General features: G+C 70.2%; 56 protein-coding genes (1 of these 56 running past the window's edge). 20 read left to right on the forward strand and 36 right to left on the reverse strand.

The features are described from left to right. Positions 1-381 precede the first annotated feature (381 nt). The 3 genes from ACZ7OH_RS00005 to ACZ7OH_RS00015 all read left to right on the forward strand — a co-directional run bounded on the left by ACZ7OH_RS00005 (position 382) and on the right by ACZ7OH_RS00015 (position 3,910). The gene (locus ACZ7OH_RS00005; protein WP_470278819.1) at positions 382-1,458 is read left to right on the forward strand and encodes a tyrosine-type recombinase/integrase; all 1,077 of its coding nucleotides are present in this window, start codon (positions 382-384) and stop codon (positions 1,456-1,458) included. 73 nt (positions 1,459-1,531) lie between these two features. Further along, positions 1,532-3,478 carry a hypothetical protein gene (locus ACZ7OH_RS00010; protein WP_470278820.1) on the forward strand — a complete coding sequence of 649 codons (1,947 nt, stop codon included), beginning with the start codon at positions 1,532-1,534 and terminating at the stop codon, positions 3,476-3,478. Between the two features lie 162 nt (positions 3,479-3,640). After that, complete coding sequence (locus ACZ7OH_RS00015) at positions 3,641-3,910, forward strand: LysR substrate-binding domain-containing protein (RefSeq protein WP_470278821.1); 270 nt, start codon at positions 3,641-3,643, stop codon at positions 3,908-3,910. 338 nt (positions 3,911-4,248) lie between these two features. Here the strand turns inward: ACZ7OH_RS00015 and ACZ7OH_RS00020 are convergent, their stop codons facing one another. The 5 genes from ACZ7OH_RS00020 to ACZ7OH_RS00040 all read right to left on the reverse strand — a co-directional run bounded on the left by ACZ7OH_RS00020 (position 4,249) and on the right by ACZ7OH_RS00040 (position 9,683). Then, positions 4,249-4,902 carry a hypothetical protein gene (locus ACZ7OH_RS00020; protein ID WP_470278822.1) on the reverse strand — a complete coding sequence of 218 codons (654 nt, stop codon included), beginning with the start codon at positions 4,900-4,902 and terminating at the stop codon, positions 4,249-4,251. 181 nt (positions 4,903-5,083) lie between these two features. Next, positions 5,084-5,548, reverse strand: a complete 465-nt coding sequence (locus ACZ7OH_RS00025) for a hypothetical protein (RefSeq protein WP_470278823.1) — start codon at positions 5,546-5,548, stop codon at positions 5,084-5,086. A 1,854-nt stretch (positions 5,549-7,402) separates the two neighbouring features. Further along, positions 7,403-8,272 carry a hypothetical protein gene (locus ACZ7OH_RS00030; protein ID WP_470278824.1) on the reverse strand — a complete coding sequence of 290 codons (870 nt, stop codon included), beginning with the start codon at positions 8,270-8,272 and terminating at the stop codon, positions 7,403-7,405. A gap of 305 nt (positions 8,273-8,577) precedes the next feature. Beyond that, positions 8,578-8,730: a hypothetical protein gene (locus ACZ7OH_RS00035; RefSeq protein WP_470278825.1), complete on the reverse strand. Its 153-nt coding sequence runs from the start codon at positions 8,728-8,730 to the stop codon at positions 8,578-8,580. An 83-nt stretch (positions 8,731-8,813) separates the two neighbouring features. Beyond that, positions 8,814-9,683, reverse strand: a complete 870-nt coding sequence (locus ACZ7OH_RS00040; RefSeq protein ID WP_470278826.1) for an alpha/beta fold hydrolase — start codon at positions 9,681-9,683, stop codon at positions 8,814-8,816. An 83-nt stretch (positions 9,684-9,766) separates the two neighbouring features. Between ACZ7OH_RS00040 and ACZ7OH_RS00045 the strand changes: the two genes are divergently transcribed. Then, positions 9,767-10,234 (forward strand): MarR family winged helix-turn-helix transcriptional regulator, encoded by a 468-nt coding sequence (locus ACZ7OH_RS00045; protein ID WP_470278827.1) that lies wholly within the window; start codon positions 9,767-9,769, stop codon positions 10,232-10,234. 87 nt (positions 10,235-10,321) lie between these two features. Here the strand turns inward: ACZ7OH_RS00045 and ACZ7OH_RS00050 are convergent, their stop codons facing one another. After that, positions 10,322-11,815 (reverse strand): FAD-dependent monooxygenase, encoded by a 1,494-nt coding sequence (locus ACZ7OH_RS00050; RefSeq protein ID WP_470278828.1) that lies wholly within the window; start codon positions 11,813-11,815, stop codon positions 10,322-10,324. A gap of 61 nt (positions 11,816-11,876) precedes the next feature. Here ACZ7OH_RS00050 and ACZ7OH_RS00055 point away from each other — a divergent pair, with 61 nt between their 5' ends. Beyond that, positions 11,877-12,503, forward strand: coding sequence for a TetR/AcrR family transcriptional regulator (locus ACZ7OH_RS00055; protein ID WP_470278829.1), 627 nt, complete (start codon positions 11,877-11,879; stop codon positions 12,501-12,503). 61 nt (positions 12,504-12,564) lie between these two features. Here ACZ7OH_RS00055 and ACZ7OH_RS00060 read toward each other — a convergent pair whose 3' ends face one another. Beyond that, positions 12,565-13,032: a cupin domain-containing protein gene (locus ACZ7OH_RS00060; protein WP_470278830.1), complete on the reverse strand. Its 468-nt coding sequence runs from the start codon at positions 13,030-13,032 to the stop codon at positions 12,565-12,567. Between the two features lie 26 nt (positions 13,033-13,058). Further along, positions 13,059-14,009: an alpha/beta hydrolase gene (locus ACZ7OH_RS00065; protein WP_470278831.1), complete on the reverse strand. Its 951-nt coding sequence runs from the start codon at positions 14,007-14,009 to the stop codon at positions 13,059-13,061. A 160-nt stretch (positions 14,010-14,169) separates the two neighbouring features. On the opposite strand from ACZ7OH_RS00065, the gene ACZ7OH_RS00070 reads away from it, so the two are divergent. Continuing rightward, the gene (locus tag ACZ7OH_RS00070; protein ID WP_470278832.1) at positions 14,170-14,760 is read left to right on the forward strand and encodes a TetR/AcrR family transcriptional regulator; all 591 of its coding nucleotides are present in this window, start codon (positions 14,170-14,172) and stop codon (positions 14,758-14,760) included. Between the two features lie 7 nt (positions 14,761-14,767). Here ACZ7OH_RS00070 and ACZ7OH_RS00075 read toward each other — a convergent pair whose 3' ends face one another. The 3 genes from ACZ7OH_RS00075 to ACZ7OH_RS00085 form a co-directional block, all read right to left on the reverse strand. Beyond that, positions 14,768-15,097 carry a winged helix-turn-helix domain-containing protein gene (locus tag ACZ7OH_RS00075; RefSeq protein ID WP_470278833.1) on the reverse strand — a complete coding sequence of 110 codons (330 nt, stop codon included), beginning with the start codon at positions 15,095-15,097 and terminating at the stop codon, positions 14,768-14,770. Next, positions 15,094-15,585 carry a hypothetical protein gene (locus tag ACZ7OH_RS00080; protein WP_470278834.1) on the reverse strand — a complete coding sequence of 164 codons (492 nt, stop codon included), beginning with the start codon at positions 15,583-15,585 and terminating at the stop codon, positions 15,094-15,096. The genes ACZ7OH_RS00075 and ACZ7OH_RS00080 overlap by 4 nt, the downstream gene beginning before the upstream one ends. Before the next feature lie 802 nt (positions 15,586-16,387). Continuing rightward, positions 16,388-16,618: a hypothetical protein gene (locus ACZ7OH_RS00085; RefSeq protein ID WP_470278835.1), complete on the reverse strand. Its 231-nt coding sequence runs from the start codon at positions 16,616-16,618 to the stop codon at positions 16,388-16,390. Positions 16,619-17,025: 407 nt separating this feature from the next. Between ACZ7OH_RS00085 and ACZ7OH_RS00090 the strand changes: the two genes are divergently transcribed. Beyond that, on the forward strand, positions 17,026-18,132 hold the full coding sequence (locus ACZ7OH_RS00090) for a hypothetical protein (protein ID WP_470279551.1): 1,107 nt from the start codon (positions 17,026-17,028) through the stop codon (positions 18,130-18,132). Positions 18,133-18,456: 324 nt separating this feature from the next. On the opposite strand, the gene ACZ7OH_RS00095 is transcribed toward ACZ7OH_RS00090, so the two are convergent. Both ACZ7OH_RS00095 and ACZ7OH_RS00100 read right to left on the reverse strand, forming a co-directional pair. Beyond that, entirely contained in the window at positions 18,457-19,818 is a 1,362-nt protein-coding gene (locus ACZ7OH_RS00095; protein ID WP_470278836.1) for a M14 family zinc carboxypeptidase, read from the reverse strand. Positions 19,819-19,944: 126 nt separating this feature from the next. Next, positions 19,945-21,165, reverse strand: coding sequence for an MFS transporter (locus ACZ7OH_RS00100; protein ID WP_470278837.1), 1,221 nt, complete (start codon positions 21,163-21,165; stop codon positions 19,945-19,947). 79 nt (positions 21,166-21,244) lie between these two features. On the opposite strand from ACZ7OH_RS00100, the gene ACZ7OH_RS00105 reads away from it, so the two are divergent. From ACZ7OH_RS00105 to ACZ7OH_RS00115, 3 genes are read left to right on the forward strand one after another with little or no spacing between them, the layout of a single operon-like run. Next, on the forward strand, positions 21,245-22,237 hold the full coding sequence (locus tag ACZ7OH_RS00105; RefSeq protein ID WP_470278838.1) for an ArsR/SmtB family transcription factor: 993 nt from the start codon (positions 21,245-21,247) through the stop codon (positions 22,235-22,237). Then, complete coding sequence (locus ACZ7OH_RS00110) at positions 22,234-22,443, forward strand: hypothetical protein (protein WP_470278839.1); 210 nt, start codon at positions 22,234-22,236, stop codon at positions 22,441-22,443. Before ACZ7OH_RS00105 ends, ACZ7OH_RS00110 begins: the two co-directional genes overlap by 4 nt. After that, a complete protein-coding gene (locus ACZ7OH_RS00115) occupies positions 22,440-23,237 on the forward strand; it encodes a hypothetical protein (RefSeq protein ID WP_470278840.1) in 798 nt (265 codons plus the stop codon). The genes ACZ7OH_RS00110 and ACZ7OH_RS00115 overlap by 4 nt, the downstream gene beginning before the upstream one ends. Before the next feature lie 191 nt (positions 23,238-23,428). Here the strand turns inward: ACZ7OH_RS00115 and ACZ7OH_RS00120 are convergent, their stop codons facing one another. The 8 genes from ACZ7OH_RS00120 to ACZ7OH_RS00155 all read right to left on the reverse strand — a co-directional run bounded on the left by ACZ7OH_RS00120 (position 23,429) and on the right by ACZ7OH_RS00155 (position 29,998). Next, positions 23,429-24,244 carry a 2-keto-4-pentenoate hydratase gene (locus tag ACZ7OH_RS00120; RefSeq protein WP_470278841.1) on the reverse strand — a complete coding sequence of 272 codons (816 nt, stop codon included), beginning with the start codon at positions 24,242-24,244 and terminating at the stop codon, positions 23,429-23,431. A 15-nt stretch (positions 24,245-24,259) separates the two neighbouring features. Beyond that, a complete protein-coding gene (locus ACZ7OH_RS00125) occupies positions 24,260-24,823 on the reverse strand; it encodes a flavin reductase family protein (protein ID WP_470278842.1) in 564 nt (187 codons plus the stop codon). Between the two features lie 25 nt (positions 24,824-24,848). Further along, positions 24,849-26,636, reverse strand: coding sequence for an electron transfer flavoprotein (locus tag ACZ7OH_RS00130; RefSeq protein ID WP_470278843.1), 1,788 nt, complete (start codon positions 26,634-26,636; stop codon positions 24,849-24,851). After that, the gene (locus tag ACZ7OH_RS00135; protein WP_470278844.1) at positions 26,633-26,890 is read right to left on the reverse strand and encodes a rubredoxin; all 258 of its coding nucleotides are present in this window, start codon (positions 26,888-26,890) and stop codon (positions 26,633-26,635) included. The genes ACZ7OH_RS00130 and ACZ7OH_RS00135 overlap by 4 nt, the downstream gene beginning before the upstream one ends. An 88-nt stretch (positions 26,891-26,978) precedes the next feature. Next, on the reverse strand, positions 26,979-27,794 hold the full coding sequence (gene hcaB, locus ACZ7OH_RS00140; protein WP_470278845.1) for a 3-(cis-5,6-dihydroxycyclohexa-1,3-dien-1-yl)propanoate dehydrogenase: 816 nt from the start codon (positions 27,792-27,794) through the stop codon (positions 26,979-26,981). Positions 27,795-27,799: 5 nt separating this feature from the next. Continuing rightward, on the reverse strand, positions 27,800-28,072 hold the full coding sequence (locus ACZ7OH_RS00145) for a dihydrodiol dehydrogenase (protein WP_290057904.1): 273 nt from the start codon (positions 28,070-28,072) through the stop codon (positions 27,800-27,802). 13 nt (positions 28,073-28,085) lie between these two features. Continuing rightward, the gene (locus tag ACZ7OH_RS00150) at positions 28,086-28,604 is read right to left on the reverse strand and encodes an aromatic-ring-hydroxylating dioxygenase subunit beta (protein ID WP_400908388.1); all 519 of its coding nucleotides are present in this window, start codon (positions 28,602-28,604) and stop codon (positions 28,086-28,088) included. Positions 28,605-28,609: 5 nt separating this feature from the next. After that, positions 28,610-29,998, reverse strand: a complete 1,389-nt coding sequence (locus tag ACZ7OH_RS00155) for a Rieske 2Fe-2S domain-containing protein (protein ID WP_470278846.1) — start codon at positions 29,996-29,998, stop codon at positions 28,610-28,612. Between the two features lie 167 nt (positions 29,999-30,165). On the opposite strand from ACZ7OH_RS00155, the gene ACZ7OH_RS00160 reads away from it, so the two are divergent. The 8 genes from ACZ7OH_RS00160 to ACZ7OH_RS00195 all read left to right on the forward strand — a co-directional run bounded on the left by ACZ7OH_RS00160 (position 30,166) and on the right by ACZ7OH_RS00195 (position 37,131). Next, positions 30,166-30,564 (forward strand): SCP2 sterol-binding domain-containing protein, encoded by a 399-nt coding sequence (locus tag ACZ7OH_RS00160; RefSeq protein WP_400908391.1) that lies wholly within the window; start codon positions 30,166-30,168, stop codon positions 30,562-30,564. A 239-nt stretch (positions 30,565-30,803) separates the two neighbouring features. After that, positions 30,804-31,433: a GntR family transcriptional regulator gene (locus tag ACZ7OH_RS00165; protein ID WP_470278847.1), complete on the forward strand. Its 630-nt coding sequence runs from the start codon at positions 30,804-30,806 to the stop codon at positions 31,431-31,433. A 150-nt stretch (positions 31,434-31,583) separates the two neighbouring features. After that, positions 31,584-32,441, forward strand: a complete 858-nt coding sequence (locus tag ACZ7OH_RS00170; RefSeq protein ID WP_470278848.1) for an alpha/beta fold hydrolase — start codon at positions 31,584-31,586, stop codon at positions 32,439-32,441. Beyond that, positions 32,441-33,919: a 4-hydroxyphenylacetate 3-hydroxylase family protein gene (locus ACZ7OH_RS00175; protein ID WP_470278849.1), complete on the forward strand. Its 1,479-nt coding sequence runs from the start codon at positions 32,441-32,443 to the stop codon at positions 33,917-33,919. The genes ACZ7OH_RS00170 and ACZ7OH_RS00175 overlap by 1 nt, the downstream gene beginning before the upstream one ends. Further along, positions 33,916-34,680 (forward strand): SDR family oxidoreductase, encoded by a 765-nt coding sequence (locus ACZ7OH_RS00180; protein ID WP_470278850.1) that lies wholly within the window; start codon positions 33,916-33,918, stop codon positions 34,678-34,680. The genes ACZ7OH_RS00175 and ACZ7OH_RS00180 overlap by 4 nt, the downstream gene beginning before the upstream one ends. A 10-nt stretch (positions 34,681-34,690) precedes the next feature. Continuing rightward, positions 34,691-35,167: a cupin domain-containing protein gene (locus ACZ7OH_RS00185; protein WP_470278851.1), complete on the forward strand. Its 477-nt coding sequence runs from the start codon at positions 34,691-34,693 to the stop codon at positions 35,165-35,167. Between the two features lie 6 nt (positions 35,168-35,173). Further along, a complete protein-coding gene (locus ACZ7OH_RS00190; RefSeq protein ID WP_470278852.1) occupies positions 35,174-36,049 on the forward strand; it encodes a VOC family protein in 876 nt (291 codons plus the stop codon). A gap of 92 nt (positions 36,050-36,141) precedes the next feature. Then, the gene (locus ACZ7OH_RS00195; RefSeq protein ID WP_470278853.1) at positions 36,142-37,131 is read left to right on the forward strand and encodes a dihydrodipicolinate synthase family protein; all 990 of its coding nucleotides are present in this window, start codon (positions 36,142-36,144) and stop codon (positions 37,129-37,131) included. Positions 37,132-37,234: 103 nt separating this feature from the next. Here ACZ7OH_RS00195 and ACZ7OH_RS00200 read toward each other — a convergent pair whose 3' ends face one another. After that, positions 37,235-38,374, reverse strand: a complete 1,140-nt coding sequence (locus ACZ7OH_RS00200; RefSeq protein ID WP_470278854.1) for a lytic transglycosylase domain-containing protein — start codon at positions 38,372-38,374, stop codon at positions 37,235-37,237. Between the two features lie 104 nt (positions 38,375-38,478). Here ACZ7OH_RS00200 and ACZ7OH_RS00205 point away from each other — a divergent pair, with 104 nt between their 5' ends. Both ACZ7OH_RS00205 and ACZ7OH_RS00210 read left to right on the forward strand, forming a co-directional pair. After that, on the forward strand, positions 38,479-39,423 hold the full coding sequence (locus ACZ7OH_RS00205) for a 3-carboxyethylcatechol 2,3-dioxygenase (protein ID WP_470278855.1): 945 nt from the start codon (positions 38,479-38,481) through the stop codon (positions 39,421-39,423). Positions 39,424-39,500: 77 nt separating this feature from the next. Further along, positions 39,501-40,661: a LuxR C-terminal-related transcriptional regulator gene (locus tag ACZ7OH_RS00210; RefSeq protein WP_470278856.1), complete on the forward strand. Its 1,161-nt coding sequence runs from the start codon at positions 39,501-39,503 to the stop codon at positions 40,659-40,661. 4 nt (positions 40,662-40,665) lie between these two features. Here the strand turns inward: ACZ7OH_RS00210 and ACZ7OH_RS00215 are convergent, their stop codons facing one another. The 14 genes from ACZ7OH_RS00215 to ACZ7OH_RS00280 form a co-directional block, all read right to left on the reverse strand. Further along, a complete protein-coding gene (locus ACZ7OH_RS00215; RefSeq protein ID WP_470278857.1) occupies positions 40,666-40,875 on the reverse strand; it encodes a hypothetical protein in 210 nt (69 codons plus the stop codon). Further along, positions 40,872-42,161 (reverse strand): peptidylprolyl isomerase, encoded by a 1,290-nt coding sequence (locus tag ACZ7OH_RS00220; protein ID WP_470278858.1) that lies wholly within the window; start codon positions 42,159-42,161, stop codon positions 40,872-40,874. The genes ACZ7OH_RS00215 and ACZ7OH_RS00220 overlap by 4 nt, the downstream gene beginning before the upstream one ends. Continuing rightward, the gene (locus tag ACZ7OH_RS00225) at positions 42,158-44,425 is read right to left on the reverse strand and encodes an MMPL family transporter (protein WP_470278859.1); all 2,268 of its coding nucleotides are present in this window, start codon (positions 44,423-44,425) and stop codon (positions 42,158-42,160) included. The genes ACZ7OH_RS00220 and ACZ7OH_RS00225 overlap by 4 nt, the downstream gene beginning before the upstream one ends. Then, positions 44,422-45,720: an MlaD family protein gene (locus ACZ7OH_RS00230; RefSeq protein WP_470278860.1), complete on the reverse strand. Its 1,299-nt coding sequence runs from the start codon at positions 45,718-45,720 to the stop codon at positions 44,422-44,424. Before ACZ7OH_RS00230 ends, ACZ7OH_RS00225 begins: the two co-directional genes overlap by 4 nt. Positions 45,721-45,732: 12 nt before the next feature. Beyond that, positions 45,733-46,995, reverse strand: a complete 1,263-nt coding sequence (locus ACZ7OH_RS00235; RefSeq protein ID WP_470278861.1) for an MlaD family protein — start codon at positions 46,993-46,995, stop codon at positions 45,733-45,735. Next, positions 46,992-48,323 (reverse strand): MlaD family protein, encoded by a 1,332-nt coding sequence (locus ACZ7OH_RS00240; RefSeq protein WP_470278862.1) that lies wholly within the window; start codon positions 48,321-48,323, stop codon positions 46,992-46,994. Before ACZ7OH_RS00240 ends, ACZ7OH_RS00235 begins: the two co-directional genes overlap by 4 nt. Beyond that, positions 48,323-49,609, reverse strand: a complete 1,287-nt coding sequence (locus ACZ7OH_RS00245) for an MlaD family protein (protein ID WP_470278863.1) — start codon at positions 49,607-49,609, stop codon at positions 48,323-48,325. Before ACZ7OH_RS00245 ends, ACZ7OH_RS00240 begins: the two co-directional genes overlap by 1 nt. Further along, entirely contained in the window at positions 49,609-50,973 is a 1,365-nt protein-coding gene (locus ACZ7OH_RS00250) for an MlaD family protein (RefSeq protein WP_470278864.1), read from the reverse strand. Before ACZ7OH_RS00250 ends, ACZ7OH_RS00245 begins: the two co-directional genes overlap by 1 nt. Further along, positions 50,970-52,199 (reverse strand): MlaD family protein, encoded by a 1,230-nt coding sequence (locus ACZ7OH_RS00255; RefSeq protein ID WP_470278865.1) that lies wholly within the window; start codon positions 52,197-52,199, stop codon positions 50,970-50,972. The genes ACZ7OH_RS00250 and ACZ7OH_RS00255 overlap by 4 nt, the downstream gene beginning before the upstream one ends. A 4-nt stretch (positions 52,200-52,203) precedes the next feature. After that, a complete protein-coding gene (locus ACZ7OH_RS00260) occupies positions 52,204-53,010 on the reverse strand; it encodes an ABC transporter ATP-binding protein (protein ID WP_470278866.1) in 807 nt (268 codons plus the stop codon). A gap of 16 nt (positions 53,011-53,026) precedes the next feature. Then, entirely contained in the window at positions 53,027-53,866 is an 840-nt protein-coding gene (locus ACZ7OH_RS00265) for an ABC transporter permease (RefSeq protein ID WP_230862874.1), read from the reverse strand. Positions 53,867-53,876: 10 nt separating this feature from the next. Further along, entirely contained in the window at positions 53,877-54,695 is an 819-nt protein-coding gene (locus ACZ7OH_RS00270) for an MlaE family ABC transporter permease (RefSeq protein WP_230862873.1), read from the reverse strand. Beyond that, positions 54,692-55,126 carry a hypothetical protein gene (locus ACZ7OH_RS00275; protein ID WP_470278867.1) on the reverse strand — a complete coding sequence of 145 codons (435 nt, stop codon included), beginning with the start codon at positions 55,124-55,126 and terminating at the stop codon, positions 54,692-54,694. The genes ACZ7OH_RS00270 and ACZ7OH_RS00275 overlap by 4 nt, the downstream gene beginning before the upstream one ends. 206 nt (positions 55,127-55,332) lie before the next feature. Next, positions 55,333-55,541: the end of a response regulator gene (locus ACZ7OH_RS00280; RefSeq protein WP_400908451.1), read on the reverse strand. The gene runs 463 nt beyond the window's last position; only the last 209 of its 672 coding nucleotides appear in the window; its start codon lies off the right edge, out of view; it ends in the stop codon at positions 55,333-55,335.

Genomic DNA, 55,541 nt, shown 5'->3' on the forward strand with positions numbered 1-55,541 from the left:
GCCCGCTCACGCAGCTCGTCGCTGTACTTCTTCGGTGCCGGCATGCTCTGCATCCTCCCTGAGATCAGAGCCTGCACAGAACCCGGGGCGCATCACTTCTTCGTGAATGAGGTGCATGGCCATGACGTCGGATGATGGATTGTTCAAACGATGCGGGTGTCGCGATCCCATGACGGGCCGCAGGTCGGGAAGCCACTGCCCGAAACTGGCCGTGCGCGGACATGGGAGCTGGTACTTCCGGCTGGAGCTGCCGCCGGGGAAGAACGGGAGGCGACGGCAGCTGCGCCGTGGCGGGTTCCCCTCACGGAAGGCAGCGGCCGCGGCGCGGGACTTCCTGTCCAATCCCACCACCCTGGACGGCGTTCCGGGTCGGCGGTCACGGTGGCGCAGTGGCTGCGGTTGTGGCTGGAAAGCCGGGAGAACCTCTCGCCGTCCACGATGCGCAGCTACGCCATGCACGTCCGACGCCACCTGATACCACACCTCGGGCGGGAACGAGTCACCGAGCTGACCCCGGCCCGGGTGCAAGCGATGTTCACCTCCCTGATCCGCACCCATACGGCCGCCGACCAGCCGTTGTCGACCGCAACGCTGCAGCGCATCCACGCCACCCTGCGCGCCGCACTCAACGCCGCAGTCCCCCGAGGCCTCCTGGCCTCGAACCCGGCCCGCTTCGTGGAACTGCCGTCCGGGGCGAAGCCGCATCCGGTGGTGTGGACCCCGACACGGATCGCGCTGTGGCAGGCGAGCGGGATCCGGCTCGCGGTCGCGATTTGGACCGCCACGCAGACCGCCGAGTTCCTCAACTGGCTCCGCCACCGCGAGCATCCGCTGTACGTGTTGTTCCATCTCGTTGCGTTGCTCGGGCTACGGCGAGGCGAAGTGGCCGGGTTGCAGTGGGCAGATGTCGACCTGCGGGCGAGAACGGTCACCGTGGCCCGTCAAGTCCGTCAGGTCGGCAAGCACCTGGAGCTCGCGGCGCCGAAAAGCGCCTCGAGTAACCGGGTGATCGCCCTGGACCACACGACAGTCGCCCGGCTGCAGGGTCTACGGATCGAATGGCTGGCCACTCATCCCGGCACCAGTGAACCGGTCGGGTACCTCTTCTCCGACCGGAACGGCGCCCCGTTGCAGCCGGACTTCCTGACCGTCACCTTCCGCCGGCTCAACACCGCGTCAGGGCTTCCGCCGGTACGGCTGCACGACCTCCGCCACGGCGCCGCCAGCCTCTCCCTGGCCGCGGGCAACGACCTGCGCACCGTCCAAGCCCTGCTCGGCCATTCCAGCATCACCCTGACCGCCGACACCTACGCCACCGTGCTGCCCGACCTCGCCCACCACGCGGCCGAAGCCACCGCACGCCTCCTCCACGACGCCACCGGCACCCAGTCCGGACGGCGGCGTCCCGGCCGGCGCAACCGCACCAGTCGCTCGACACGAATCCGGCACCACCGATAACGGGAGCCAGCGACCTACAGCTCGCCCTAAGCTGGCACCGGCCAAGGTAACCAGTGGGTGGAGGGGTGAGGGTGTGCCGTACGCCGTGTGGCTGGAAATGACCGCACCGGAACCGATCACCGACGCGGCCGCCGCAGCGCAACTGCCGGGGCTGATCGCCGACCTGCTGGAAGCGGGCTGGGAGGTACCTGCAGTCCCCTGGCTCGAGGACGAAGACGACCCTGCCGGTACCGACGATGACGAACCCGGTAGTCCCGGCCTGCTCGACATGCGCGTGCTGGGCTACCGCGACGGCGCCATGATCGGGCTCGCGGTCGACACCGACGTCCTCGAGGTCGCCACAACGATCGGTGCGAGCCTCGGCCGGCACCTTGCCGACGCCGCACCCGCGCTGCTGGGCTGGACCACCGAGTCGCTCCGCGCCGCCAAACTGACCGCCCCGGACCCCGATGGCGACTGGCTGCCGCCGCTGCGCGACGACGGCCCGCGGTTCCCGGTCGCGGAGCACCTGCGCCACGACCTGCTCGAGATGGCCGCCCAGTTCCTGATCGCCGGAGCCGTACGCGACCTGCACGACCCCACCGGCGAAAGCCGCCACACCCCCGAAGCAGTCGACGCGGCCGACCTCGTCGCCGGTGCCGTCGCCCAGCACCCCTGGGGCCGCGAAATCGGCGGTGAGCTCGGCACGCTCCTGATCGCCGCCGGCCGCCACGAGGCGATCTCCGGCACCCGCCGGCCGCTGACCGGCCACGGCGGCGGCGACACCGCCCTGGCCAAACAACTGCTGGAGACGGTGCGCGGCGAGATCGACCAGCCGGCCATCGACTACGACGACGACCGCATGCGCGGCCACGTCCTCGTCGAAGACTTCATGGAACTCCACGACCTGCAATGGAACCGCCGCAGCGACAACCTCGACGACGAGGCCGACGAACGACGCAGCCGCGAGCAACTCCGCGCCCTGCTGTGGGCCGGACTGCGCGCCCTGGCCACCCTGACTTATGACCTCACCGACCACGCCCCCTCGCCGTGGCTCTGGCTCGCCGACCTGGAAAGCGACGACCTCAGCCCCGCGGTGGGCGTCTTCGCCGAGCTCGACGACGAACGCCTCGCCGTGGCCGTTGAGGACGATGACGAGGAGCTCGCCGACGCGGCCGAGGCGCATGTGCTCGTCCGCGCAGCCCTGCTGCATCCCGATCTGCTCGACAGCCCCGCCTTCGACGAAGTCGGCTCGCCGTTGGCCGACACCGCGGTCACCGTCGGGCCGCTGCACCACGTCGCACACGACGCCCTGATCATCTTGGGCGCCGACGCCATCCAGACAGCGGCAGACACCGCACAGCTCACGAAGACCGCGGCCCTCGTCCTACCCCCGCTGCGCGCCATCGAAGCCCTCCGAGACGACGACGCCGATCCCGAAGCCGACCCGTACAACGATCTCCACGCTGCGCTCGAACAACTCCTCCCCACCTCCGGCAACACCAGCCGACGCATCCGGAAGGCCCGCAGCCTCCTGTCACTGATCACAGCCGCCGCGGCGACCGCCACCCCCGGCACACCAGCCCGGGTAGCCCGCGAGCTGTTCCTCGATCCCGCCACCACAGCCTGCGTCCTGCTCTCCACCGACGACGACCGCCGGACCATGCAACGCCTGCGCACCGACATCCTCATCGCCGCCGCCGCACTCGACCCCGCCATCGCCGGAAGCTTCGCCGCCGATCTGCCCGCACTGCGCAGTGACGACCCGCGCGACGACCCGGCCCTCCGCAACGAGATCAACACCTGGTGGCGTCGCACCCTCCAGGTGCTCCGCCACCGGCCCGAACTCCTCCGCCAACAACCACGATGCCCCGACCCCGGCGCAACATTGCTGAAGTCCGCGACAGCGGCCGAAGGCGAACCGTCCGGCACACTCGAGGACCTGCCTACCGCCCACGCTGCCGTCGCCGTTGCCCAGGCCACCTCGGCAATCAGCCTCGCACTCGGCGATTCGGAATTTCTGGCCGAGATCTTCCATTGACCGCGCCCCGGCACCCAGGCAGTCGTAAGCGCCGGACGTCGGCTTCATAGCACGGCGGCGGCTGGCGGTGCATCAGAGCGGCACCCGTCGGTGGCTGGCCAAACGCGCTTACCGGCCGCCGGCATGTAGCGAACGCGCCATGGGCAGCCGGATGTGCCGGTGGTGGAGATCGTCTTCGGCCATGCCGCGGGCCGGGCGGCCCTGCAGCATGACGGACGCGCGGACGTGGCACTGCTGCACACCCCGCACGAGAATCTCCAAGGCCTCGGCGCCGAAGCCTTGATGGCCGAGCCACGCGTAGCGGTGTTGCCCGAGTGGCATCGCCTGGCGCGGCGAGCGAGTCTGTGCTGGCCGATCTGCGGGGCGAAACACTGCCCCGCTGGCATGGCCGGACAACCGGTAATGCGACCGGACCCGAAGTCGCCGACATAACCCAACTGAAACGTTGATCGCTCTCGCGCCATCGCAGTCCTGGCGCGGTCCACGCTGGGACAGGTGGGCGGCGAACTGGTCTGCGTGCCGGTCCTGGACGCAGTCCCCAGCACCCTGGTCGTCGCATGGTCGCTGAACCGTTCCTCGCGACACGTCGCCGGGTTCGTCCAGGCCGCCACAACTGTGGCCGTCCGCCGTCACGGCGGCACAGACACGACTCGTGTCCCATGAGGAAGCACTCGATTGTGCCTGCGCGCCGTACCTCAATGACCCTGGACCTCAACGACCCTGCCTGTAAGACCACCGCCATCAAATGACTACTCTAAGTAACGCAGCCCCTACGCCGAGATACGGAGTTCGGCACGTACCAGCTTCACCAAGATGCGCGACCGCTCGGCGCCTACTCCCAGCGCCTTCCGGAGACTCTCGGCAGAGACCGGACGCTGATACAACTCACGATGCCGCCGATCCTCATGCCGTGCCCGCTCCAGCAACCCAGCGTCCACGCCTTCTGCTCGCTCTGCCGAAGTGCTACCTGAGTCGGCGATCTGGGCAACATCAGTCGGGCACCCGGTGGCGGATACGGCGGCCAGCGCCTGCAACAAGGTCGGTCCGACCTCCGCCCAGCCGATCAGTAACAACGGACCCACCGCATCGAACAACGCCTTCCCCACCTCACCAGCGATCAACGGCTCCGCGACGTTCAACGCCAATGTCACCACACTCGACGCCAGCAACAGCCGCCGCGCCGGCCGGATCACCTCAACGGGAGCGCCCCGCATCGACTGGGACCGAATGGCGATCAGTAGGCCGACCACCGACAGATCCACTGCAGGCGCCACGAGAGGCGCAACCCAGGCCGGTACCCCCAACCGGAGTGCCAACGTCAGCACGTTCCCGAAACCGAACAAGAAAGTCAGAGCCACGATGACCCCCACGATCAGCGTCACCGCCGACAGCACCGGATCACGGCCCTCGCCCGGGTTCAACACAGCAACCACCCTGCCCCGCCGTCCACACCACGAACCACGATCGACCTGCACGAACAGCTCGGCAGAATCCGGCACGGACGTGCCCGAGAAGTGCCCGAGAGGTCTCGCACACGTCGACAGAACGCGGTATAGTTCGACACAAGTGATTGCTGGTGACCAGCCGAAAAGGTCTTGTCCGACATCACTCGACACCACCCGACATCCCAAAACGCGTTCTCTTAACCAGCGGGTTCGGGGTTCGAGTCCCTGATGGCGCAACCCCATCACCCCAGGTCTGAGTCTCTTCGGCCTGGGGTTTTGTGGTATCTGGACGTGCTTCGTCCGCTTTTACTCTGTCCACTGTGGTCGTTCGGGAGACCGAGAGCGCAAGCCGGGTGCAGAGTCTTCCTCGGATCGCTCCGGCCAGCTTCCTCGCCGCATCAGCGGCGACTTCTTCGGCGACGTTGGTGTGGAGGTCCATCGTCACCTTGATCGACGAGTGCCGGAGCACCTTCATGTCCGCCCCGGCGCTCAGCGCCAGGGTCGCCGCACCGTGCCGGAGATCGTGCAGTGTGATCGGGGGCCGGCCGGCCAGCTTGATCAGCCGGGCAAACTCGTCCGCGAGGTTGGCCGGGCGCAGCGGGCTGCCGTCCAGCTCGGTGAACATCAGGGCCGACTCCACCCAGTCCGCCTTCACCTCGCCGGAGACCGGTGTAGGCGATGAGGTGATACAGCGCATAGAGCGGGTGGTGCACCTCCCCGGTCCGCCGCCACTTCGCGACCAGCTCCGGAGTCCACAGCTTCGGCTTCGGCCGAACCACGGGAGGCAACTCGACCAGCTTCGCGACGTTGCGGGTCAGCAGCCCCTCATCTACGAACGGACGCAGAACCGGGCGCTGCCACTTCACCGCCGCCATCTTCCGCGGATCGCCGCCGGCCCGGTACTCAGCGATCAGCTCGTTGCGCTCCACGATCGTCTCGAACAGGACGTCCAGGTGCTCGACCCGTAACCGATCACGACGAAGCGTCCCGAGGTGCGGACGCAGGTACAGCCGGGCATGCGACTCGTACGAGCGGTACATGTTCCGGCTCACCGTGCGCTTCTTCCGCGCCAGGAAACCCTCGAGTCTCGGGCAAGGGCTCCTTCCCTGAGATCACTCTCGCGAGCAGGTCCCCGATCTTGCCCAAAGTCTCGGTATCGCCCTCCTCGGCGATCCCGAGCAAGTCCCGGACACGCTGCAGCCCCTCCTCCGCTTCGGTCGCACTCTCGTACCCGCCCCGGCGCCGCGGCCGACGGTTCCCCGCGCGTCCCTCGGTAACTCGATGCGGAAGTACCACTGACCCGTGCCGCCTGTTCGTCAGCTTCGGGCACGCGTCGCCTAGCGACTTCCCGTTATCGTCCCGGCGGGAACGCCGCCGGTAGACCGACCCATCGGCCATTGAGGACTCCCCCGTCGTTCGTTAAGCACCCACCAGGGGCTTTCTCGCCGACCGATACTCGCGCTGCGACCACAACTCGGAGAAGCCCGAGCCCAGGAAAGATCACCGGGAGTCGGCACGCGATACGACGCACTGGCCCGGAAGACGGGGCAGGGAAAGGAGCCACCGCGGGCAAGGGCATGCGCCGTGGTGCGCCGGATTCCCAGAGCACGCGACGCCGTCATCAAGTTCTGCCCGAGCCGACCACGCGGACGAGCAGGCACCGGAACAACTGGAAACGTCGCTCGGCCGGCGACGGCGCAAAAGGGCTGCGGCTCTACGACTGGGCCGTGGCGTCCCTCTCCGCCGGTGAACACACCCCGCCCGGATGGACCCGCTGGTTACTCATCCGGCGGAGGCGGTTGCGGCTGGAAGCCCACGATGCCGCACACGCGCTGGCCGCCAAGGGGAACCAAGATATCGGGGGTAATTTCCTTGGGTGCAACTCGCCGCCCCAAAAGAATGATCGAATAGTTCCTCCGATCAGTTGTGAGGCGAGCTGAACCAAGGTGGTCCTCAGGCCGGCGATGACCGGCTGATCGCAGTGGACACAAACCGATGGAGGCAGCCATGGTTCAGGTAGGGCTATTGGTCCGGGTGGAGGCGTTCCCCGACGACGCCGGTCGGCAGACGCACTTGGCCGGCGGTGTGGGCGCCGCTCTCGGGCAGCGGGCCTCGGAGTTGTTCACCGAGTCGCCCGCGATCGAGAACGTCGACGTACCGGCATCGAAGCTTCCGACCTGACTCCGGTGTCGCTCGACGACGAACGGGTGATCGTCATCGGCGAGCGGCTGCGCGTTGGGTCCCAAAGAGTTGCCGGTTCAGTTCAGCTGGACGCTGGGCGAGCAGGCGACCACTGGCTCGTAAGCACCATCCGCTCGATCCTCGAGAACCCCCGGTAGCGCTGGCCGCGCTCGATGCCCAGGGGTGGCAATGTGCCGGACAATCGCGGGTGAGCGTTTCCGCGGACCGTTCTCCGGGCTGACAACTGAAAACCGGCAGCCGGGCGAATTCCCCGGCTGCCGGTTTCCATTTCACTGGATCAGGGGTGGTAGATCTCCTTGACCGTCGTGATCTGGTCGTCGTCGTTCACGGTGATCTGCGCGAGGATCGAATTGTTGTCCTTCAGGTGCTGGAGCAGCTCATTCTGGCCGCACGGCCCGTTGCCATAGCCCTGACCGTCGATGGTGACCGATTCGCCGGGGCACAGGGTGGCCGCGCTGAACACCTTGCCGCCCTTCTGCAGCGGGAGCCGATAGGTCTTGCCGTCGAGGGGCACCCAGTGGCTGTTGTCCGGACCGCCCTTCTGGCGGGTGACCAGCTGGAAGCGGACCATCTGCACGCTGGCGTCGTACCCGGTGAACTGCACCTCCTGGGTGGTGTTCGGGAACTTGCGGACAGTCGCGGCCGAAAGCCTGGTCTCCAGCTGCAGGGAACTGTTGGGCACCCCGCAGACGACGGCGCCCTGGCTGCCGGCGAACCCCGCCTGGCGGGCGCACGTCCACTTCCCCTGGACGTCGAGCACCCGCTCGCCCGGGCCTTCGGCCTGTGGCAGCTTTCCGTAGTACTCGGTGATCACGTTGAACGCCTCGGTGCAGCCCGGCGTGGTGCCGTCGGTGGCGGCGACCGCGATCAGGTCCATCTTCGTCCGCCCGGGGGCGCCGACCTGGCCGCCGTACTTGCTGCAGTCGACGTCGCCGGCACCGGCACCCCCAGCACCGGAACCTCCGGTGGCAGCCCCCTGGCCGCCGCCTTCCGGCACCTGCTCCACGGCCGCCGTCGCCGTCTCGTTTTTCGCCGGCGAACCATTGCCCGCGACACTGTTCCCGCTGCACGCGGAAAGCAGAACGGTGGCGGCGAATGCCCCGGCCACCATGGCAGTTTTGATTGTGTTCTTCGCAGTGAATTCCATCTCGGCGCCCCTCCTGCAGCCTTTTTTGAAGCTTTGTCTCCGAAGACGCCGGAAACGGAATCAGGTTGTTCATGGGCGCCGCCGGACCGCAGCCTTGCCCGAAAGTCCGGCCTGGTCTGTCCCCACGGGCACAACCCCGGCCAGCTTCGCAACCCCTCTCACCGATGCGGGAAACTCCGACCCGCGAGCGGACGCAGGCGAAGGTGGCGCGAGATCGCGACGCTGGCCGAGAAACTGGCCGAGCGCTCGGGATCCACCACCGGATTCGGCACCCGGAGTCCTCGAGTGCGCCGCGGGGCGCGGCTCTACGCCTTGGCGCTCGCGAAGAACTCGACCGGGCGCTCGCCGACCTCTCCGGGCTGTTCGAGAGTGGCCGAGTGGACCTCGCCCTCGACCGCGACGTAGGAGCCGCCGCTCACGTCGGCGATGGTGGCGCCCGGGATTGGCTGCGGCTTCACCGGATTAGTCATTGAGGCGCCAGATCCCAGTTCAGCAGGTGTGCCTCGCGATCGGCCGTTCGATTAGCGGCAGAACCTGACGTTCAATCGATGTCCGCGTAGAAGGAATGGAGGGTGGCCGAGAGCTGGTCGGGGGCTTCCATCGCCACGTAGTGGCCGATCCGTTCGATGTGGACGGCCGTCACGTCGGTGGCGACCTGCCGCAGCGTGTCGGGCGTGAAGTTCGCCGAGCGGCCTGCCACCGCGAGGACGGGCATGTCCAGTTTGCGGGCTGCGAGCGCGCGGAGTTCTTCGCCCTCGGAGAGAAATGACCGGTACAGGCCGGCTGCGCCGGCGAAGGCGTCGGGTCGGGCGTAGGAGCGGACGAGCTCGTCGATGTCGGCGTCGGTGAACGCGTCCGGGCTCGCGCTGAGGGAGGGGATCGCGTAGTCGGTGAGGAACTCGCGCTCGCGTCCGGTGAGGAGCATTTCCGGGATGCCGGGGGCGGCGAGAACGCCGATGTGCCAGGCGCCGCCGCGGGTGACATCGGCGAGCATCTCGGCGCCGAATCCCGGGAGCCCGGTCTCGATTCCGGTGTAGCTGCGGACGAGTTCGGGGTGGGTCGCGGCAACCCGGAACGTCGTGGGGCCGCTGATGTCCTGGCCGGTGAGGTGGACGCGGCGGACGTCCAGGTAGGCGATCAGGTCGCTGAGGTCTTTCGCCGCGGTCGCGCTGTAGTGCTCGCGCGCGGCGGTGGCGGAGTCGCCGAATCCGCGAAGGTCGACAGCAAACACTCTGTGGTGCTCGCTGAGCAGGGGGATCAGTTTGTGGAACACCCACCAGGTCTCGGGGAAGCCGTGCACCAGCAGCACGGGAGAGCCCGCGGTGCCGGCGGCGACGTAGTGCAGTTCGGTGCCGTTGAGGCTGACCCGGTGGTGGTCGATACCGGGGCGGGTGGCGGCGATGCGGTTCATGAGGTCCCTTCGAGCCGATAGACAAGTTACTTGTCGAACTCTAGAGGATGGACAAGTCACTTGTCTATATGGTCGGGCCTCGTATGATCGGCCGCATGGCGCAGTCCAGCGGTGCCGAGCTCGCGCTTCTGCTGCTCGGCGGGTTCCACTCCATGGTCGACGAGGTGAACGTGGAGCTCGCGAAGCGCGGCCACGAAGGTGTCCGCCCCGTGCACGAGTTCGCCTTGCGGGCCGTGGACGCGGGTGCGGACACCGCCTCCGAGCTCGGTCGCCGGCTGTCGGTCACCAAACAGGCGGCCGCGCAGACCATCGCCGTACTGGAGGGGTTCGGCTACGTCGACCGCGAGCCCGATCCGAGCGACGCGCGCCGCAAGCGCGTGCGGGTCACCCCACGAGGCCACGAGCTGATGGCCATCGGCGGCGCCCTGTTCGATGACGTGCGCAGCCGCTGGGCAGCCCGAATCGGACCCGAGCAGCTCGAGACCCTGGAAGCGCACCTGGCCCAGCTCACCGAGCGCCGTTCGTTCACTGCCGAAGACTTGCAGGACTGATCCCGAAACTGCGCACGATCAAGGAGAACGCTTGCCCTGCGCATGCCCATGGTGATCTGCGGTGGAGGTCTTGCCGGAGGGGACCGCTCAGCGCGGGTCGCCGAACCAGGTGGACAGGGCGTCGCGGAGGGACGTCGCGTTGGGAGTGTCGTCCGCGGCCCAGGCGACGTAGCCGTCCGGGCGGACCAGCAGCGCGGTCACGCCGGGTGTCTCGGCCAGCGGACGCACGTCGACCCGGTCGCTCCAGTCGCCCGCGACGGCGCGCAACTCGGGCGAGCCGGTCAGATCGGCCAGGACCGGCCGGGGCAGCCGCATGGCGTCGGCCAAGCCTGGGAGGTCGGGCAGGTGGCGCCCGGTCAGCGGGTGGGTCCGCGGGCCCACGTCGTAGCGGATGTCGAGACCTTGCAGCCGGGCTCCCAGCAGGTCGGTCAGAGTCGCGTCGGCGTCGAGCAGCTGGCCGAACAGCGCGCGCATCGCGCGGCTATGGGGATCCGGGCGCATGATCGCGATCTGCGCTCGGGTGTTCTCCAGCACTCGCTCGGCCACCGGGTGACGTTCGGCGGTGTAGCTGTCCAGCAGCCCGCCGGGTGCCCAGCCGCGTACGGTCGCGGCCAGTTTCCACCCCAGGTTGACGGCGTCCTGCAGACCGGTGTTCAGACCTTGGCCACCGAACGGTGGGTGCACGTGCGCGGCGTCACCGGCCAGCAGCACCCGGCCCATCCGGTACGTCGCCGCCTGGCGGGTGTTGTCGGTGAACCGGGCCGCCGACTCGACGTCGGTGACGAGCACGTCCGTGTCGCTGACGCGGCGCAGCGCGTCCTGCAGCTCGGCGGGGGTGACCGGCGCGTCGCGGTCGGCGGGCGGTCCGGCGAATTCCACGGTGAGGATCCGGCCGGGTTTCGGCCCGTGGGCGTACAGCCCGGCGTCGGTGGCGTGCCATCCGGTGGGCAGCGGCACGGCGGGGTCCAGGGTGAGCATCGCCTGGTAGCCGGTGGTCAACGGGTCGGTGCCGGGGAACGCGAACCCGGCCAGCTTGCGGACGGTGCTGCGGCCGCCGTCACAGCCGACGAGGTAGGCGCACCGCATGGTCGTCGCGCCGTCGCCGGTGCGCACGTGCACGGTCACGCCGTCCGCTTCCTGGATGAGGCCGGTGACCTCGTGGCCGGTCAGCACCGGCACGCCGAGCTCGGCCACCCACGCGCCGAGCAGCCGCTCCAGCGCCTGCTGCGGCAGGACCGTGCCGGGCGGGGCCTCGGCCGACGATTCGGCGTTCAGCAGCAAGCCCGCGAAGTGCCCGCCGAAGCGGGCTCGCGGCGGGCCGTCGGCACCCGGTGCGGGGCCCTGGCGGGCAAACGCGGCGAACCCCTCGCCGTGCTTCGCGCTCTCCTCGGCGAGCCGCGCGCCGAGGCCGCGCCGGACGAGCAGCTGCGTGCTGCGCCCGTCGATCCCGCCCGCTTTGAGTGCCTGGTTCTGCTCGACCAGGCGCTCCAGGACGACCACGGAGACACCGGCAAGTCTCAGCTCGGCCGCGAGCAGGAGTCCGACCGGACCACCACCGGCCACCACCACGTCAGTGTTCATGAAACTTAGCATCGTCCTAAATTTAGTACCGTGTCAAGTTTGGTACTGGTATAACCCTGTCATGCGCGAGGGACTGCGGGACCGCAAGAAGCGGGAAGCACGGCAGCACATCTCCGATACCGCGACACGCCTGTTCGCCCGGCGTGGGTTCGAGGCCGTCACCGTCGCGGAGATCGCCGAGGCGGCCGGCGTCGCCAAGGCCACGGTCACCAACTACTTCCCGCGCAAGGAAGACCTGCTCCTGGATCTGCAGCCGGAGGCCGAACACCTGCTCGTCGACGCCCTCCGGGGGCGTCCCCCCGGTCAGAGTGTGGTCGAGGCGGTCCGGGCGCTGATGCACCGGCTGCTGGCCCAGAAGCATCCACTGTCCGCCGTCGCGCCGGGCATGGCGCGGTTCGGACGCCTGATGGCGGAAAGCCCCGCGCTGCTCTCGCGAGCCCGGGAACAACGGGAGTCCCTGGAATCCGCCGTGGCCCGCCTGCTGGCCGAGGAAACCGGCGACCCGGTCCGCGCCGACTTGGTCGCCCGGCTGCTCCTGGCCACGGCGACCACCGTCGTGGTCACCGCCATCCGCCGCCTCATCGCCGGGGATCCGGCCGTCACCGTGGCCACGGATCAGGAACGGGTGGTAGACCAGGCATTCGACCTGCTGGCCGCAGGGATCCAGACCTTCGGCGGGAATTCCTGATCAGGCTCTTGGCCGCGGCCCGAACACGGCCTGGCGACAAAGTCGGTGGGGCTGAGCGGGGTCAGCGCGGCGGGCCGACGATGACGTTCCCGAACTTCTCCGCTGCCTCGGCCATCCGGGCCGGAGAGATCTCGAAACCGTCCGGCCGGGGCTCGGCCCGGTCGCGGCCGGCGTGGCGGAACATGCCCTCGATGCCCGCCGGGGTGTTGATCATCAGCAGGTCCGCCTTCGCGGACGTGATGCGGTAGGCGTGCGGGATGTTCTTGGGCAGGAAGACGATGCCGCCCTCCGCGAGCTCCATCTCCTCCTCGCCCGCCCAGACCAGCGCGGTGCCCTTGATGAGCATGAAGACTTCGTCTTCCTTGGTGTGCAGGTGAAACGGCGGCGCCTCACCCCTGGCGACGTCGAACCGGCCAACCATCAACTGGCCGTCGGTCGCGGCGCTGTCGAGCAGGATCGACAGCGTGCCGCCGTCGAGCCACTCCAGTTTCTGCTGCTGGTCGGGCTGGGCGAGATACGCCATGCTCATCGGGTGGCTCCGTTCGAAATGGACGGTCAGAGGGAACCGAGGACACGCAAGCGATCGGCGACCGCGCGGCGGGCGACGTCGGTGTCCCAGGCGAACGTTTCGAACTCGTGCGGCACCCCGGGGTGCAGGTGGAACTCCACGTCGACCCCGGCCGCGCCGAGCCGCCGGGCGTAGTCGAGGTCTTCGTCGCGGAAGATGTCCAGCTGGCCCACCTCGAGGTACGTCCGCGGCAAGTCCGACAGGTCGGTCGCCCGCGCCGCGGCGGCGTACGGCGAGACGTCGGGGCCGCCGGCCCGGTCACCGAGCAGCGCCGACCACCCGGTGACGTTGTCCTCGTAGGTCCAGGTCGCGAACGGGACCAGCTCCGGGTCCGGCGTCGTCGTGCGGTCGTCGAGCATCGGGAAGACCAGGATCTGGCGCGCCACCGCCGGGCCGCCGCGGTCGCGGGCCAGCAGCGTCACCCCGGCGGCCAGGCCGCCACCGGCGCTGTCCCCCATCACGGCGATCCGGTCCGGGTCGACGCCGAGTTCGGCGGCGTGGTCGTGGAGCCACTTCAGTCCGGTGTAGACGTCCTCGACCGGCGTGGGGTCGGGGTGTTCGGGCGCGAGCCGGTAATCGACGGCCAGCATCGGCACGCCGCTCGCGGACACGTACCGGGCGATCGGCGCGTCGTAGAGCGCGACGCTGCCCAGGATCATCCCGCCGCCGTGCAGGTACAACGCGGCCGAGCCCGGGGCGGCGCCGTCCTTGGCGTACCAGCGCAGCAGCACCTTCGCGCCGTCGCCGGCGACCGCGTGGAAGTCGGTGACCGTCACGTCGGCCGGGGTGGGCTGCAGCGCCGCCGTCTCGGCCATCATCGCTTCCAACGCGACGCGCCGGGTCGCGATGTCGCCCACGGCGGGGTGCGGCGCGGCAGCCATGGCTTCGGCCATCGGGGCCAGGATCGCGGCGACCTGAGGATCGACGGTGAACGTCACAACGGTCCTACTTTCCGGGGATTCGCACGGACCGGATCGACGGCGATCGGGGTCAGGACACGCGACTCGGCGACGCTCAGGCGCGATAAACGGACGATATCGTCCGGCTAATCGGCTGTCAACGAGTACGGCGAGGCACCGAACTGCGATGATCTGAGCCGTGAGCGAGGGCAAAGGCGGACCTGAGCGGCGGCGGGAGCTGCGCCGGGATGCGATCGACAACCGCGACCGGGTCCTGGCGGCCGCCGCCGTCGCGGTCCGCCGGGAAGGGACCGCGGTCCCGATGGCCACCATCGCGGCGGACGCCGGGGTCGGCGTCGGTACCGTCTATCGACACTATCCCTCGCGAGACGCGCTGCTCGGCGCGTTGACGCACCGGTCCTTCCAGCTGGTGCTGGAGACCGCCCGCCGGGCGGCGGCCCTCGACGGACCACCGATCGAGAAGATCCGCTTCTTCCTCGAACGCACCATCGAGCACGGATCGGACCTCGTGCTCCCGATGCACGGTGGCCCGGCGCCCAGCGACCAGGCCACCGTCGCGCTCCGGGACGAAGCCCACCGGACACTGGGCTCGATCCTCGAACAAGGACGAGACGACGGCTCGATCCGGGCCGACGTGACCAGAGCCGACATCGTCAGCTTCGGCGCGTTGCTGGCGCAGGGTCTCCCCCACGTCCCGGATTGGAAACCCACTGCCCGCCGCCAAGCCGACATCTACCTCACCGGCCTCCTGAACCGCACCGGCCGCTGAACCGCGACTACTTCGCCCCGGACTCGGACTGAGGACTGCGGGCGCGCTCCACGATCATCCGCAACTCTTCGACATGACCGAGGAACCGTTGCCGTCCCTCGCTGCTTGCTTGTACCGAAGTCTTGGGCACCCGCCCGACGTACGTCCGCCGCTGCTCGACGTAGCCGTCTTTCTTAAGCGTGGTCAGCTGTTTGGACAGCGCGGAGTCCGAAAGGGACACCGCGTCCCGCAAAAAGGCGAAATCGCACCACTGTGCCGCGCACAGCACCGACATGATCGCCAGCCGTGTGGGGTCCGACAGCAGGCGGTCCAGCCCGGACGGTGGCGGAGTCGTCATGCGTCCGTTCGCCGCTGGGCCACCGTGAGCAGCAGCTGCGACAGAGCGAACAGCCCGGTGAACGCGACGCCGTAGAGCACCCCGGCCACGGTGTTGGGGTACCCGGGCAGCCCGACAGCGTCGGCGAGGTCATGGGTGACATCGGTGCCGTAGCGGGAGAACAGCCACGCGCCCAGAGCCGCGACGAAAGCCACGACCCCGAAGACCCAGGGGACGAACGACTGACGGCGCTGCACCCCACGCACCCTACCCAGCGGCGCGGGCCCGTTGACGCGACTGGTCGCGAACACCACGGCCAGCACCACGAGGACCAGGACGGCGACGAGTTTCGAGCCGCTGAGACTGATGACGTCGTTGAGTGCCATTCCCCCGGCGGCCAGCACGAAGACCGCCACATAAACCCACCACGGCAGGTGCGCTGCCCGCCGGGTCCGGTCCTGGTGCGCCCGAACCGTGGCGAGAGCCTCGGCTGCTTCCTGTTCATCCATGACTACCTCCGTCGACTACTTGCCTACTTGGAAAGTACTCACTTCTTTCCGGATAGGCAAGTAGTCGACGGCGGACTGGCCCGAGTTCCCTGCGCCGCCACCAGCCCGGCTGACAGCTGAGTGGCCAGTTGACCAGTGCGTTCACAAACGAACGTCCCATGCTGGTGGTCCAGCGCCGTAGCCGGTCAAGCCGATGGGCGGACGCACCGCTGTATCGGAACGCGGGCTGGGCCACGGCAGCCATGCTCCGAAAGAGGCCGATGGGGAATCTTGACTCGCCAGCCAGGATCTCGCCGCGGCCAACATGGACCCCGGTGGCCCGGCGTTGGTCCGCGACGGCGACGGCTGTGATCGACGTCGTTCTCGCCGGCAGCCGAAGACTCGCTGCACGACTGGCTGCCCGGTGGGACCTCGCGCTCGGTGAACTGTTCGAGAGTGGCGCGTCTTCGGCCGTTCTGCGACGTCGATGGCCGGACGGTACGCCGGCGGTGCTCAAGCTCGCCACCGCCCGCTGCCTCGGAGAGCCGGGGTTCAGCAGCTACGCAGGGAGTGGCGCCGCGTCCTATATGGACATCGGTGCACGCAGGGGTCGACGACGATCTCGCCGGACAGAGCTGATACATCTGCGTGGTGTCCGTCGTCGGCTGGCTGGCGCTGGAGGAAAACACGCTCGGGTTCGGTGCGGGCGTCCCCGGGTTCGGCACCTTCCTCGATGTGCTCCTGCGCGGCCTGCCGGTCCGGCGGCCGCGCATCGCCGGCGCTCGTGACCACGTCGAACGGCCACCGGCTCGCCCATCGCGGTTCAGATCTGCCAGCGAGCGCAGACGATTCCGTCGTCGTCCGGTTGCACGGCTACGAGCAGCGGGGTGTGGTCCTCGGTGGTGAGCGTCAGGAGTATGGCCGCTCGGGCGCCCGACAACGCCTCGGTCAGGCCGGCCCGGTCATCGCCGTCGGCGTGGAAGCTGTGGATGCGGCCGTCGGCGTGTTCCACGACGGCCCGGCCAGTGAAGTCCGGTGCCATCGTGCGCAGCACTGCCAGAACGTCGGTCGACAGGTCCGGCCACACGGACACGAGAGCGCGGACCGAGGCCGGGCACCGTGGCGTCGGCGGTGACGCGATGCCAACGGGAGTGGTTGCCGACGATCTGCTCCTCCACCAGAACCCGGCCGTGCCGCGCAGCGAGTGCCGCCACCTCGGCCCAGAACGCCGCGTCCGCCGGGCGCGACTCGTACGGCCCGTCGGCATCCGGGTCCTGTCCGCCGCGGCCGCCAGTGGCTGCACCCATAAATCGCCGCCGACGACCAATGTTCGAAGTGCTCTGAGCATTTCCCCTTTTCGGGTCAGAACCGCGAACCATGGCGTGTAACCCCGGCGCGTATTGCGTGACGACGCCTTGACATCACTATCGAGGGAGGGTTTCGATGCGCAAGCTGTCACACGTGACCGTCTTGTCCGCAGCCGCGTTGATCACGGGAATCGGCACCGCCGCGCCCGGGACGGCCGCCGCGTCCGGTCCGCAGTACAGACTCGTGCTCGGCGCTGCGGCAACTTTGGAATACCGCGGGATCAACGCGCGCGGCGACATCATCGGTGTCGGTCTCGACGCGGCGCGCTTCGGGCGAGAGGAGGGCTTCGTCCTCAAGGCCGGTACGACGACGCCCCTATTCCTGGCCGACCCCGGCACGAACAACCAGGACTCCAGGCCGCGGTCCATCAACGACCAGGGCATGGTGGTGGGGAACTACCAAAAGAACGTGGCGGGCCCCGGTGGGGCACAAGAGATCACCCGCCCGGCGATCTGGCCGGGGCCCGGCAGCGCCGGATCGGATCTCGGCCTGAACCCCACCGGGTCGGCGGACGCGTTCGGCATCAACGATCAACAGCAAATCGTGGGCTGGCAGGGCGGCCGCAACTCGATCACGCCGTGGCTCCGGAACGGCACCACGGTGACCACCTTGCCGCCGCTCGGTGGTTCCAACGACACCGAGGCACTCGGTGAGAACAGCAACGGAGTGGTCGTCGGCGAAGCCGCGGTCCCGGGCGGCACCTTGCCAGGCGGCAACCAGGTGGCCCTGGAGTGGTCCAGCGGAAAGCTCAGCACGCTCGGCCAGCTCAACGGCGGCGCCTGGAGCGAAGCGCTGGCCATCAACACCGCCGGCCAGGCGGTAGGTTCGGCCTCGCCCGCCGGGCACTCGCTCCTCGACTCCCACGCGGTGCTGTTCAGCGGCGGCAAGGCGATCGACCTGAACGTGCCGCGTGGCGTCAACCAGGGCACCGCGCACGCCACCGCGATCAACACCGGCGGCGTGATCGTCGGCGACGACGCTGTCTTCCCCGATGTGTCGGGCATCGGCAACGGCTTCGTCTACCGCGACGGCCACGCGACCGAGCTCAACTCGCTGATCGCACCCACCGCGAACGTGCGGCTGGGAGGCGCGACCGGCATCAACGACGGCGGAGACATCGTCGGCACCGCCGTGCGCACCGCGCCGGATGGAACGGTGTCCACCGTCGGCTATGAACTGCTGCCGATCTCGACCACCTAGTACGGCGCTGAACCTCGATCCAGGCTCCTGGCCGAGTCCGCGCGCCTGCCCGCGCAGGCTCGGCCGGGCGTGGATCCGGTGGTCCCCCGGGATGCCGGCGCAGTCACCGCCCCTGAGCCTGTCCACGAGCAGCGCATCTCGCCACCGACTGCCCCCATTGAGGTTCGAGCGGATGATCCTGGCTATGGGGTGGTCGGGTCCCAGCACCCGCTCGCGGCCGGCGTCAGCCGACGTCGCGGCGCAGCTCGTCGCGAACCCGGTCCATCAGAACACTCCGACGAGTGTGGCCACGAAGGTTGCGTACACCATGAACACGACGCCGCCTCACTTGTACGGCGACGGAGCCTTGCTCGCGAGGTAGTTGAACGTCTTGACCATGTACGGCCAGAAGGTGCTGTTCACGCACGAGTAACTCGGCGTGAAGCCGTCGCACGCGCCGGGGCCGTCGAGTTCGATGGTGAACGACGCGATGCCGAGTTTGCCGTAGGCGTAGTCGTCCGAGCCGCCGGCGGCGTTGTAGAGGAGGTCGCCGGCCTGGCCGTACGGGTAGCCGGAGAACGCCGACATCGCCTTGCCCATCGCGCGGAACTGGGTATCGCTGGGAGTGTGGACGGTGTTCGAGTACTCCCACGGCAGGATGATGATGCCGGCGTAGCTGTGCAGCATCAGCGCCGTGCCACGAGCGGACGCGTCGGGCTGGTCGGACGCGCCGTCCGCGCGGTGGTCACCGAAGAGCTGGCTCCAGAGTTGTTCCAGCGCCTTGTTCTCCGGCTCCGAATCGGCGGAACCGGTGGACGTCGACGTCGTCTGATCGCACCTGCTGGTGTTGCTCTGCCAGTGGTAGCCGAAGTTCCGGTTGTTGTCGACGCCCGGCTGGCTGCCCGCCGAATCGCCGCAGCGCGCGAGGTCCGCACTGGTGAAGTCGGCGTTCTTCCGGTGCAGCACCGGGTTGTTGCCACCCTGCTGAACGATGTTGACGCCGTCCGGGTTGACAATCGGGACGACCCAGATTTCGGTGGTGTTCAACAGGTTCGTCACCGTGCTGTCGGTGCCGTAGCCGCTGACGAGGTAGTTGACGTACTTGTAGGCGAGCTCGCCCGTGGCGATCTCCCGCGCGTGGATCTGCGCCTGCAGGAGGAACCGCGGTTTGGCCGAGTTCGGGTTCATCGCGCAGTCGCCGCTGACCTTTTTCGTGATGCAGATGGCCTTCAGGTCGTAGCCGCCGCGCCCCTGCTGCTTCAGCCACGACTGACCGTAGTTGACGACGGTGGCCAGGTCGGGGTGCGCGGCCGCGGCGGCGGTCAGGTTCGCGTAGTGCGCGTTCACCGTGTGGTAGCCGCCGTCGTAGGTCTCGTCCTGCGGTGCCGCGCCGGGTGCCAGCCGCGGGGACGCCCAGGTGGCCGCGGGGTACCGCTTGCTCACCTCGGTGACGAAGCCGAGCTGGGACAGTTCGGCACCGGTGGTCTCGTCGCCGACGACGAACAGGTCGCTGCCCTGGCGCTTGACGATGTCGAGGCCGACGGCGTCCAGCGTCTGGGCTCTGGCCAGCGCGTCATGGACGCGGTACTCGACCGGGCCGTGACCGGACGGCGGGGTGTTCGCCTGGGCGCTCGTGCCAGTGGCCAGACCCACCGCCGCGAGCAGCACTGCGGCGGCGACCGTGGTGACGACGCGGGAGTTCCGCATGGTGCCTCCTTGACGTGGCCAGCTAGGGCCGAAGAGTAGACGCCGCGGAGTCACCCGGTTACCGACTGGAGTAGGGAATCGGCAGAGGACGCGCCGAGCTTGTCGGCACAAAGGAATCGACGCGTTTCACGGCACATCCCGCCGCGGCAACGACTGCACCAGGAGGAGCAGGACCAAGAACGTCCCGGTGCCGGCGAGAACGAAGGTGGCACGGGCGCCGACCACTCCGACTAGGGAACTGCCCAGCGCGTAGGCGAAAACGGCTCCCAGCTGTGCGGCAGTGCCGATGGTGCCGAACACCCGGCCGAGGAACGGGCGGGGTACGAGATCCTGCACGACTGTGTCATACCCGATGTTCTCCACGGCGTTGCCGGCGCCCGCCACCAACTGTGCCGCGACGACCACCACGAGAAGCGGGGCCAGTCCGTTGACGATCGTGCCGGCGCCGGTGGCCACCACGGCGACGATGAGCAGGGCGGTCGGTCTGCACCAACGGGCCAGCCGGGTACAGGCAAGGGAGGCGAGGACCATTCCGACGCCGAACGCGCTGGCTGCGACGCCGTACCCGGCTGGGCCGGCGTGGATCACGTCCCCGGTGAGGAAAACCAGCGCCACGTTGTCCACCGCGGCGAAGGCGACGAGCAGGAAGAGACTCAGAACCAGCACCGAGATCTGCCGATCCGCCACGACATACCGCACCCCTTCCCCCGCTTCGGCCCACACACCCGTGACCGCACCAGGGTCCCGGGCCGGCTCGATGGCCGGGAGTCCGCGCAGCAGCAAGGCCGACGCGAGAAAGGTGGCCGCGTCGACGGCCAGCGCGGTGTGGGCGCCGCCGGGAGCTGCTCCCAGCAGGCCTCCCAAGCCCGGCCCGACGGTGAGCGTCAGGGTTCGGCCCAGCCCGAAGAGGGCGTTGGCCGGGACGCGGTCGGCCGCGTCGACCAGGACCGGGACCAGGCTGCGACCGGCCGGGTTCCGGATGGTCGCCAGGATCCCGGCGACCGCCACCAGTGCGGTCAGTACCGGCAAGGGCGGCAGCGTGATCGCGGTCAGCCCGATCACCAGCGCCGAGGCCAGTTCGCACCGCATCATCAACCGGCGTGTCCGGACCCGGTCGGCGAGGACTCCGGCCAGCGGTCCGCCGAGCCGGGGCAGCGCGTTCGCCGCCAACAGCAAACCCAACCCCGTGGGGCCGTCTCGCGGGGCGACGAGCAGGACGAGCGCGGTCGTGGTGATCCCGTCACCGACGAACGAGACCGCCCGCGAGGCGCACAACGACCGGAACGCGGGGTTGCCGGAAAGGAGGCGAGTCCCGGACACCGGGGCCGCGGGTGATGGTTCGGGCATGGGCACGAGGGTGCGGGAACCGCGCCGGGGGCTGCCGAGGTTCGGTGCAGGCCGAATCCTCGTGTAGCGTTTTCGCGAAATGACTCTTGTGCTGAGGTTCGGACGCGGGGACGCCGCCCGGTGCCGGTTCGCGATCTCGCCGCTGCAGGAAACGATGTCGGCCCTTCTGGTGCTCAAGAAGCCGGGTCGCCACGGCTGGTACCGGCCGTGGCTGCGCGATGTCCGGCCCGTCATCGCCCGGCTTGATCTGGGACTGCTGGACGCCGCCGCCCCGAGCAACGGGTATGGGCCGGATTTCCTGTGGCCGAGCCCGACCGGCGCGCTCACCACCATCGAGGACGACCTCGCTCAGGTCCGGGCCACCGATCCCGCCACCGTCGCCGCCGAACTCGCCGAGCACGTTCGTCGCATCGATCGCCACGCCCTGCGCGACGATCTCCGCCGAGTCCTCACCGGCGACCCCGTCATCGCCAGGAACACCTTGGTCACCCAGCAGCGGCTGGCCTGGCAGGCACTGGTCGAGCCACTGTGGGACCGGATCCGCGGCCTGCTCGACACCGACATCACGACCCGGGCACGCCAGCTGGCCGACGGCGGCATGGAAGGACTGTTCGCCGACCTGCACCGGCGAGCGACCTGGAAGAACGAAGAGCTGCACCTCACAGGCTTCCGGCACGGCACGGTGGATCTGCGCGGCCGCGGCCTTGTTCTCGTGCCCACGGCCTTCGGGTGGCCGAACCTCGGGATCGGGCCCACCGACGACACCTCCGTCACTCCTCCGGCGCTGGTTTACCCGATGCTCGGCGCGGCACGGCTGTGGGAACCGGCCACGCGATCACCCGCCATCGCGCGGCTCCTCGGCTCCGGTCGCGCATCCGTGCTGGCCGAGACCCTGGTCCCGAGTACCACCAGCGGCCTGGCCCATCGAGTCGGCCTCGCTCCGGCGACGGTCTCCGAGCACCTCACGGTGCTTCGCGACGCCGGTCTGGTCACCGCCGCACGACGCGGTCGTGAAGTGCTCTACCAGCAGACACCGCTCGCCGCAGCACTCCTCCACCCCGATCCGTTGTGATCGACCGGGCCCGGAACGACTGCCGTACGACTGCGCCCCGCGCGAACTCGGACATCCCCGCACCCCCGGGCGGGATTTCGCCGAAGGTCGCCGGCACCACCAACTACCGGAAATTCGCGGCCGCCATGCCCGCCGAGGACGAGTTCGCCGTCTGCCTCCTGAAGGCCCTCGAGGAGCTACGCACCGCCGGTAGAATGGAGTCGTGACGCTGTCCGGGGAACAGTGGTTGACGCAGGTCTTTCGACCGGCCGTGGCCGGGGTGAGCCGTGCTCGGCGCGAGCGCCCCGCCGGCGTGGATCCGTTGCGCCTGATCGGAAGTCGGCTCGCGGCGCAGGTCGAGGCGCTCGGTGATACCGGGGTGCTCACCGACGAGCAGGAAAGCACTGCGCTCGACCTCCTCGATGAGGCCGGGATCAGGCCGGAAATCCGGTCGGTGTCGTTCTCGGTGTCGTCCTCGACAGCCGCGGGTGCCTTCGCTCCCGTGGCTGTGCGGGCGGGTTCGGCGCCGGTCGTCGCCCGCGAGCCGGCCGAGCCGCTCGATCCGCCGACGTTGCGGGGTGTGCTGGCGGGGCCGCGGCTACTCGGCCACCTCGGCGGACTGCCGGTGACGCTGATCTCGGCGGAGCTGTGGAGCGACCGGTTCCTGGCCGACCTCTACACCGACCCCGGCCCGGAGCATCGCACCAGGCGAGCGCAGGCCGCGCGTGAGCAGCTGGAGTGGATGAAACGCCAACGCCGCGGGCAGGCCACCGAGAGACCGGGCCGGGCGGTTGTCGGCTCGCCACTGGCCGACCTCACCTGGGAACTACGCGACGAGCAGGGCACCGCGTATCGCCGGACTGGCGGCTCGGCCGAATCGGGAGACCATCTGGACCGGCTGCGAATGCAGTGGTCTCCGGCACCCCCTGCGCATTCGGGACGCCTGACCCTGCTCGCCACCGACACCACCGGCACGATCGTGCTCAACACCGAAATCCCCGTCCCCCGACCAACCACCTAACGCCGTACCGCGCCTGATCCCGCAGCCTCCGGAACTGGATCTGCTCCTCGTCGCGGATGGGCGCAAGGGCTCGGTGTCGGCACCGCCCTGGTCACGCACATGCTCGACCAGGCCGCAGCGCACGGCTTGACGACCGTGCGGGTCGAGTCACACCCGGGGCCGGCTCGGACACACTGGGCACCGCGCTTTGCTCATCGCGATTCCCCTTCGGGTGCGAAGCCGACCCGCACTGAGCCGAGGCCGGAGATCTCGCTGTGGAAGACGTCGCCCGGGGCGACCGTGACCATCGGGCCGAGGGCGCCCGTCAGCACGATGTCCCCCGCCCGCAACGGATCTCCCCGGCGGGCCAATGTGGACGCCAGCCACCGGGCGGCCGCGAGCGGGCTGCCGAGGCAGTCCGCGCCGGTGCCTTGTGAGACCACCGAACCGTTGCGGGACAACGTCATCCGCACCGTGCGCAGGTCCACGCGGTCGAGTGGCACCCGGGTGCCGCCCAGTACGAACAGGCCGGATGACGCGTTGTCCGCCACCGTGTCGACGATCGTGATGTCCCAGTCGGCGATTCGGCTGTCCACGATCTCCAGCGCCGCCGCCGCGAAGCCGGTGGCGCGCACCACGTCCGCCGCCGTGCTGTCGGGGTCCGGCAGGTCGTCGGTCAGCACCAGCGCGACCTCGGCCTCGATCTTCGGCTGCAGCAGCCGGTGGGCGGGCACGGTGGCGCCGTCGGCGATGGCCATGTCGGTGAACAGCGCGCCGAAATCGGGCTGGGCGACGGCCAGCTGGCGCTGGACCGCCGGCGACGTCAGGCCGATCTTGCGGCCGGCCAGCCGCCGGCCTGCGGCCAGCGCGTGCTCGGTGTTCAGCCGTTGCACCGCATAGGCCGCCTCGATGTCGCCGAAGGTGAACCGGTCGCGGATCGGTAGGCACGGCTTGCCTGCGTCGGCGGCGTTCCGCAGCAGGTCCGCGGCTTCACGGACAGCGGCAGCCACCGGATGGGGCGGGGGCATTGATTACCTCCGAGTTCAGGCGCCGGAAGAGGGACCGAACGGGTCCAGGCAGAAGCCGGACCAGGATTCGGAGTACTCCGAGTCCGCCGCGGGGCTGAGCAGGTGGCGGTAGCGGCCGGCGTGGAACACCAGTGGCTCGCCCGCGGCGTCGGCGAGTTGGCGCACCTCGCCGACGAACAACGTGTGGTCACCGGCGGGGTGGGCGTCGACGATCTCCGCACTCACCTGCGCCAGCGCCCCGGCCACGAGCGGAACTCCGGCGTGGTCGTCGAACCGCGGCAGCAGGTTCGGGTCCGGACGGCCGCTGAAGTGCTGGCTGACGGATTCCTGGTCCGCGGCGAGGACACTGACGCCGTAGACGCCGCTGGCCAGGAGGAAGCCGTGCATCTTGGCGCGGCGGGCGATGGACACCACGACGAGGGCGGGCTCGAGGGACACCGACATGAAGCCGTTCGCGGTCATGTGGTGCGGTCCCGCCGGCGTCGGCGTGCTGATGATCGTGATGCCGGTGGCGAACCGGCCCATGGCGTCGCGAAACCGCCGAGGGTCGACGTTCGCCGCCGGCGCGGCGGTACTCATGGGTCCTCCTTGGGTTTCCGGGAGCTCAGCTGGCGACCGCGCCCGCCGTTGCCAGCAGCAGGTCCAGCAGGACGCCCTCGACGTTCGCGGTGACGACGGTGTCGGCCAGACCGGTGAAGGCGTCGAGCCAGGCACCCGGGTCGACGACGACCACGCGGCCGGCGCCCTTGACCGCCTGGAGCGTGCCGAGGTCGTGGCGCCCGAACCCGAGGTAGACCACGGGCGCGATGCTGCGCGCGAGCGGCCCGATCTCGAGCTGCGGGGGCGCCTCCCCCGCGGCGACCGCGGCGGCCGTCGCGACGAGCGCGATCCCCGGTGTCGCGGCGACGCGTTCGGCGACGCGGCGGGCACCGGTGCCCAGACCCGGCCCGAGCCCGATGACCAGCCGCGCCGCGGCGAGCCTCGGGGCGTCCGGACGCTCGACCCGGCGCTCGACCGCGGTGCATGCACCGTCGCCGGTCGCGGTGCCACCGGCGAACTCGACATCAGGCTCCCGCTGATCGCGAACGGCTCGTGCCGTGAAGGACCCGGGTCGCAGGGTGCCCATCGACGGCGTGGAGTGCGCGATCACCGGCGCGACCACGTCCGCCGACAGCGCCGGTTTGAGCCACAGCAGGTCGGGCTCGTCGGTGTCCGCGTCACGGACCTCCAGGGCGGTGAAGTCCCCGGTCAGGCCGAGCCCGAGCCGCGCGGCGACACGCGGGGCGTAGTCGCGGCCACGGGCGCTGAACGGCGCGATCACCGCGAACGGCGTGTGCGCGGCGATCGCCGTGCTCAGTGCGTCGGTGACCAGGTCCGTGCGGTAGTCCGCCGGCTCGGTCCCCCGCAGCACCAGCACCCGGTCGGCCCCGTGCGCGTAGAGCACGCGCGGGAGGTCGTGCGGCTGGTCGCACGGCAGCACCGCCACGATCGTGGCCCGCAGGTCACCGGCGACCGAGCGAGCGCAGGCCAGCGCTTCGAGACTCGTCGGGTGGAGGCCACCGCCGGGCAGCGGCTCGGCGACCGCCCAGATCTCGCGCGACGGGCCGGTCACGACGACGTCGGCCTCGGGCTCGAGCGGCGCGAAGGCCGCCCGCAGCAGTTCGGCGGTGTCGAACCCGGCCCCGACGTACTCGGCCTTGCGTTCGCGGGCGTCGTGCCGGATCTCGGCCACGAAGGTCGGCGAACCCCGGGTGCCGAAGTCGCGCGGTCCGCCGCCGAGATCCTCGGCGGTGAGCGTTTCGACGGCCGACGGATCGGCGGGGGTCACGAACGGCGGCTCGGCGCCCCGCCCGACGGAGACCACCGCGGGCAACGCGACGGTCCAGGCTTCCCGGCCGACGTCGGTTTCGACGTCCGCGGCGAGGACGCCGTCGCCGACCCGCAGGTTCGTGGCCTGGGTCAGCTGCGGGAGCCCGGCCAGCTCCGCGACCTGCGGGCCGACCTGCGCGGTGCCGCCGTCCAGCGTCCACCGGCCGGTGAGCACCAGGTCCGGGCGTTCCCGTTCGACGAGCCGGGCGAGCGCGCGGGCCGTCGCCAGGGTGTCGGCACCGGCGAACCGGCGGTCGACCAGGTGCACGGCCCGGTCGGCACCCCGGCTCAGCGCGTCGAGCAGGGCCGACGCGGCGGCCGGCGGCCCCATCGTCACGGCGACCACCTCCCAGCCGGTCTCCGCCCGCAGGGTCAGCGCCTGCGCCAGCGCGTGCAGGTCCGGCGGGTTGGTGACGACCTGGTCGTCGTCCCGGCGGATCCGTTTCGTGCGTTCGTCGAAGACGCCCCGCCCCGGCACCGGGACCTGCTTGAGGCAGACGAGAACGCGGCCCGGCGTGTTCACCCCTGCGCTCCAGCGTAGGCGTCGTCCTCGACGTCGTACTCCTCGCCCGGCGCGAGCATCCGGAACTCCTTCTTGCGCGCCCCGCACACGGGGCAGACCCAGTCGTCCGGGATGTCGGCGAACGACGTGCCGGGCTCGATCCCGCCTTCGGGGTCGCCGAGGCGGGGGTCGTACACGTCCTGGCAGACATCACAGATCCACAGTGCGGTGGCGGGATCGGCCTGGGTTTCTTCGGTGGCCACCAGCGTCTTCATCGACGCCTCCTTTCGAGGGTGGAAAAGGAGACGGCCCCGGAACTCGGGGTTTCCGAGGCCGTCTCCCCGCTTGGGTGCGGCAGGCGGATCAGGGTTCGAGCCCCGCCATGCGCGTCATCCCGCGCACGCCCAGGCCGCCGTCGCTGTGGATGATCGTGCCGGTGACCGCGGGGGCGCGTTCCTTGGCGGCGAGGAACGCGTAGGCCCAGGAGTGGTCCTCCGGCTGGGCGACGACGCCCAGCGGGTTGATCCCCTTGATCAGGCCTTCGATGTCCGGGACGTCCTTCAGCGACTGGCCTTCGTTCGCCAGCGCGGGAATCCCCCGCAGGTCCGTGATCGTGCCGCCGGGCGCCACTCCGTTGACCCGCACGTGCGGCGACAGCTCGTACGCGAGCTCGGTCACCAGACCGCGGACGGCGAACTTCGACGCCACGTAGAGCGGACCACCGCCGCCGGGGTAGAACCCGGCGTTGGAAATGGTCAGGATCACCTGACCCCGGTTCTCGATCAGCTGCTCCAGCGCGGCCTTCACGCTCAGCAGGTTGCTCTTCACGTTGACGCCGAAGAGCTGGTCGAACGCCTCGCCGATCTTGTCCTTCGGCAGCTGCGGGATCTCGGTGAAGTAGTCGAACACGCCCACCGCGCACACCAGCGTGGTCAGCGACCCGAACGCCTTGGTCACGTCCGCGACGGCGCGCTCGTTGTCCCACATGGAAGTCGCGTCGCCCTGCGTCACGACCACGGCGTCCGCGGGCAGTTTCTCCCGCAGGTCCTGCGCCTTCTCGGGCGAGATCTCGAGGATGCCGACCTTCGCGCCCTCTCGCACGTAGAGATCGACCACGGCCCGGCCGATACCCGATCCCCCGCCGGTGACGAGGGCGACCTTCCCGTCCAGGAAACCCATGGGAATCAGTCCTTTCCGAGCAGAGCCGACAGCGGGCGCGCGTTGAGCTCCGTGCCGGGGCCGTACGGGGTGTCGAGCAGCTTCGAAAACGTTTCGGGCGGCTGCCAGGTGAGGCTTTCCAGCTGCAGCGGGTCGAGCAGGGTCTGGAACCCGAGCCGGGGCGAGCTGACCAGGAGGCGCTCACGCTGGCCGGTGCTGGTGTAGCTGACCTGGATCACCGTGAACTCGTTGGCGATCTGGATGATCGGGTCCTGGCCCTCGTTGTGGATGATGGTCACCGAACTGCCTCCGTCACATGATCAGGGCGAGGTTGTGCGTCATGACGGTGGTCTGGTCGAGCACGACCACCCGCTTGGCGAGCCGGTAGCCGCCGGCCACCCGGCGGAGCACGTCGTGGCGCTCGCCGGAAAGGATGTCGAAAGTCGCGACGTCACCGCGGGTGCGGTACAGCAGCAGGTTCGACTTGACGGCCAGCTCGCCCTCCGCCTCGCCGGCGGCGACCCGGACGTTGGTCACGAAGTGCCGCGATCGCGACGGCGGGTCCTCCGCCCACGCGTACTCGGTTTCCAGTCGCAGGACGCGCATTTCCATCGAGTCCCAGTCATCGTCCATCAGGGTCATCCCCTCGACGATGTCCGTGTCGGCCTCGCGTTCGCGCGTCACCCGCAGCGGCACGACGTACGACAGGTCCTCGGCGACCAGGTCGAGCCATTCGCGGTACTTGCCGGTGTCGAGCAGTTCGGCCTCGCCGAAGAGCCACTCGCTGACTTCGCGGACCGTGGCGTCGGTGATTTCCGTTGCTGTGGTCATGTTCGCTACGCCTCCGCCCGCGTGAGCGCTTCGGCCGCGGCGGCGTCGGAGACCTTGCCGTTGCCGGTGTGGGACGCCGGGTCCGTGACCATCAGCTGCATCCAGTACTCCATGAAGTTGCGCTGGTTGGCTTCGGCGTAGTCCATCGGGAACGCCTTGCCGGGACCGGGCCAGTCGGGGTCGGGCTCGTAGACGCCGCGGCCCATCTGGTAGTTGAGCTCCATGGTCTTGGCGTACTGGGCACCCAGGACCCGGGTGATGCTGCGCCAGTTCTCGGCGTCGTCCTGCTCGAAGGCCCCGGAGATGCCGAACGTGCGCACGTAGGCCTGGTAGCTCTCTTCCTTGTACCAGTCCGGCGCTTCCTTCTCGACCAGGAAGAAGGACATGATCTCCATCTTGTCCGGGCCGATCGGGTGCCACAGCCGGAGCGTCAGGAACGACGTCGGCGGCGAGACGTGGTCCTTCGACATCAGGAAGTTGCCGATCGACAGGTTCGGGAACACGGTGCCGTGGATGAACGCGACCGGCCGGAACACCTCCACCTGCTCCGGCGAAAGCCGGCGCTGCAGCTGCTCGACGATGTTCTCCGGCATACCGAGGAACTCGGGCAGCGGGATCCCCGGCGGCGGGCCGATGATGCCGAGGCCGTGGCCGTGCTCGGTGTGCACGTGCTCGCCGTAGAGCGCGAACTTCGGGTCCGGCGGGGCGAGCCCGAGCTCCACCATGGACCGGTGGGTCATCATCGTGTGGTAGGCGTCGCCGATGAAGTTGTCGGCACCGAGCTTCCAGTTCGCGTCGACGATCCAGCGCTGGGGAGCTCCGACGACCTGCAGGCCGGCGTCACTGCGGTCCAGCACGAGGTCGAGGTAGAACTTCATGTCCCCGAGGTAGTCGTCGAGGGACTGGGCGTCCGGGTCGAGGCAGCCGAAGATCAAACCCTTGTAGGTGTCCAGCTTGGGGACCGGCTTGAGCTGCCACAGGGACTTGTCGAGCTTGTTGCCGTACGCCTCGCGTCCGGCCGGGACGCCGACGAGGCTGCCTTTGTTGTTGTAGGTCCAGCCGTGGTACGGGCAGCGGAAATGGGAGGCGTTCCCCATTTCGGCGCGGCACACCTGCATGCCGCGGTGGCGGCAGCTGTTCAGGTGGCCGCGGACTTCGCCGTCTTCGTCCCGGCAGACGATGAATTGATCTTCCGAGATGTACCGGACGACGTAGTCGCCGCGCTCCGGGATTTCGCTTTCGTGGGCGAGGAAAACCCAGGAGCGGCCGAAGACGCGCTCACGCTCGGCGTCGTGCATCTCCGGGTCGTTGATGATCGCGGCCGGAACGGTCCAGTCGGCCTCTACGTCACGCAAACCCTTCTCGAGGATCTGCCGGAGTTCATCCCTCAACATGTGACCGCCTTGGCGTCGGACATCTTTGTCTCCTCCGAAGAATCGCGGGCCCGGAATGGTCAGGGCCGCGTCGACAGCTTGACTGGCTTTCTAAGATACTAGTATCTTCAGCGTCGTTGTCAAACCCCAGTTGTCCGCCGCGGAGGCGAACCGAAGGAGAGCGCACCATGGGAACACCCGTCCTGTCGCCGGAGTGGATGAAGTCCTACGCCGAGCTCTGGAACACCACGGACGCGACGCGCGAGGGCCTGAAGAAGCTGAGCATGGTCGTGGAGTACCGGCTCGCCGAGGACGAGAGCCGCGCGGGCCAGATCGAGGTCAACGCGGGCGAAGTCGTGCGCGCCGGAGCGCCGGCCGAAGGCGTGAAGCCGGACTTCCTGCTGACCGCGAAGGTCGAGACCTGGCAGCGTCTCGGCGATGGCGAGCTGCCCGCCGCCAAGGCGATGGTCACCCGGAAGGTCAAGTTCCGCGGGTCCATGTCGGTGGCGCTCGCCAACCTGCCCGGCCTCGAAGCCGCGATGAAGATGTTCGGCCAGATCGACGACACCGACTGGTCGGTGGGCTGACCGGGGTCGCGGGCGGCAGCCTCGACCTGCCCGAAGCCGGAGCGGTCGCCCGCTCCGGCTTCGGCACTGCCGACCAGACGGCGGGAGCCCTTGCTCCACCCGGCCCAATGAGCCGGCCGGAGCACCCGGACTCCCGTTTCGGCGCACCCCGCGCGCCATTGACACGCTAGAATCTCGGCGTGATCGACATACGCCCAACGCCGACCTTCCCGCACCGAAGGGCCGGATAGTCCATGCCCATGATCGCGTCAGTCACCAAAACGGACCAGATCTACCAAGCACTCCTCACCCAGCTGCTCGAGGGCCGCCACCAGTTCGGCGAGATCCTCAGCACCTACGACCTCGCGACGGAGTTCGGCGTGAGCCGCCGGCCGGTCATGGACGCGGTGATGCGACTGGCCGCCGCCGGGTTCATCTCGGTCATCCCGCAGGTCGGCTGCCAGGTGACGGTCCCGGACGAACGCAAGGTGCGCGACCACTTCGCGGTGGCGGGCATCCTCGAGGGAGCGGGTGCCCGGCTCGCGGCGCTCACCGCCACCGACACCCAGCTGGCCGAGATCGACGACATGCTGGTGCGGGGCACCGGCCCGGCCAAGCGGAACGACGCCCTCGCCTTCGCCGGGGCCAACCGGGACTTCCACTCCGCCGTTTTGGCCGCCAGCGGCAACCAACGCTTGGCCGACCTGGCCATGGACACCTGGGACCTCAACGACTTCTACCTCCAGAAGAACCGGTTGAGCACGGACCTGAAGCAGGCGCAGAGCGAGCACACCGAGATCGCGGAAGCGATCGAGCAGCGGGACGCCGAACGCGCCGGCAAGCTCATGGAGGAGCACGTTTCGCGATTCTGGAAGTTCGTGGAAGTGTAGCCACATTCACCTGAACGGGTGTCATGCCTCCGGCCGTGACACCCGTTTTTCTTTTCCCCATCGGGCGGCGGCGATTTCGCCGCCACCACGGGTTGCCTCTGAGATTCTAGTATGCCAACATGGAACGACGTCGCGACAGGAAGGAACGCTGTGGAGCAGCACGTAAGCATCTGGGGCGATTTGGCGGGCGTCGAGCTGCGCCAGCGGACCGTGGACGCGGCCGGCATCGCCACCCGGGTGGTGGAAGCGGGAAGCGGGCCCGCCCTCGTCATGGTGCACGGCACCGGCGGCCACCTGGAAGCCTACTCCCGCAACATCCGCGACCTGGCGAAAGAATTCCGGATCGTCGTCTACGACATGGCGGGACACGGACATTCGGCCAAGCCCGACCGGCCTTACACGATCGATTTCCTCAGCGACCACCTGATCGCGGTCCTGGACGCGCTGGGCATCGAAAAGGCCCACCTCTCCGGTGAGTCGCTCGGTGGCTGGGTGGCGGCGTGGACCGCCGCGCACCACCCCGACCGGGTCGACCGGCTGGTGCTCAACACCCCGGGCAACATCACGAACAAGCCGGAAGTGATGGCCGGGCTGAAGGAATCGAGCATGAAGGCGGTCCGCGAGGCGAGCCGGCAGAGCGTGCGCACCCGGGTCGAGTGGCTCTTCCACGACAAGAGCCTCGTCACCGACGAGCTCGTCGACCTGCGGCTGCGGATCTACACCCAGCCGGGGTTCGAAACCGCGATGCGCAACATCCTCGCGGTGCAGGACTGGGAACACCGGCGGCCGTACGTCTGGTCGTCGCAGTGGTGCGGCCGCATCGTCTCGCCGACCCTGCTGCTGTGGACCGACCACGACCCGACGGCTTCGGTCGAAGAAGCCGCGCTGCTGGAAGAGCTGATCCCCGGGAGCCGCCTCGAGGTCATCGAGGGCGCGGGCCACTGGCCGCAGTGGGAGAAGCCGGACCAGTTCAACGAGACCCACATCAGGTTCTTGAAAGGAAAGTGATGACCGCACGAAACGGCGCCGCGTACCTCGACCGGCTGCGCACCCACAGCCCCGAGCTGTGGGTCGGGGCCGAGAAGATCACCGACGTGGCCGGGCACCGGGCGACGTCCGGCGCCGCGGCCGAAATCGCCCGCCTCTACGACCTGCAGTCCAAAAGTGACAGCATGCTCTTCTCCCCCGAAGACGGCGACGGCAAGGCAGGCGTGCAGTTCCTGATGCCCCGCACGGCCGAAGACCTCGAGCTCCGCCGCGTCATGCACAAGCAGTGGGCGGACTCCAGCCTCGGCATGATGGGGCGCAGCACGGACTTCGTCAGCGCGATGCTGGTGGCGTGGAACGCCAACGCCGAGTTCTTCGGCGAAGGCGCCGACCGGGTGCGCGCGTACTACAAGTACGTGCGGGACAACGACCTCTTCCTGTCGCATGCCTTGGCTGACCCGCCGGTCGACCGGTCGAAGCCGCCGTCGCAGCAGCCGGATCCCTTCACCTACCTCGGCGTCAAGCGCGAAACCCCGGACGGCATCATCGTGAGCGGCGCGAAGATGCTCGCCACGGCGGCGCCCTACTCCGACGAGATCCTCGTCTGGCCGTTCTCGCTCCGGAAGTACGGGGCCGAGGAGAAGCCGTACGCCATCGCGTTCGCCATCCCGGCCGACGCCCCGGGCGTCCGGCTGATCTGCCGCGAACCGTTCGGCGGCGGGAACAGCTTCGACCACCCGCTCTCCAGCCGGTTCGACGAGATGGACGCCGTGGTCGTGTTCGACGACGTGCTCGTCCCCTGGGAGCGGGTCTTCATCAACCAGGACTTCGAGCGGGTCAACAACATCTGGGCGATCAACTCCAACGCCTTCACCGGCGTCCAGACGTCGGTGCGGCTGCTGGCGAAGCTCCAGTTCGTCGCGGGCATCGCCAAGCGGGCGACCGAGATCGTCAAGACCGACCAGTTCCCCCAGGTCCGCGACGCGCTCGGCGAGATCACCACCTACATCGAGCTGACCCGGGCCGCCGTCCTCGCCGCGGAAGCCGGCGCGCAGCGCAACGACGACGGCATCCTGTTCCCCGACGTCCGGCCGCTGTACGCGGTCCGCAACTCCGCGAACCGCTGGTACCCGCGCGTCCGCGAGATCCTGCAGCAGATCCTCGCCGGCGGCCTGCTCTACCAGCCGGCCGACGTGAGCGCGTTCGACTCGCCGATCGCCGCGGACATCGCCCGGTTCTACCGCGGTCCCGACACGAACAGCCTGGACCGCATCGCGATCTACAAGATCGCCGCCGATCTCGCGGTCTCCGCCTTCGGCGGCCGCCACGAGCTCTACGAGCGGTTCTACGCGGGCGATCCGCTGTTCCTCCGCATCAACACCCAGTTCAACCAGTACGACTGGACCGAGCCGCTGGGCCTGATCGACGGGCTGCTGGCCACCTCGATCAAGGAGTCCGGGCTCCTGCCCGGCGGGACCGGGGAGGGTGCGGCGGCATGACGGTGCACGGGCGGCGGGCGCTGGTGACCGCCGGGTCGAGCGGGCTCGGCACGGCGATCGCGGCGGCGCTGCGCGCGGACGGGGCCGAGGTGTTCATCACCGGGACCGGGCCGCACACCGGCGAGGTCGCCCGGAAGATCGGGGCGGCGGGCTGGGCGGTCGCGGACTTCACCCAGCCCGGCGCCGCGGCCGCGGCGGCCGACGCCGCGCGCGAAACGCTCGGGGACATCGACATCCTGGTGTCCAACACCGGCGGCACCCGCGCGGCGAAGGCCACCGAACTCTCGGCGCACGACTGGGACTCGGCCTACCGGCTCGTGCTGGACAGTGCGATCTCGCTGACCAACGCGGTGCTGCCGGGAATGTCCGCGGCCGGGTGGGGACGGCTGATCTACGTCACTTCGGTCGGCGTGGTGAAGCCGTTGCCCCTGCTGCACTTGTCCAATGTGATGCGGGCGGGGGTGGCCGCGCTGGCGCGGTCGCTGGCCGCCGAGGTGGCGCCGCACGGCGTCACCACGCACGTCATCGCCCCCGCGCACATCGACACGCCGCGGCGGCGTTCGCTCGCCGCGGCGCGCGCGGCCGCCGCGGGTGTCCCGACCGAAGAGCTGGAACGACGGCAGCTCGCGACCGAGCTGCCCGTCGGCCGGTGGGGACGTCCCGAGGAGATCGCCGACCTCGTGACCCACCTCTGCTCGGAGTTCGCCGGGTTCCAGACCGGGCAGACCCACGTCGTCGACGGCGGGATGACCTCGACCTAGCGGGAGAACCATGACGAATTTCAGCCAGTGGATGCACAAGCTCCACGAAATGAAGGACTACGACCCGGAACGGTCGATGCCGGAGCACCTGGTCACCCGCTCGGCGAGTGCCCGGTGGCTCGAGGAGGACGTGACCGGCAACCCCAGCCGGGTCGGCGTCCTCGCGGACGTGCCGGCGAAGGCGATGGAGTTCTACCTGCAGGAGATCCCGGCCGGCACGGCGACGGACCTCCAGCGCCACCTGCACGAGTCCGTCCATTGTGTACTCGAAGGCGACGGCTACTCCGAAATCGGGCCGGAAACCCTGCGGTGGTCGGCCGGCGACTTCGTCTACACCCCGCCGTGGGTCTGGCACCGGCACTACAACGACGGCACCGGACGCGTCCGCATGATCCTCGTCGAGAACTCGCGACAGCTCGACGCCCTCGGCATCAACCGGCGGGAAAGCGCCGGGAACATCCCCTACGACAAGATGGACAGGAGCTGACCCACCATGGGTATTTCTCAGGTGGCCCACGCCGAACTCGCCGTGGCCGATCTCGACGAGGCGATCGGCTTCCACACCGACGTGCTGGGCATGCGGGAGCTCGGCCGCGCCGACGGCGCCGTGCGGCTCTCCGTCGGCATCGACGGCGGCTGCGACCTCGTGCTGACCGCCGGCGGGACCGGCGTCCGGAAGTTCGCCCTGCGCGTCGACGACGTCGACGACCTCGACCACTACGCGAAGCGGCTGGCCGAAGCCGGTGTCGTGACCGAGAACCGCACCGACGAACACCCCGGCGTGGTCCGGTCCCTGCAGTTCGCGGCGCCGTCCGGGCACGTCATGGAGCTCGCGGTGCTCTCGGCCGGGCCGCAGTACATCCACCCGGCCAAGGCCCCCGCCCGCGGCGGGATCCGCGCGCTGGACTTCGACCACATCACGGTGCAGGCGCAGGACCCCAAGCCGCTGGTCGACTTCCTGGTCGAGCTGCTGGACTTCCAGGTGTCCGACATCTTCGCCCCGGCCCCCGGGGTGATCGGCGCGGCCTGGTGCCGGGCCAGCACGCTGCACCACGACATCGCGATCATCTCCACCCCGGAGGCCGGGAAGTCGCTGCACCACTACGCGCTCGGGATGGAGTCGTTCGACCACCTCAAGGTAGCCGCCGACGAGCTCGGCCGGCACGGCGTGCCGATCGAGGTCGGGCCGGGGCGCCACGGCGTGGGCGGCAACGTCTACACCTACTTCTGGGCCGCGGGCAACCGCTACGAGCTCTCGGCCGAGATGCCGCGGGTCCGGCGCAACGACCCGGTGGTGTGGGACGACTTCCCGAAGGCGTTCAGCCCGTGGGGCCTGCAGCCGCCGGAGTCGTTCGGCCACGCTTCCTGAAATCCCCCGAACCGGTCCGCCCGGCAGGCAGGGCAGCCCCCCACCTGGCCTGCCGGGCGGACCGCCCCTTCCCGGTGCACGCGAGGAGACCCATGGCGCAGAAGTTCGGTGTCGACGACCTGCGCGGCGTCATCGCCGTCACGCCCACCCCGGCCCTGCCCGGCGCGGCCGCCCTCACCGCGCGCGACACCGTGGACCTCGGCGAATCCGATCGCATGATCCGCGCGCTCGTCGCCGACGGCGTGGACGGGATCATCACCAACGGCACGCTCGGCGAGATGGCGACCCTCACGCTCGCCGAATGGCAGGCCTTCGCCGCGTGCGTCGCCGACGCCGTCGCGGACACCGCCCCGGACCTCCCGCTGTTCGTCGGGGCCACCACCCCCAACACGCGGGACACGGTCGACCGGATCCGCTTCCTGCGGGACCTCGGCGTGCGCGGCGTCATCCTCGGCCGTCCGATGTGGAGCGAGCTCGGCGCCGACACGCTGCTCGCGTTCTACCGCGGCGTCGCGGGCCTGTTCCCGGACATGGCGATCGTCCTCTACGACAACCCCGAGGCGTTCAAGGGCCCGATCCCGTCGGCCGCCTACGCCGAGCTGGCGCAAGTCCCCCAGATCATCGGCGCGAAGTACATCGCGATCACGCCGAAGTTCGGCGCGGACATGGCGGCGGTCGGCAGCCGGCTCCGGTTGCTGCCGCTGGAGAGCGACTGGCTCGCGGCGCACACGCTGCATCCGGAAACGGCGCTCGGCTGCTGGAGCAGCAGCGCCCTGTGCGGTCCGGAGCCCGTGCTCGCCCTGCGCGACGCGATCCGGGCCGGGGACGTCGACGCGGCGCGGCACCTCACCCGGCGCATCGAGTGGACGTACGAGCCGTTCCTCGCCCGGACGAACTTCCCCGAGTTCTCCAAGTACAACATCGCCCTCGAGAAGCTCCGCTTCGACGAAGCCGGCTACGTCACCGCCGGCCCCGCGCGTCCGCCGTACCACGTCGTTCCCGGCCCCTACGCCGAAGGCGCGCGCGAAAACGGGCGGCGCTGGCGCGGGCTCGTCGGCGAAGTCCGTGGCCGAGACTCCTGAAACCCGCCCGGCACCGTGCTTGTGTGTGGCACGTCCGGGCCCGCGGAAAACTGATGGCGCCGCCCCAGCCAGCCGGGGCGGCGCCATCAGTCGTCACCGGACTTCAGTGCTTGCCGAGCGGCCCGAGCAGCCCACCCACCACCTGCCCGGCGGTCGCGACGACGCCGTCCAGCGGTGCGGGCACGCTGATCGGCAGCCCGGCGATCGGCGCAGGTGCCGGCACCGGCGCAGGGGCAGGCACGGGTGTGGGTGCCGGTCGCGTGGGCGGCCCGGCCGGCGCGGGGGCCGGCTTGGCCGGTGCGGGCGGGGCCGACACGGCACCCGTGGCCGGTGGGCGCGGTGCCGCCGGCGGGGCCGGAACGGACGCCACGCTTTCGTCGTAAGTCGGATCTTCGCCGGCGTACCCGGGTTCGTCCGGTACGGCGAACGAACCCGCGGAATAGGTTCGCATCCACGCCATGACCTTGTTCAGGTAATCCTCGGAGTTGTTGTAACTGAGAATAGCACTCCGCAGTCCGGCGCCGGTGTTCAGATCGCGATCGGCGGCGCAGAGATACCGGCCGGCCGACTCGGTGGAATCGTAGACGTTCTGCACGTCCGCTTGGCCGTCACCGGATCCGTCCGTCCCCCATTTCTGCCAGGTCGAGGGGATGAACTGCATCGGGCCGGCCGCACGCGCCCATTGCCCGCTCCCCGCGTCGACCATCCTGGCGAAGCCCGGCGAACCGTCCAAGGCGGGACCGTAGACCGGGCGGACCATCGTCCCCTGCGCGTCCACGTCGCCGTGGCGGGCGTGGTTCGACTCGATCTTGCCGATGCCCGCGAGCAGCGCCCAGCTCAGGTGACACCCCGGGTTCGCGCGGCCGAGCGAGGCCTCGGCGCGGCGGTAGGCGTCGAGCACCGTGGCCGGAATGCCCGTGCTCGCACCGGATCCGGCGGCGGCGCCGAGCCGGTAGCCGGCCGGGACCGCGAGCGGCGGCAGCACCGGCACGCTGGGCAGCGTCGCGGGAAGCTCCACCCCCGGCACGGCCGGCCAGACCGGTTTCCCTTGCGCCGGCGACCTGGTCGCCGCGGCCGCGGGAAAGGGCCGCCCGTCGGCCACGGGCTCGACCAGCAGCACCCCACCACCGACCACGAGCGCACTCGTGAGGGCGACCGCGGTACGGGCCCGGTGACGTTTCCCCGTCCTCCTGCGCGCTGCTCGGTGACTGCCTTCGCTGCGATTGCCGATCGGCACTGTCATGCCAGGTCCCTTTCCGTTGCGTCATCGAAACCGAGGACTGGTATGCTAAGATTCTAGCATGTTTCTTACCGGAAGAACGCCCGCAAAGAAAGGGTGGTGGGTCGATGCCCGTTGCCGTGTGCGCCCTGTCCCATTCGCCGCTGATCGGTTTCAACCAGCCCGCGAAAGCCGTTGAGGAGCGGGTCGAGAAGGCTTTCGACCACGCGCGGCGCTTCATCGCCGGATTCGAGCCCGACCTCGTGGTGCTCTTCGCGCCCGACCACTACAACGGGTTCTTCTACGACATGATGCCGCCGTTCTGCATCGGGACGCGGGCGACCGCGCTCGGGGACTACGACACCCCGGCCGGCGAGCTCTCGGTCGCCAAGTCCGCGCGGACGCTGGCCAAAGACGTGCTGGCTGCCGGGATCGACGTCGCGCTGTCCGAACGGATGTACGTCGACCACGGGTTCTCCCAGCCGCTGCAGCTCCTGTTCGGCGGGCTCGACCGCGTTCCCGTCGTCCCCGTCTTCATCAACTCCGTCGCCGCGCCGCTCTGCCCCGTCGCCCGCGTCCGGCAGCTCGGCACGGCGATCGGCCACGCGAGCGCCCACCTCGACGAGCAGCGCGTGCTGTTCCTCGGCTCCGGCGGCCTCTCGCACGACCCGCCGGTGCCCCAGCTGGAAAACGCGACCGAGGAGGTCGCCGCGCGGCTGATCGACGGTCGCAACCCGACGCCTGAAGAGCGCGCCCGGCGGCAGGCCCGCGTGATCGCCTCCGGCCTCGACCTGGCCGCGGGCACGTCGTCGATGCAGCCGATCAACCCGGAGTGGGACCAGCAGTTCCTCGATGTGGTTTCGGCGGGCGAACTCCGGCTCGTCGACGGCTGGAGCACCGAGTGGTTCGCCGAGCAGGCCGGGCACTCCTCGCACGAGGTGCGGACCTGGATCGCCGCGTACGCCGCGATGGCGGCCCGCGGGAAGTACGTGATGAACTACCGGTTCTACGAGCCGGTGCCCGAGTGGGTGGCGGGTTTCGCCGTCACCACCGCCGTTTCCGCCGACGCCTGATCCTCCGGGCGCGGCGCCGGACCCGGCCGACGAGCGGGTCCGGCGCCGCGCGTTCCCGCCCGGCTTGAGAGGAAACCATGAAGTCAACGCTGACTCCGCCCCGGAACGGCCGCGGGCACCCTGTTCCCCACGCCGTCCTGCGCGAGGTCCGGGCGGTCACCACCCGGGCCCGGTCCGTGCTCGGCGATGCCCCGGGCCCGGACGTGCCCGACGAGTTCCCGGCCGCGGAAGCGGCGCTGGCCGAGCTCGCCGAACGGGTCGGCGAACTCGCCACCGCCGGGCACGCCGGCGCCGTCCTCGACCTGTTCATCGAGCTCTCCGACGTCCGCGAACGACTGCGTCAGGCCCAGCTCGACCTCCGGATGCGCGTCCACGCCCAGGTCCAGGAGGCGCTGACCCGGCTGCAGGACGCCCGCTCGGTGGCCCGGCTCGCGGAATGCGTGCCGGACGCGGTGTGCCGGCTCGGTTTCGACCGCGCCCTGTTCTCGGAGATCCGGGAGTCGGTGTGGGTGCCCCAGTCCTGCACCGTGCTGGGTGACGCCGCCTGGGCGGCGGAGATCCTGCGCATCGGACGGGCGGAGTCCCCGGTCCTGGACCGCACGGTCGTCGAAACCGAAGCCGTGCGCAGGCGGCGCGCACTGCTCGTCACGGACGCGCAGCGCGAAGCGCGGGGGCTCGCCTGCCTGGTCGAGGCCGCCCGGCTGGAGTCCTATGTGGTCGCTCCCGTGGTCGGCGACGAGGGCGTGCTCGGGCTGGTGCACGCGGACCGGCACGGCCAGGGGCGCCAGGTCGACGAGTTCGACCGCGAGGTGTTCGGCACCTTCGCCCAGGGGCTGGGCATCGCGTTCCGGCGGACCGTGCTGGTCGAGCGCCTGCACTCGCTGCGGACCGAGGTCGGCCGGTTCACGATGAACCTCGCCGACGCCATGGACCGGATCCTGAGCAACGGCCACCCCGCGGCACCGGTCATCGGAGATCCCGTGGTCCCTCCGCCCGGGCCGGTGCCCGTCCGGTCCTTCGTGGAGTCGGCGCTGACCCCGCGGCAGCTGGAAGTACTGCGGCTCATGGGCGACGGCCGGACCAACGCCGCCATCGCGACCCGGCTGACGATTTCCGAGGACACGGCCAAGTCCCACGTCAAGCAGATCCTGCGCAAGCTCGGCGCCGCGAACCGCGCGGAAGCGGTCTCGCTGTTCCTGCGGACCCAGCGGGGCCGGGAAACCGCCGAGCCCGCCTGACTCCTCACCAGAGGCTCCACACCGCCGCGAGCACGAACACGACGCCCACGACCTGGAGCGCGTGTCCGCTCCCCCGCAGTTTCCCGATGCGCCGCAGGCGTTCGGACTCCGGCAGGGCCGGGCTGACCCGCCCGGCCGCCGCGCGGGCGCCCCACCGTCCGATCGCGACCAGCGCGGCGCCCGCCACCGCGAGCGCCGCGAAGTCCGCGATCACCGCGACGGCTGCGGCTGACCGGGCACCTGGCCCGGCGCCGGTTGCGCAGGCACTTGGCCGGGCGCCGGTTGACCCGCCGCTTGGCCCGGCCCCGGTTGCCCAGGCACCTGGCCCGGCACCGGTTGACCCGCCGCTTGGCCCGGCCCCGGTTGACCAGCCGCCTGGCCCGGCACCGGTTGCCCGGGCACCTGGCCCGGCCCCGGTTGACCCGGCGCCTGGCCCGGCACCGGCGACCACCCCGGCGCCTGCTGCGGCGGCGCGGCCGGGTCGGCCGGGCGGTAGGCGTCGGCGTACCGGACGTTCGCGCTCGCGAGCTGCGACCCGAGCCACCCGCGCCACGTGGCGAGGGCCTTCTCCAGGGTCAGCTGCTGCTTGAGCTGGTCCTTCACCTGGTCGAAGACCGCCGCCTGCGGCGGAAGGATCTGGCGGACCCGGCCGACGTTCCAGCCGTGGCTGGTCTGCACGGGACCGAACAGCCCGCCGACGGGGGTCGCGAAGGCCGCCTTGGCGTAGCCGTCCTCGAGCTGGGCCGCGGTCACCTGGCCGAGGTCACCGCCTTTGTCCCGCGTCGCGCCGTCCAGGCTTCGCTGGGCCACCAGGGTTTCGAACGGGGTCCCGGCCTGGAGGTCGGCGAGCGCCCGGTCGGCGTCCTCCTTGGTCTTGACCACGATGTTGGTGAGCTGCCGCCGTTCCGGCGTGTCCAGCTGCGCCTTCCGCTTCGCGAACGCGTCCGCGACCTCGGCGTCGCCGACCGCGCTTCCCGCGGTAACCGAGTCGAACAGCTGCGAGACCGCGAGCTGGCGCTTGATCTCGTCCAGCACCGCGTCCTCGGACGTCCCGGTGGTGCCGAGTGCCTGGACGAACTTGCTCCGGGCGTCCGGCCCTTCGCCGATCTGCTGGGAGATGAACCGGGTCAGCACGTCGCGGGCCGCCTTGTCGGCGATGACGATGCCGCGGTCGCGCGCCGCCTGGTCGAGCACCATCCCGACGGCGACCGCCTTCGCGGTGTCCCGGCGGAACGCGTCGGACTTGGCGGTGTCCTGCTGGTCCGGTGGCTGCACGCCGTAGAGCGCCTTCAACGTCTGGATGCGCTCCTGCAGCTGCGCGACGGTCTCGGTCTGGCCGCCGTAGGCGAACACCGCGTCGCCGGGCAGGTCGTCGGCACGCGCCGACCACCACGCCAGTCCGGTCCCGCCGAGCAGCACGACGAGGACGAGCAAGGTGACGATCCGCCCACGGCGGCTGCGGGGCAGCCGGACTTTTCCGGGCCATGCGGTGATCTTCATGAGGGAACTCCTACGAGGGCTTCGGGCGCCGGGCTGGGTTCCGGAGCGGGGGCGGGGCGGGCCGGCGCGAGCCAGACGACGAGCCGGGCGGCGGCCATCGACAGGACGACGGCCGCGGCGAGCAGCAGGCCGAACTGCCGGATGGCGTCGAGCCGCGAAAGGGCCAGAGCGAGGTAGCCGACGGTCGACACCGCGCCGACCAGCAGCACGGATCTGCGCAGCGCGTGATCACGACGGCGTCCGGCTTCCGCCAGCAGCACCGCGAACTCGCAGCCGACAGCGGCGATGAGCGACCCGAGCGCCATGGTGATCGGCGTCAGCGAAATCCCGGCCAGCCAGACGGCGAGCAGGCCCGTCCCGGTCGCCACGAGGGCGGTGGCGACCGCGCGGAGCGCGTCCTTGCGCCGGGCGAGCACGACGGCGAGCACGAGCCCGGCCACGGCGATGCCGACACCGTTGGTCCAGAACCGGTTGCCCGAGACCAGTTCGTACCCGCGGGCCGCGACGATCGGCAGCCCGGTCAGCTCGGCGCGGTAGCCCGGCGGCGCCGGGGGAAGCTGGTTCAGCAGGTCGTCGCGGAGGCCGACCAAGCTCTCGACGTCGTCCAGCCGCACCCCGAACGAGAGCACGGACTCCTGTCCGTCCGCGCGCAGGACCGACCCGGTCAGGTAGGGCGGCAACAGGCGCACGGCCGCGGTGATCTCGTCCTTCGTGGGCGCGGAGCCGAGGAAGTTCAGCAGCGTCGGGAGCGACACGACCGGGCGGAGCCGGTCACCGTGCCGGGAGACGGTGACGTCCTGGGCTTGCCGCGACCACGCCAGCGCCTGCGGAGACGTGACGTCCGGGCCGTGCAGGACGACGTCGACCTCGCCGGAGGAGCCGATGACCTGCTCGACGTGCTTCGCGTCGTCGAACGCGGGCAGGCCGTGCACGAAGCTTTCGATGTCGCTCTGCAGGGAAAGCTCAGGCAGCGTCGCCCAGCCGCCGGCCGCCAGCGCCGCCACGGCCAGTCCGACTCCCAGCCGCACCGGCAGGCTCGCCTTGCGTCCACTGTAGACTTTCACGGGCGCGGGCTCCGCCACGGCCGGCCGGAACAGCAGGCCGACGGCGAAGGCGACCAGCACCCCGATCCCGAGCGCGATACCGAGGTCCCGCACGAACGGCAGCGGCGCGAACGCCAAGGCGCCGAACGCGGCCGCGGTGGCGGCGGCGACCGCGAACACGACCCGCCGGTCCGCCCGGCGCGCCAGGTAGGTCGGGAAGTCGCTGCCGACGCCGAGCAGCACCGGCAGGAAGGCCACCACCCCGAGCGACAGCGGCCGGCCGAGCCAGCCGAACAGGGCGACCGTCACCGCGGTGGCCACCAGCGAACCGGCCAGCGGCAGCAGCCGGTGCCGGCGGCGGTGCCACGGCACCAGCAGGAAGCACAGGGCCACCGCGAGCAACGCGGCGCCGCCGAGCAGGGGAAGTTCCGCGCGAACCTCGTCGGCGAGGGCGCCCGCGATCGCGGGGACGCCGGACACGGTCACCTTCGCCCCGTCGACGGCGGCCGCGCCGACCGCGTCCCGCACGCCCCGGACGAGCCGCTCGGTCGCGGACTGATCGAGGTTCTGCCGCGGCCGGACCAGGATCGCGACCGCGTTCGCCGACGGCACGACGAAGTGCCACTGCGGCCGGGGACTTCCGTCCGCACCGAAGACGACCGCGTTGACGAACGCCTGGTTCTTCAGCGTCGGCAGGCCCGCCGGCAGAGCCTGGACGAGCAGCTTGCCGTACCGCTGGTCGAACGCGGCCACCGCGGCGTCGGCGGCGTGGCCGGCCGCCCGGTCGGACGCGCCACGCTGCTTGGCCTCGGCCTGAGCCTGCGAGCGCAGGCGGTCGCGGCGGCCGGACAGCTCGGCCATCAGGTCCTGCGCCCGGCCGGCGGCCTGGTTCAGCACGGTCCCCGGCCCGTAGACGGCGGCGACGTCGGGCAGCTTCGCGAACTCGCCCTCCAGCTTGACCAGCGACGGCAGGTGCGGCTGGTCGAGCAGCAGCCCGGGTTGTGCCGATTCGAGCAGCACGACGACGGGGTCACCGCCGAACGACCGGCTCAGCTCGTCGAACCGCGCCACCGCGGGATCGTCGCCGGGCAGGAGCGAGCTGACGCCGGTCTCGATGCGGGACCGGGCCATGCCGGTGCCGACGAACCCGGCGAGGACGACGAGGACCGCCGTCATCGCCAGCACCTTGCGGGGCGGCCGCCGCAGCTTGAAGCCCCTCACTTCGGCGGTTCCTGGACGACCCGCGGGTAGGACCCGCTGAACGGCCCCGGGTTCGCCGACTGCCCCGGCGCCGGATAGGGGTTGTTCTTCTTGAGCGGACCGACGTCGATGTTGAGGGGCAAGCCCTTGACGCTCTGCTCGTTGAAGACCATGAACAGCCGGATCGCGTTGCCGTTGGCGTCACCCCGCGCCGTCACCTGCCCGATGTTGGTGAAGAACGCGGCCACGTCGCGGCCGTAGGGCACCAGGTAGGACAGCATCGGGTTCACGTCGCCCAGCGCCACGTTCAGCGTCGGCAGGAACTTCGACGCGTCCGCGGACACCGCGGGCACCCGCTGCAGCGTGCCGGGCGCCGCGTCGAGCACGCTGTTCAACGACGGCAGCAGGCCGCGCAGATCGGCCGACGTGGCCGGCAGCTCCTGCAGGGCCGCATCGAGGTCGGGCGCGGCCGCGTTCAGCCCGCTCGCGACCGGGCCCAGCGCGGGCGAAAGCCGGCTCAGCCCACCACTGGCGTTCTTGGCGGTGTCCATCAGGCCGGGCAGCCGTCGCAGGACCTCCCGCAGCTCGGTGTCGCTGCCCGCGGTCGCCTGGGTGAGCTTGTCGGCGTCGGTCACCAGGTCGGCGATCTGACCCTGCCGGGTGTCGAGCGCCGCCAGCAGCTTCGCGGTGTTGCCGGTCAGCTGCTGCAGGTCCCCGGACTGGGCCGAGAGGGCCGCCAGCGCGCCGTGCCCTTCCCGGCCGAGGTCGCCGAGTCCTTGCAGGGCCTGGGAAACACCCTGCTTGGTGTCTTTCGTCCCGGCGCCGAGCGAGCGGACCAGCGTGCCCAGTGACTCCTTCGTCGGCCGGTCGAGGCTCGTGAGCACGTCGTCGAGTTCGACGGCCTCCTTGCCCGCCGACGGCGGCAGCACGGTGCCGCTGGGCAGCGCCGGGCCGTGGCCGTCGGTGATCTCGAGGTAGGTCTCTTCGATCAGAGTCTTGTTCCGGACCTGGACGGTCGCGCCCTCGTGCAGCGGCGCGTTCCGGTCGAGCCGCATCGTGACGTGCGCGAGGTCGCCTTCGGTGCGCAGCGCCTCGACCTTGCCGACCTTGACCCCGGCGATGGTGATGTCCGAGTCGTAGACGAGGTTCGACGCGGTGTGGAACCGCACGTCGGCGGTGTAGCCCGCCTGGGAGATGCCGGGCAGCCGGCCGCCGGAGTTCAGCCACAGGTACCCGAACAGGCCGGCGCAGGCGGCGATGAACACGGTCAGCACCAAGGTCCGGATGTGCGGGACGAGCCCACTGGGAATCCTCATTGGACACTCCCTCTATCGCGCGGCGGCGGCTTGCAGGGCGGGCAGCAGCGGCAGCAGGCCCGTGACGCTTTCCGGCGAGAGCTGGGCGATGGCGCGGTACGCCCCACCGGTTCCGTCGCGCAGGCTCGTGATCGACCGCGAGTTCGTGACGAACGCGGCCAGGTCGTTCAGGTACGGCAGCACCGCGGTGGTGATCGGGCCCAGCCGTCCGGTCACGTCGTGCAGGTCGCCGAGGGAGGCGTCGAGGTCGCCGACGAACGGACGCAGGTCGTGCACCACGGGGACGGCCTTGTCGACCACCGGCCGGGCGGTGTCGACGGTCTCCCCGAGCTTGTCGACCGTGCCGGTGAACTTCTCCAGCGAGCCGGGCAGGGTCCCGCTCGCCTCGCGCAGCTTGTCCAGGACCGGGTCCAGCTGGGCGCTCAGCGCGCCGATGCTGCCGGTGGCCTGCTCGAGCTGGTGGGTGAAGTCCGGCAGCTGCGCGAGCGCGGCGTCGAAGTCGCCGTTGCGCTGCCCCACCGTCGCCAGGGTCTTCTGGAGGGAATCGGCCAGCGCGCTGAGCCGCTGGTCGTCGTCGCCGGTCGCCGACGCGATCTGCCCCAGCGCGGTGACGAGCTTCTGCAGCGTCTCCTTGCGGGTCTGCAAGGCGGTCGCGACGGGACGCAGGTCCCGCACCACCTGATCGGTCGCCTCGAGCCCCTTCGGCAGGCTGGCCGGCGCTCCGGCCAGCGCGACGTCCGATTCGGACAGCAGCGTGGTCAGTGCCTCACGGGTGTTGGCGTCCAGGTGCCCGAGGGCTTCGTCGACCTGCACCGGCCGCACCGAGTTGGTGACGGGCAGGACCCCGTCCTCGGGCAGCGGCTTCCCCGGCGGGCCACCGGGGTTCAGCTCGACGTACATCTCGTTCAGCGGGCTCTTCGGGCGCAGCAGGACCCGGGCGTTGTCGTAGACCTGGTGCCCTTTGTCGATCGCCAGCTCGAGCCGCGCGTGCCCGCGGTCGTCGACGCTCGCCGCGCGGATGTCGCCGACGGCCACGCCCGCGATCCGCACCTCCTGCCGGCTCGACGGGTTGATCGCCGGCGCGGACTCGAAGGTGACCGAGAAGTGGGTCTTGCCGTCCCACGGCACGCGGACCTGCTGCATCGTCAGGATGTAGCCACCGGCCACCAGCCCCGCGGTCACGAGCGCGGCCACGGCGAGGACGTTGCGCTTGAGCCGCGGTTCGCTGGAGATCCGCTGCCAGGTCCGCCGGACCCGGCCCGGGTGCGCGTTCATCGTCCGCTCCTGTTCTCCGGGGTGGCGCCCTGCAGGTGGGCGAGCGTGTTCATCAGCTGCTCGAAGTTGATCGGGGTACCGGCGATGCTGCCGCCGCCGAGCCCCGGCTGAAGGCCCACGGCCACGCCGTTCGGGTCGGTGAGCGAGGACGCGCGGTCCATGGTCGCGAACATGTAGCCGACCTCTTTGTAGAACGGCTGGTCCGAGCCACCGCCGGCGTAGATCCCGGTGCCCTTGAAGGGCGAGAGCACCATGTTCATGATCGGGCCGTTGACGCGGTCCAGCACCGGCCCGCGGACGTCGTCGAAGACCTTCGTGGTGCCCTGCGCGGCCGGGACGAGCTGGTCGACCAGGGGCTGCGCGTCGGTGAGCAGGCCGCGCACGTCGGTCAGCAGCGGCCGGGTCTTGGCGAGCACCGGATCGGCGTGCGCCAGGAACGCGTCGAGCTGACGCGCCACCGGACGCGCGGGGTCCGCGGTGTCCCGCAGCTTGCCGAGCGTGACGCCGAGGTGGGTCAGCCCGTCGTCCGCGTTGTCCAGGGTCCGGGGCAGGTCGGCGATCGCGGTGGCGATGTCGGCTCGCCGGTTGTCGAGCGTCGAGGTGACCCGCTGCAGGTTCTGCACGATCGAGTCGAGCTGCCCCGGCTGCTCGGTCAGCACCCGCGCGGTCGACTCGAACCCGTGCACGAGGTTCGGCAGGTCGGTGCGCGGGTCCTCCCCCTGCAGGCCCTGCAGGACGGGCGTCGTCGCGTCGAGCGTGTCCGGCGCGTCGGCGAGGAGGTCCTCGATCGCCGACTTCCCGCCGGCGTGCAAGGTGTCGTCGAAGTTCTGCGTCGCGGAGCGGATGCCTTTCACCGCGTCCGGCTGCAGGGCGTCCGCGAGCTGCTGCAGCTCCACCGGGGTCTTGGTCCGCTCGACCGGGATGGTGCCGGCGAACGTGGTCCGGCCGCCACCCGGGACGAGCTCCACGTAGTACTTGCCGCCGAGGATCGTGGTCGGACGCAGGGCGGCACTCGGCGCGGCGCCGAGCTTGCCGGTGATGCCGTCGTCCACCTTCAGCTCGACCAGGGCCGAGCCGTCGCCGGATCGGTCCACCGAGGACACCACGCCCACCGGCACCCCGGCGACCTTGACCTGGGAGACGAACGGCTGGAGGTGGTAGTCCTGGGCGAACTGGACGCGGACGATGTCGCCGGGCCGCAACGCCGTCGCGACCCGGTCCTTCTCGAGCAGCGCGAAGCCGGCCAGCAAGGTCACGACGAGGATGACGACGCCGAGCTTGAACGCGGACACCGGCTGCCGGTGCCGGGTGCGGGAACGAAGCGCCATCACCGGTTGCCTCCTGAGATCTTCCGGGCGTCGTGGGCCGCCTGACCCGGTGCGGGATAGGGGTTCCGAGCGACCAGCGGATCCCGAAGACCGCCTTGCCCGAGCACGGACTCTTCGCTGAACAACAGGTAGAGCCGCAGGAAGTGACCGTTGGCGTCGCCGTGCGAGAGCGCGGCGGCCCAGTTCGTGAACCACCCGCTGACTTCCGGGGCGTACGGCGCCAGCACCCGCAGGAACTGGTCGGCACTGGCGAACGTCTGCGTCAGCCGCGGCGCGAGCGGCCGCGCGTCGTCGACGACCTGCGTCAAGTCGGTCAGCGCGGGCTCGGCCTGCCGGCCGACGTCCGGCACCTTCCCCAGTGGTGGCACCGCTTCCCGCAGCACGCCCCGGAGGTCGGGGGTCGCCTGGCCGAGCGCACGCGCTCCGGGCACGAGCTGCGCCATGCCGGCGTGCAGGTCCTTGAGCGGGGCCTGCAGCGACTGCAGGCCGGCTCGCGCGGCCTGCAGCGTGCCGGGAGCGCGCTGCACGACGTCGTCGAGCGGTTTCCCGTCGTCCACCGCCACGGCTCGCATCGTGGTGTCCAGCCGGCCGAGCAGTTCCGACAGCTCGTCCTGGCGCCCGGCGAACCGGGCCGACAGCCGGTCGGCCGTGGTCAGCAGCGCGGTCAGGTCGGCGCCGTCGTTCGCGGACAGCGCGTTCGAGACGGTCGCGAGGTCCGGCAGCATCCGCGGCGCGGCCTTGAGCACGTCCTGCACGTCCTGCGCGTGCCCGCCGGCGCCGCCGCCCACTTCCCGGACGGTCGAGCCGAGCGCGTCCCGGGTGGGCGCGTCGAGCACGTCCAGCAGGTCGCTCAGCTCCTGGGAGCCGGCGGTCCGCTTGGGTGGGATCACCTCCGCCGGGCCGAGCTTCCCCGCCTCGGGTGTGCCCGGCGTCAGCGCGATGTACTTCTGCCCCAGCGCGGACCGCGAGGCCACCGTGACGGCCTTGGCCTCCGCGGCCGCGTTCCGGTAGACCTCCCGCGTGCCGTCGAGCTGCAGCGTCACCCGCGGGGCCCCGTCGACCAGCCGGATGTCCTTGACGCGGCCGACCCGGACGCTGGCGACGCGGACGTCGTCACCGGGGCGGAGCGCACCGACGTCCGAGACGTCGGCGTCGACGAGGGTGTACGTCGCCCCGGGCAGCCCCTTGTCCGCCGTGAGCGCGAGCTGCAGCGCGAGAGCGAACACCACCAGCACCACGGCGCCCGTGGACACCGAGCGGAACTTGCGCGACCGGCGCTTGGCCATCAGGAACCTCCGAGCAGGAACTGGAGAACGCCGCTCTCCTGGCGCTCGTTGAGCCCGGTCACGCCGCCGTCCGGCGCGACGAGGGACTTCGTGTCGAGCAGGCCCGACGAGCCGAGCGCTCCGGGGAGCCCGGGAATCGGCGACGGAGTGGCTTGCTTGCCCGGGAGCGTGGGCGGCGGTGGCGTCCCGGTCAGGGACGGCAGCAACCCGGTGATCTCCTCGGGGTGGATGATCGCCTGGCCGCGGAAGTAGTGCGAAAGCCCGTCCCAGCCGTTGGTCGACATCGCCCAGAACCGGAAGAAGTTCAGGACGTTTTCGAGGTTGCCGGTCAGCTGCGCGGTGAGCGGGTTCGCCGCGGCGACGGTGCCGCGCAGGCCCGGGCCCGCCTTCCGGAGCTCCTCGACGACCGGGCGCGCCGCGTCCATCAGCTTCTCGGCACGCTCGAGGACGGGCTTCGCGCTCGTCAGCGCCGGGTCGGCGGACTCACTGAACTTGCGCAGTTCGTCGCTGACGGCGGAGAGGTTGTCCGTCGTCGGCCGCATGCCCTCGAGCACGGGCGTGGTGGCCTTGGCCGTGCCGGTGAGCTCGGCGAGGGTGTCGCGCGCGGCGGAGAGGGTTCCCGGCAGTTCGGCGAGCGAGGCGTCGAGGCCCTGCTGGTTCTTGGCCGTGACGTCGAGCACCTGCCGGGACGAGTCGACCAGGTCGCCCAGGGTCTTGCCGTTGTCGGCGGCCAGTGCGCCCGCGACCGGCTGCACGTGGTCGACGAGGTCGGTGAGCAGCTGGTTCTGCTGACCGAGCAGCTTCACCAGCCCGTCGGTGTCCTGCATGGACGACGCGAGCGCCTTGATCGAGGCCTGCGCGTTGGCGCCGTTGCCCTGCATGCCCTGGCCCAGCATCGTGACCAGCGCGGCGAGCGACTGCCCGGTCGGGTCGTCGATCGTGTTGAGCACCTGGTCGAGGTCGGTCGCCTGGCCGGTCTGCTTGATCGGCAGCACGTCGCCGTCGTGCAGCAGCGGCGCGGAGGCCGTGCCGCGATCGAGGTCGACGAAGCGCTCGCCCAGCAGGCTGACCGGCTTCACGGTGGCCCTGGCGTCCTTGTGCAGCGGCAGCGCCGTGCCGTCGACCTTGAGGGTGACGATCGCCTTGGCGTCGTGCACGCTCATGTCGGCCACCTCGCCGACGGTGACGCCGTTGACCTTGACGTCGTTGCCGACGACCAGCGGGCTCGCGTCGGCGAACTCCGCGGCGATGGTCAGCTTGTCCGGCTGCTCGCCGGAGCCGGTGTTCGTGACCGCGGCGCCCGCCACGGCCGCCGCCACCGCGGTCGTGGCCAGCACGGCCTGGATCTTCCGCCGTGTCCTCATCGGACTCCACTCCCGAACGCGTCGGTCCACGGCTGCCCGGCGATCGCGCCGGGGGCCGGGAACGGGTCGCTGGCCATCCCGGGCGGCATGATCCCCGGGTTGTTGTCGAAACTCGTGAGGCCGGCCGGGATGTTGACGCGCATGTAGTGGCCGTTGCTGTCGTAGTTGGCGGCCGAGGAGCCCCAGTTCGACAACCACCCGACCACTTCGGGCGTGTAGGGCCGCAAGAAGCTGAGCGCGGGCGTCAGCGAGTTCACCGCCGAGTCCGTGCCGGGCAGGGCACCGTGGGCGCTGTCGAGCAGGCCCGGGGTGAACTGCAGCAGCGTGCCGAGCGAACCCAGGGTGGGCCGCAGCTGCGCCACGGTCGGGCGGAGGTCCGCGAGCACCGGGCGCAGGGTCCGGGCCACGGCGGGCAGGCGGTCGGTCGCCGGGCGGAGGTCGTTCAGCAGGGGTACCGCTTTGTCGACCGTGCCGGGCACGTCGGCCAGCGTCCGGTCCGCGGTCCCGAGGGTGCCGGGCAGCTTCCGCAGCCCCGCGCGCAGCTGGTCGCGCTGCTGCGCGGCCGCTTCGGTCGCGCCGGACAGCCCGGAAACGATGGCGCGCACCTGCTGATCGCGGTTCACCAGCGTGGTGACCATGCCGTTCAGCTGGCCGGCCAGCTCCTTGATCGCCGGCCCGTCCGAGCCGACGGCGCGCAGCACCCCGCCGAGCGCTTCCACCGTCGGGCCGGCCTTCTGGAGGGTCTGCCGGAGGTCGGTCTGGTTGCCCTGCACGGTTTGGTCGAGTCCCTGGACCAGGGAGCTGAGGTGGGCGCGGGTGGCGGGGTCGAGCGCGGCCAGGACCTTGTCCATCTCGACCGGGTCGGACACCTTGCCGTCCAGGGTGCCGCCCGGCGGGATGACCGGGTTCCCCTTCGGGCCGTCCCGGACGTCGAGCTGGCGCTCACCGAGCACGGCCTTCCACACGACGCCCGCCGACGCACCGGAGTGCAGCGGCGCGAAGTCCTTGGTCAGCCTCATGGTGACCTGCGCGCGTCCGTCCTTGATGGACACGTCGTCGACCTGCCCGGCGTCGAAACCGTTCACGAGGACCTTGCTGCCGGCGATCAGGCCGGTCGCCGACGGCAGCACCACGTTCGCCGGGTAGTCGTCGTCGCCCGGGGCGATCAGCAGCGCGGCGGCGGCCACCGCGGCCACCCCCAGCACGAGGAGGGGAATTCTGCGCATGGGTTCAGTCCATTCCCAGCGGTCCGGCGGAGTCGCCGGAGAGGAACTGGCGGACGAACGGATCCGGGGAGTTGAAGGCTTCCTCGGTCGGTCCGTAGTGGACGACCTGGCCCTTCCAGATGACCCCGACGTAGTCGCTGACCTTGCGCGCGGTGCGGATGTCGTGCGTCACCAGCAGGTAGGTCCCGCGGTACTCCTGGTGCATGTCGAGGATCAGGTCGTTGAGCAGGCTGGTGCGGACCGGGTCGAGGCCCGAGTCGGGCTCGTCGAACAGCACGATGTCGGGGTTCATCACCAGCGCCCGCGCGAAGCCGGCCCGCTTGCGCATGCCGCCGGAGACCTCGTTGGGGTACTTGTAGGACGACCGTTCGAGGCCGACTTCCTTGAGCCGCTGGTTGACGATCGCCTCGATCTCGTCCTCGCCCTTGTCGGTGTGCTTGCGCAGCGGGAAAGCCGTGTTGTCGAAGATGTTCATCGACCCGAACAGCGCGCCGTCCTGGAAGAGGACGCCGAACCGCTTGCGCAGTTCGTAGCGTTCCCGTTCGCCGATCTTCCAGATGTCGCGGCCGAAGATCCGCACCTCGCCCTGGTCCGGCTCGAGCAGGCCGACGAGGTGTTTGATCAGCACGCTCTTGCCCGTACCGGACGGGCCGAGAATGGTGGTGATCGCGTTGTCGGCGAACTCCAGGTTCAGCCCCTTCAGCACGTCGAAGCTGCCGAAGGACTTGTGGACGTTGCGCACCTCCATCGTGTGCACCCGCTCCGGTGAGCCGATCGTCTCGGCGCCCGGCCCGTTCACCCCGGTGACCATGAGTTCTCCTTGTCGGTCAGTTGCCGATCGGCATGTTCGGGTAGGAGCCCCAGAAGAACCACGTGCCGAGCAACCCGACGACGTGGATGAGGACCATGTTGAGCATCATCGATTTCGCCGTGTTTCTCCCGACACCGACCGGCCCACCGGAAGCGTTGTAGCCGTAATAACACCCGACGAAGATGATGATCGTGCCCATCGCGATCATCTTCGAAATCGCGGCCATCAGGTCGTAGGGGTTCTGGAACAGCCAGAAGACGAAGGAATAACCACCGCTGGAGACCGTGCCCAACTGGTAGACCGTGACCAGGTGCATCGAAATGAACATCAGGCCGAGCCCGACGATGTACAGGAAAGGCATGCACAGCCAGGCGGCGGCGATCCGGGTGCCGACGAGGTAGCTGCGCGACTTGATGCCCAGCACTTCCAGCGCGTCGATCTCCTCGGCGATGCGCATCGACCCGATTTCCGCGACGAGCCCGCAACCGACTTTCGCCGCGAAGATGTAGGCCCACATGTAGACCGACATCTCCCGCAGGCCGCAGACGTCGTTGAACACCGCCGAATAGATCGGCGCGCCGACCTGCTTGAGCGTGTAACTGGCTTCGGTCGCGCACATCGTGCCGACGACGAACTGCATCAGCCAGACGATGATCCCGCTCGACAGGATCAGGATTCCGGCCTGGGCGAACACTTCCGTTACGTGGTGCCGCAGATCCGGCAGGCTGCGCACGGTGCGGCCGGCGAACTTCATGATGTCGCCGCCGGCCGCGACGGCGTCCCGCAGTTTCCCCGCCATCCCGCCGAAGGTGATGACGACGTCCGGTGTCTTCGTACGGCCCGTCGGTGTGGTCATTCCGCTTCCCTCACTTGAAGACCTGCATGTCGGGGTTCAGCCCGAGCAGCGCGGACGTGTAGACGTAGTTGAAGATCCAGATCGACGCGAAGGAGATGACCACGGCCTGGTTGACCGCGCGGCCGACGCCGATCGGGCCGCCTTGGGCGTTCAACCCCTTGTAGCAGCAGACAACCGAGAGGATCAGTCCGAACGCGAGGGTCTTCACGATGCTGCCCCACATGTCCGTGGTGGTCGCGTTGGACCAGAAGTTCCCGATGAAGGCCGCACCGGTCGCGCCGAAGATCGGCACCGCCGCGATGTAGCCGCCGATCACGCCGCACACCAACGCGAACACTTCCAGCAGGCCGGTCATCAGCGTGACCGCGATGATCCGCGGCAGCACCAGGGTCCGGACGGGGTCGACGCCGAGGACCTCCATGGCGTCGATCTCCTCGCGGATCCGCCGCGCGCCGAGGTCGGCGGCGATGGCCGTGCCCATCACCCCGGCGACGATCATCGCGTCGATCCACGGCGCGAACTCGCGGACGCTGGCCATCAACAGGAAGGAGCCGAGACGGTCGGGAATGCCGAGCACGCTGTAGAGGCTGCCGCCCTGCATTCCGGGGCCGGCGAACCCGAGCGCGGTCGTGGAAATGATGACCGGCAGCCAGCAGCGGCGCAGCGTCTCGAACATCAGGTCGCGGACTTCGCCCCAGTACCCGAACGGGTGGCGGATCGCGAGCCAGAGCACGCGGCCGAGCAGGTGGACGATTTCCCCGGCTTCGACCAACGGCCGCTGCGCACCGGCGCTCCACCGGCGCGAGGGAGCGGGTTTCGTTGCGGTCACGCCTTTTCGCCTCGCTTACCGCGGGCGCGGACGACGTGGCCGGTGAAGCCGGCCAGCCCACCGACGGCGACGGCGACGGCCGCGGTGGCCAGCACCTGCTGCGGCCCGGTCGACGCCGAGGTGAGGAAACTCAAGGGCAGCACCAAAACGTAGCTCCCGACCGCGGTCACGGCGCCCTGGAGGATCGGGCGGTGCGTGTCACCCGTGCGGAAACCGGCGAAGCCGAAAGCCGCGACGGCCGTGATCAGCAGGAAAACCGCACCGACCGGAGGGGCGACCGCCGCGGCGACCGGCTGCAGCAAGGCGCCGATCACCGAAATGGCGAAGCCAAGCCAAATACCCCGCCCGCACGCCTTGGTGTCGATTCCCCGGGACATCGTCACGCGGGTGCCGGCCCGGGCGACCGGCCCGGCTCCTGATCGGCTCACCATTCCACCCAACTCCTTCTCCGGGCGTGACCGTGCTTCCGGTCAGGCCGCATCGCGGAACTGCGATGGTCGGTAATGATGCGGCGCGCGGAACGGCGCGCGCATCACCACCCGGCGGCAAAAGGATGACTCGTTGGGGTAGCTACCCCCGCCGTCCACAACGGTCTGTCAACGTTGTCGGCGGGCCGGCGCCGTCCAAGCCGGACTCTCTACTGTGGACGGTCCGCGGGGTCGTGGTCGAGCAGGCCGTAGGCCCCGGCCAGCCCGGCGGCTTCGACCCGGTTGGCGGCGCCGATCCGGTTCAGCAACGACGCGACCATGCGCTTGGCCGTGCGCTCGGAGACGAGCATCCGGTTCGCGATGTCCTGGGTCTCCAGGCCGCGGGCGAGCAGCGCCCACAGCCGCAGGTCCTGGGAGT

The sequence above is a fragment of the Amycolatopsis sp. NPDC114478 genome, assembly GCF_055633805.1.

Excerpts from the sequence above, each read along its gene's own strand:
- ACZ7OH_RS00255 (WP_470278865.1), bottom strand. The coding sequence starts at position 52,199 with ATGCGCAGAATTCCCCTCCTCGTGCTGGGGGTGGCCGCGGTGGCCGCC.
- ACZ7OH_RS00075 (WP_470278833.1), bottom strand. The coding sequence starts at position 15,097 with ATGACGACTCCGCCACCGTCCGGGCTGGACCGCCTGCTGTCGGACCCC.
- ACZ7OH_RS00220 (WP_470278858.1), bottom strand. The coding sequence starts at position 42,161 with ATGAAGATCACCGCATGGCCCGGAAAAGTCCGGCTGCCCCGCAGCCGC.
- ACZ7OH_RS00245 (WP_470278863.1), bottom strand. The coding sequence starts at position 49,609 with ATGGCCAAGCGCCGGTCGCGCAAGTTCCGCTCGGTGTCCACGGGCGCC.
- ACZ7OH_RS00165 (WP_470278847.1), top strand. The coding sequence starts at position 30,804 with ATGATCGCGTCAGTCACCAAAACGGACCAGATCTACCAAGCACTCCTC.
- ACZ7OH_RS00185 (WP_470278851.1), top strand. The coding sequence starts at position 34,691 with ATGACGAATTTCAGCCAGTGGATGCACAAGCTCCACGAAATGAAGGAC.
- ACZ7OH_RS00080 (WP_470278834.1), bottom strand. The coding sequence starts at position 15,585 with ATGGATGAACAGGAAGCAGCCGAGGCTCTCGCCACGGTTCGGGCGCAC.
- ACZ7OH_RS00050 (WP_470278828.1), bottom strand. The coding sequence starts at position 11,815 with ATGAACACTGACGTGGTGGTGGCCGGTGGTGGTCCGGTCGGACTCCTG.
- ACZ7OH_RS00100 (WP_470278837.1), bottom strand. The coding sequence starts at position 21,165 with ATGCCCGAACCATCACCCGCGGCCCCGGTGTCCGGGACTCGCCTCCTT.
- ACZ7OH_RS00265 (WP_230862874.1), bottom strand. The coding sequence starts at position 53,866 with ATGACCACACCGACGGGCCGTACGAAGACACCGGACGTCGTCATCACC.
- ACZ7OH_RS00250 (WP_470278864.1), bottom strand. The coding sequence starts at position 50,973 with ATGAGGACACGGCGGAAGATCCAGGCCGTGCTGGCCACGACCGCGGTG.
- ACZ7OH_RS00160 (WP_400908391.1), top strand. The coding sequence starts at position 30,166 with ATGGGAACACCCGTCCTGTCGCCGGAGTGGATGAAGTCCTACGCCGAG.
- ACZ7OH_RS00240 (WP_470278862.1), bottom strand. The coding sequence starts at position 48,323 with ATGGCGCTTCGTTCCCGCACCCGGCACCGGCAGCCGGTGTCCGCGTTC.
- ACZ7OH_RS00105 (WP_470278838.1), top strand. The coding sequence starts at position 21,245 with ATGACTCTTGTGCTGAGGTTCGGACGCGGGGACGCCGCCCGGTGCCGG.
- ACZ7OH_RS00190 (WP_470278852.1), top strand. The coding sequence starts at position 35,174 with ATGGGTATTTCTCAGGTGGCCCACGCCGAACTCGCCGTGGCCGATCTC.
- ACZ7OH_RS00025 (WP_470278823.1), bottom strand. The coding sequence starts at position 5,548 with ATGTTCACCGAGCTGGACGGCAGCCCGCTGCGCCCGGCCAACCTCGCG.
- ACZ7OH_RS00135 (WP_470278844.1), bottom strand. The coding sequence starts at position 26,890 with ATGAAGACGCTGGTGGCCACCGAAGAAACCCAGGCCGATCCCGCCACC.
- ACZ7OH_RS00150 (WP_400908388.1), bottom strand. The coding sequence starts at position 28,604 with ATGACCACAGCAACGGAAATCACCGACGCCACGGTCCGCGAAGTCAGC.
- ACZ7OH_RS00235 (WP_470278861.1), bottom strand. The coding sequence starts at position 46,995 with ATGAACGCGCACCCGGGCCGGGTCCGGCGGACCTGGCAGCGGATCTCC.
- ACZ7OH_RS00175 (WP_470278849.1), top strand. The coding sequence starts at position 32,441 with ATGACCGCACGAAACGGCGCCGCGTACCTCGACCGGCTGCGCACCCAC.
- ACZ7OH_RS00180 (WP_470278850.1), top strand. The coding sequence starts at position 33,916 with ATGACGGTGCACGGGCGGCGGGCGCTGGTGACCGCCGGGTCGAGCGGG.
- hcaB (WP_470278845.1), bottom strand. The coding sequence starts at position 27,794 with ATGGGTTTCCTGGACGGGAAGGTCGCCCTCGTCACCGGCGGGGGATCG.
- ACZ7OH_RS00045 (WP_470278827.1), top strand. The coding sequence starts at position 9,767 with ATGATCGGCCGCATGGCGCAGTCCAGCGGTGCCGAGCTCGCGCTTCTG.
- ACZ7OH_RS00060 (WP_470278830.1), bottom strand. The coding sequence starts at position 13,032 with ATGAGCATGGCGTATCTCGCCCAGCCCGACCAGCAGCAGAAACTGGAG.
- ACZ7OH_RS00155 (WP_470278846.1), bottom strand. The coding sequence starts at position 29,998 with ATGTTGAGGGATGAACTCCGGCAGATCCTCGAGAAGGGTTTGCGTGAC.
- ACZ7OH_RS00260 (WP_470278866.1), bottom strand. The coding sequence starts at position 53,010 with ATGGTCACCGGGGTGAACGGGCCGGGCGCCGAGACGATCGGCTCACCG.
- ACZ7OH_RS00205 (WP_470278855.1), top strand. The coding sequence starts at position 38,479 with ATGCCCGTTGCCGTGTGCGCCCTGTCCCATTCGCCGCTGATCGGTTTC.
- ACZ7OH_RS00200 (WP_470278854.1), bottom strand. The coding sequence starts at position 38,374 with ATGACAGTGCCGATCGGCAATCGCAGCGAAGGCAGTCACCGAGCAGCG.
- ACZ7OH_RS00095 (WP_470278836.1), bottom strand. The coding sequence starts at position 19,818 with ATGCGGAACTCCCGCGTCGTCACCACGGTCGCCGCCGCAGTGCTGCTC.
- ACZ7OH_RS00195 (WP_470278853.1), top strand. The coding sequence starts at position 36,142 with ATGGCGCAGAAGTTCGGTGTCGACGACCTGCGCGGCGTCATCGCCGTC.
- ACZ7OH_RS00210 (WP_470278856.1), top strand. The coding sequence starts at position 39,501 with ATGAAGTCAACGCTGACTCCGCCCCGGAACGGCCGCGGGCACCCTGTT.
- ACZ7OH_RS00040 (WP_470278826.1), bottom strand. The coding sequence starts at position 9,683 with ATGAACCGCATCGCCGCCACCCGCCCCGGTATCGACCACCACCGGGTC.
- ACZ7OH_RS00030 (WP_470278824.1), bottom strand. The coding sequence starts at position 8,272 with ATGGAATTCACTGCGAAGAACACAATCAAAACTGCCATGGTGGCCGGG.
- ACZ7OH_RS00125 (WP_470278842.1), bottom strand. The coding sequence starts at position 24,823 with ATGAGTACCGCCGCGCCGGCGGCGAACGTCGACCCTCGGCGGTTTCGC.
- ACZ7OH_RS00275 (WP_470278867.1), bottom strand. The coding sequence starts at position 55,126 with ATGGTGAGCCGATCAGGAGCCGGGCCGGTCGCCCGGGCCGGCACCCGC.
- ACZ7OH_RS00055 (WP_470278829.1), top strand. The coding sequence starts at position 11,877 with ATGCGCGAGGGACTGCGGGACCGCAAGAAGCGGGAAGCACGGCAGCAC.
- ACZ7OH_RS00230 (WP_470278860.1), bottom strand. The coding sequence starts at position 45,720 with ATGAGGATTCCCAGTGGGCTCGTCCCGCACATCCGGACCTTGGTGCTG.
- ACZ7OH_RS00120 (WP_470278841.1), bottom strand. The coding sequence starts at position 24,244 with ATGCCCCCGCCCCATCCGGTGGCTGCCGCTGTCCGTGAAGCCGCGGAC.